General features: G+C 70.9%; 39 protein-coding genes and 6 pseudogenes. 16 read left to right on the forward strand and 29 right to left on the reverse strand.

Annotated features, from left to right (window positions below; all coding sequences use genetic code 11):
- Positions 1-553: 553 nt before the first annotated feature.
- From ACZ60X_RS29900 to ACZ60X_RS29915, 4 genes and pseudogenes are all read right to left on the reverse strand, one after another.
- Positions 554-673: pseudogene (locus ACZ60X_RS29900) on the reverse strand (IS5/IS1182 family transposase); the annotation flags it as partial.
- Between the two features lie 115 nt (positions 674-788).
- Positions 789-1,178 (reverse strand): hypothetical protein, encoded by a 390-nt coding sequence (locus ACZ60X_RS29905; RefSeq protein ID WP_469604938.1) that lies wholly within the window; start codon positions 1,176-1,178, stop codon positions 789-791.
- A gap of 275 nt (positions 1,179-1,453) precedes the next feature.
- The gene (locus ACZ60X_RS29910) at positions 1,454-1,798 is read right to left on the reverse strand and encodes a MerR family transcriptional regulator (RefSeq protein ID WP_030176886.1); all 345 of its coding nucleotides are present in this window, start codon (positions 1,796-1,798) and stop codon (positions 1,454-1,456) included.
- Positions 1,799-2,579: 781 nt separating this feature from the next.
- Positions 2,580-3,036, reverse strand: a pseudogene (locus ACZ60X_RS29915) (ATP-binding protein).
- A 353-nt stretch (positions 3,037-3,389) separates the two neighbouring features.
- On the opposite strand from ACZ60X_RS29915, the pseudogene ACZ60X_RS29920 reads away from it, so the two are divergent.
- Positions 3,390-3,893, forward strand: a pseudogene (locus ACZ60X_RS29920) (IS110 family transposase); the annotation flags it as partial.
- Between the two features lie 58 nt (positions 3,894-3,951).
- Positions 3,952-4,082, forward strand: a pseudogene (locus ACZ60X_RS29925) (IS30 family transposase); the annotation flags it as partial.
- Between the two features lie 56 nt (positions 4,083-4,138).
- On the opposite strand, the gene ACZ60X_RS29930 reads toward ACZ60X_RS29925, so the two are convergent.
- The 6 genes from ACZ60X_RS29930 to ACZ60X_RS29955 all read right to left on the reverse strand — a co-directional run bounded on the left by ACZ60X_RS29930 (position 4,139) and on the right by ACZ60X_RS29955 (position 9,834).
- Positions 4,139-4,465 carry an SCO5918 family protein gene (locus ACZ60X_RS29930; protein ID WP_469604941.1) on the reverse strand — a complete coding sequence of 109 codons (327 nt, stop codon included), beginning with the start codon at positions 4,463-4,465 and terminating at the stop codon, positions 4,139-4,141.
- A 50-nt stretch (positions 4,466-4,515) separates the two neighbouring features.
- Positions 4,516-4,917, reverse strand: coding sequence for a CBS domain-containing protein (locus ACZ60X_RS29935; protein WP_469604944.1), 402 nt, complete (start codon positions 4,915-4,917; stop codon positions 4,516-4,518).
- Positions 4,918-4,962: 45 nt separating this feature from the next.
- The gene (locus ACZ60X_RS29940) at positions 4,963-6,459 is read right to left on the reverse strand and encodes a DEAD/DEAH box helicase (RefSeq protein ID WP_469604946.1); all 1,497 of its coding nucleotides are present in this window, start codon (positions 6,457-6,459) and stop codon (positions 4,963-4,965) included.
- A gap of 346 nt (positions 6,460-6,805) precedes the next feature.
- On the reverse strand, positions 6,806-7,009 hold the full coding sequence (locus tag ACZ60X_RS29945) for a cold-shock protein (protein ID WP_043505040.1): 204 nt from the start codon (positions 7,007-7,009) through the stop codon (positions 6,806-6,808).
- 960 nt (positions 7,010-7,969) lie between these two features.
- A complete protein-coding gene (locus ACZ60X_RS29950; RefSeq protein ID WP_043437852.1) occupies positions 7,970-8,212 on the reverse strand; it encodes a DUF5302 domain-containing protein in 243 nt (80 codons plus the stop codon).
- Positions 8,213-8,418: 206 nt separating this feature from the next.
- Entirely contained in the window at positions 8,419-9,834 is a 1,416-nt protein-coding gene (locus tag ACZ60X_RS29955) for a DEAD/DEAH box helicase (protein WP_469604951.1), read from the reverse strand.
- Positions 9,835-10,164: 330 nt separating this feature from the next.
- Between ACZ60X_RS29955 and ACZ60X_RS29960 the strand changes: the two genes are divergently transcribed.
- Positions 10,165-10,539 (forward strand): NADPH-dependent F420 reductase, encoded by a 375-nt coding sequence (locus ACZ60X_RS29960; protein WP_469604954.1) that lies wholly within the window; start codon positions 10,165-10,167, stop codon positions 10,537-10,539.
- Here the strand turns inward: ACZ60X_RS29960 and ACZ60X_RS29965 are convergent.
- From ACZ60X_RS29965 to ACZ60X_RS29975, 3 genes are all read right to left on the reverse strand, one after another.
- On the reverse strand, positions 10,474-10,812 hold the full coding sequence (locus ACZ60X_RS29965) for a lipocalin-like domain-containing protein (protein ID WP_469604956.1): 339 nt from the start codon (positions 10,810-10,812) through the stop codon (positions 10,474-10,476). The two genes, ACZ60X_RS29960 and ACZ60X_RS29965, sit on opposite strands and share 66 nt — an antisense overlap.
- Before the next feature lie 315 nt (positions 10,813-11,127).
- Positions 11,128-11,736: a polysaccharide deacetylase family protein gene (locus tag ACZ60X_RS29970; RefSeq protein WP_469604959.1), complete on the reverse strand. Its 609-nt coding sequence runs from the start codon at positions 11,734-11,736 to the stop codon at positions 11,128-11,130.
- 270 nt (positions 11,737-12,006) lie between these two features.
- Positions 12,007-12,567 carry a hemerythrin domain-containing protein gene (locus ACZ60X_RS29975; RefSeq protein WP_469604961.1) on the reverse strand — a complete coding sequence of 187 codons (561 nt, stop codon included), beginning with the start codon at positions 12,565-12,567 and terminating at the stop codon, positions 12,007-12,009.
- Between the two features lie 244 nt (positions 12,568-12,811).
- Between ACZ60X_RS29975 and qcrB the strand changes: the two genes are divergently transcribed.
- Positions 12,812-14,461 (forward strand): cytochrome bc1 complex cytochrome b subunit, encoded by a 1,650-nt coding sequence (gene qcrB, locus ACZ60X_RS29980; RefSeq protein ID WP_469604963.1) that lies wholly within the window; start codon positions 12,812-12,814, stop codon positions 14,459-14,461.
- A 31-nt stretch (positions 14,462-14,492) separates the two neighbouring features.
- Here qcrB and ctaF read toward each other — a convergent pair whose 3' ends face one another.
- The 3 genes from ctaF to ACZ60X_RS29995 form a co-directional block, all read right to left on the reverse strand.
- Positions 14,493-14,885, reverse strand: a complete 393-nt coding sequence (ctaF, locus tag ACZ60X_RS29985) for an aa3-type cytochrome oxidase subunit IV (protein ID WP_469604965.1) — start codon at positions 14,883-14,885, stop codon at positions 14,493-14,495.
- The gene (ctaD, locus tag ACZ60X_RS29990) at positions 14,882-16,600 is read right to left on the reverse strand and encodes an aa3-type cytochrome oxidase subunit I (RefSeq protein WP_469604968.1); all 1,719 of its coding nucleotides are present in this window, start codon (positions 16,598-16,600) and stop codon (positions 14,882-14,884) included. Before ctaD ends, ctaF begins: the two co-directional genes overlap by 4 nt.
- 682 nt (positions 16,601-17,282) lie before the next feature.
- Entirely contained in the window at positions 17,283-18,281 is a 999-nt protein-coding gene (locus tag ACZ60X_RS29995) for a sigma-70 family RNA polymerase sigma factor (RefSeq protein WP_469604970.1), read from the reverse strand.
- Between the two features lie 185 nt (positions 18,282-18,466).
- Between ACZ60X_RS29995 and ACZ60X_RS30000 the strand changes: the two are divergent.
- A pseudogene (locus ACZ60X_RS30000) lies at positions 18,467-19,440 on the forward strand (B12-binding domain-containing radical SAM protein); the annotation flags it as partial.
- Positions 19,441-19,862: 422 nt separating this feature from the next.
- Here the strand turns inward: ACZ60X_RS30000 and ACZ60X_RS30005 are convergent.
- The 5 genes from ACZ60X_RS30005 to ACZ60X_RS30025 form a co-directional block, all read right to left on the reverse strand.
- Positions 19,863-21,626 (reverse strand): amylo-alpha-1,6-glucosidase, encoded by a 1,764-nt coding sequence (locus ACZ60X_RS30005; protein WP_469604973.1) that lies wholly within the window; start codon positions 21,624-21,626, stop codon positions 19,863-19,865.
- Between the two features lie 50 nt (positions 21,627-21,676).
- On the reverse strand, positions 21,677-22,501 hold the full coding sequence (locus ACZ60X_RS30010) for a carbohydrate ABC transporter permease (protein ID WP_469604976.1): 825 nt from the start codon (positions 22,499-22,501) through the stop codon (positions 21,677-21,679).
- Positions 22,498-23,481 (reverse strand): carbohydrate ABC transporter permease, encoded by a 984-nt coding sequence (locus tag ACZ60X_RS30015; protein ID WP_469604979.1) that lies wholly within the window; start codon positions 23,479-23,481, stop codon positions 22,498-22,500. Before ACZ60X_RS30015 ends, ACZ60X_RS30010 begins: the two co-directional genes overlap by 4 nt.
- 10 nt (positions 23,482-23,491) lie before the next feature.
- On the reverse strand, positions 23,492-24,736 hold the full coding sequence (locus tag ACZ60X_RS30020; RefSeq protein ID WP_469604981.1) for a sugar ABC transporter substrate-binding protein: 1,245 nt from the start codon (positions 24,734-24,736) through the stop codon (positions 23,492-23,494).
- Positions 24,737-24,900: 164 nt separating this feature from the next.
- Positions 24,901-25,923 (reverse strand): LacI family DNA-binding transcriptional regulator, encoded by a 1,023-nt coding sequence (locus ACZ60X_RS30025; RefSeq protein ID WP_469604983.1) that lies wholly within the window; start codon positions 25,921-25,923, stop codon positions 24,901-24,903.
- 330 nt (positions 25,924-26,253) lie between these two features.
- On the opposite strand from ACZ60X_RS30025, the gene ACZ60X_RS30030 reads away from it, so the two are divergent.
- Positions 26,254-26,838 carry a LamG-like jellyroll fold domain-containing protein gene (locus tag ACZ60X_RS30030; protein ID WP_469604985.1) on the forward strand — a complete coding sequence of 195 codons (585 nt, stop codon included), beginning with the start codon at positions 26,254-26,256 and terminating at the stop codon, positions 26,836-26,838.
- Positions 26,839-27,120: 282 nt separating this feature from the next.
- Positions 27,121-27,948, forward strand: a complete 828-nt coding sequence (locus ACZ60X_RS30035) for an NAD-dependent epimerase/dehydratase family protein (RefSeq protein WP_469604988.1) — start codon at positions 27,121-27,123, stop codon at positions 27,946-27,948.
- Positions 27,949-28,026: 78 nt separating this feature from the next.
- Here ACZ60X_RS30035 and ACZ60X_RS30040 read toward each other — a convergent pair whose 3' ends face one another.
- Positions 28,027-28,374, reverse strand: coding sequence for an ANTAR domain-containing protein (locus ACZ60X_RS30040; protein WP_469604991.1), 348 nt, complete (start codon positions 28,372-28,374; stop codon positions 28,027-28,029).
- Between the two features lie 445 nt (positions 28,375-28,819).
- On the opposite strand from ACZ60X_RS30040, the gene ACZ60X_RS30045 reads away from it, so the two are divergent.
- From ACZ60X_RS30045 to ACZ60X_RS30070, 6 genes are all read left to right on the forward strand, one after another.
- Positions 28,820-29,497 carry a dienelactone hydrolase family protein gene (locus tag ACZ60X_RS30045; RefSeq protein ID WP_469605439.1) on the forward strand — a complete coding sequence of 226 codons (678 nt, stop codon included), beginning with the start codon at positions 28,820-28,822 and terminating at the stop codon, positions 29,495-29,497.
- Positions 29,498-29,684: 187 nt separating this feature from the next.
- On the forward strand, positions 29,685-30,704 hold the full coding sequence (locus ACZ60X_RS30050; RefSeq protein ID WP_469604994.1) for a sigma-70 family RNA polymerase sigma factor: 1,020 nt from the start codon (positions 29,685-29,687) through the stop codon (positions 30,702-30,704).
- A 59-nt stretch (positions 30,705-30,763) separates the two neighbouring features.
- The gene (locus ACZ60X_RS30055; RefSeq protein ID WP_469604997.1) at positions 30,764-31,216 is read left to right on the forward strand and encodes a YbhB/YbcL family Raf kinase inhibitor-like protein; all 453 of its coding nucleotides are present in this window, start codon (positions 30,764-30,766) and stop codon (positions 31,214-31,216) included.
- Positions 31,217-31,645: 429 nt separating this feature from the next.
- Positions 31,646-32,197, forward strand: coding sequence for a hypothetical protein (locus ACZ60X_RS30060; protein ID WP_469604999.1), 552 nt, complete (start codon positions 31,646-31,648; stop codon positions 32,195-32,197).
- Between the two features lie 94 nt (positions 32,198-32,291).
- Positions 32,292-33,218 carry a hypothetical protein gene (locus ACZ60X_RS30065; RefSeq protein ID WP_469605003.1) on the forward strand — a complete coding sequence of 309 codons (927 nt, stop codon included), beginning with the start codon at positions 32,292-32,294 and terminating at the stop codon, positions 33,216-33,218.
- A gap of 360 nt (positions 33,219-33,578) precedes the next feature.
- Positions 33,579-34,208, forward strand: coding sequence for a DedA family protein (locus tag ACZ60X_RS30070; protein WP_469605006.1), 630 nt, complete (start codon positions 33,579-33,581; stop codon positions 34,206-34,208).
- Positions 34,209-34,418: 210 nt separating this feature from the next.
- Here ACZ60X_RS30070 and ACZ60X_RS30075 read toward each other — a convergent pair whose 3' ends face one another.
- Positions 34,419-34,925, reverse strand: a complete 507-nt coding sequence (locus ACZ60X_RS30075) for a hypothetical protein (protein WP_469605008.1) — start codon at positions 34,923-34,925, stop codon at positions 34,419-34,421.
- A 130-nt stretch (positions 34,926-35,055) separates the two neighbouring features.
- Here ACZ60X_RS30075 and ACZ60X_RS30080 point away from each other — a divergent pair, with 130 nt between their 5' ends.
- Both ACZ60X_RS30080 and ACZ60X_RS30085 read left to right on the forward strand, forming a co-directional pair.
- A complete protein-coding gene (locus ACZ60X_RS30080) occupies positions 35,056-35,415 on the forward strand; it encodes a DUF779 domain-containing protein (RefSeq protein WP_469605011.1) in 360 nt (119 codons plus the stop codon).
- A 93-nt stretch (positions 35,416-35,508) separates the two neighbouring features.
- On the forward strand, positions 35,509-36,747 hold the full coding sequence (locus ACZ60X_RS30085; RefSeq protein ID WP_469605013.1) for a phosphodiester glycosidase family protein: 1,239 nt from the start codon (positions 35,509-35,511) through the stop codon (positions 36,745-36,747).
- 35 nt (positions 36,748-36,782) lie between these two features.
- On the opposite strand, the gene ACZ60X_RS30090 is transcribed toward ACZ60X_RS30085, so the two are convergent.
- The 6 genes and pseudogenes from ACZ60X_RS30090 to ACZ60X_RS30115 all read right to left on the reverse strand — a co-directional run bounded on the left by ACZ60X_RS30090 (position 36,783) and on the right by ACZ60X_RS30115 (position 41,952).
- Positions 36,783-36,977 (reverse strand): hypothetical protein, encoded by a 195-nt coding sequence (locus ACZ60X_RS30090; RefSeq protein WP_469605014.1) that lies wholly within the window; start codon positions 36,975-36,977, stop codon positions 36,783-36,785.
- Between the two features lie 101 nt (positions 36,978-37,078).
- A pseudogene (locus ACZ60X_RS30095) lies at positions 37,079-37,930 on the reverse strand (phosphatidylinositol-specific phospholipase C/glycerophosphodiester phosphodiesterase family protein).
- A gap of 111 nt (positions 37,931-38,041) precedes the next feature.
- Entirely contained in the window at positions 38,042-39,124 is a 1,083-nt protein-coding gene (locus ACZ60X_RS30100; protein WP_469605016.1) for an acyl-CoA dehydrogenase family protein, read from the reverse strand.
- Entirely contained in the window at positions 39,121-40,302 is a 1,182-nt protein-coding gene (locus ACZ60X_RS30105; protein ID WP_469605019.1) for an acyl-CoA dehydrogenase family protein, read from the reverse strand. The genes ACZ60X_RS30100 and ACZ60X_RS30105 overlap by 4 nt, the downstream gene beginning before the upstream one ends.
- The gene (locus ACZ60X_RS30110; RefSeq protein WP_469605022.1) at positions 40,299-41,264 is read right to left on the reverse strand and encodes an NADPH:quinone oxidoreductase family protein; all 966 of its coding nucleotides are present in this window, start codon (positions 41,262-41,264) and stop codon (positions 40,299-40,301) included. The genes ACZ60X_RS30105 and ACZ60X_RS30110 overlap by 4 nt, the downstream gene beginning before the upstream one ends.
- Before the next feature lie 106 nt (positions 41,265-41,370).
- Positions 41,371-41,952 (reverse strand): helix-turn-helix domain-containing protein, encoded by a 582-nt coding sequence (locus ACZ60X_RS30115; protein ID WP_469605024.1) that lies wholly within the window; start codon positions 41,950-41,952, stop codon positions 41,371-41,373.
- A gap of 64 nt (positions 41,953-42,016) precedes the next feature.
- On the opposite strand from ACZ60X_RS30115, the gene ACZ60X_RS30120 reads away from it, so the two are divergent.
- A partial coding sequence (locus ACZ60X_RS30120; protein ID WP_469605027.1) for an NAD(P)/FAD-dependent oxidoreductase occupies positions 42,017-42,949 on the forward strand: 933 nt, incomplete at its 3' end.

The following is a 42,949-nucleotide window of genomic DNA, read 5'->3' on the forward strand; positions in this document are numbered from 1 at the left end:
GCCCAGGGCGATGACCCGCAGCCCTCCTTCGGGAAGGGGCGGGGCGGCTTTCAGCTCGGGGTGCGGATGACTCATACGCTGACGGTACCCGGAGAGCGCGACAGGTGATCCATTACCTCCTCCCGACAGGGTCGGGGCACCACAACGGGTGTCCGAAGGACGATCCGATGACGCCGGCGGCCGGCCAGGGAGGGGTCAAGGCGGGGTCCAGCCAAGGTGAGCTCAAAAGCCGCCACGAGATGATCTCGGAGTCCTGAGTGGACGTTAAGTCCGTTTCTGGTAGCGGCCTCGTCCGGGTTGGGTGAGGAAACCTTGACGGGTGAGGCGTCCGAGGCTGCTGCGGGTGATGTTGACGGACGCCTCGTCAGTGGGCATGCCGAGGAGTTCGTGCAGCTCGCGTGCCCGGAACGCCTGGTCGGGGTGCTGGCTGAAGGCATTCACGATCGCCGGACGGCGCGCCCTCACGAAGGCCGTCGGACGCGGCGCTGCCGGACAGGTCCGGCGTCCAGCAGCGCGAGGGCGTTGTGGACACCCTGGTCGAGGACGTCGTCGGCGAGCTTGGGATCGGCCAGGGCGCGGGCGACACCCGCTCTTGCTTCCAGGCGGTGACCAGCGGCTCGATCAAGGCCCACTGTCTGTCGGACAAGTCTGTTGAGTACGGCATCCGTTCCATGCCCTCAAGCCCAACATGCACACGACAGGCAGGTCGGCTCAAACGGCTCCGTACCGTCGAACGGGCGACACCAGATCATCCAGAAACGGACTTAACATCCTCTGAAGGCGGCTGGTCAGGATGCGGTAGGCATCCTGCGGGCGAGCGACGCCCGGTTTCCGTACAGGGCGGCGTGCAGGGCGGCTGCGAGTTCGCGGGCCCGGCTCTCGGTTGCCACGTTGTGCAGTACGAAGTAGACCGGCCCCGCTAAGGAGTCCGAGCGGATCTCGCCGGCGCGGATCATCTGGATGACCGCGGCGCGGATGGCGTCGTACACCGAGTCGGCGACGGCGTGCTGCGGGGCGGTGATCATGTCGGCCTTCACCGTCCAGTGCCCACCCAGAGACTCGATGGCGACGAAGACGGCGTCCTGCTCCTTGGCCTGCCGGTACGCCGCTTCGAAGGCCGCCATGCCCGTCGCGTCGGGAATGAGGTCGGCGGGGTAGGGAGCCGGCAGCGGCTGCATGAGAACCACCGTGCCAGGCGCCCGGGACGGCACGGACGTCGACACGGCAGGCGTGTGCCTCACTGGGCCTGGCAGGCCGCCGATGGGCAACCGGCGCGCTGGCAGGGCTCCGGCCCGGGACTGGTGCAACCGTCTTGGACGGAGAAGGACCCCAGCGTGGTGATCGCCGGGGTCCTTGCCCTGCGGGAGTCAGGGGCGCTCGTCGCAGGGGCCGATGGCGGGGTCAGTCGGTGGCGGGCAGGGAGCGTCGTCCGTGTCTTCGCGCCAGCGCCCGGTCAGGCTGAGGTCTTCGACTGCGGCTCGGGGCCTTGTGTGCGCATTTGCTCGTTGATGCGCTGCGCTTCTTCGAGTTGGTCTTCGAGGACGATGATGCGGCAGGCAGCTTCGATGGGGGTGCCCTGGTCGACGAGTTCGCGGGCACGGGCAGCGATGCGCAGCTGGTAGCGGGAGTAGCGGCGGTGGCCGCCTTCGGAGCGCAAAGGTGTGATCAGGCGGTGTTCGCCGAGGGCGCGCAGGAAGGCGGGGGTGGTGCCGAGCATGTCGGCGGCCCGGCCCATGGTGTAGGCGGGGTAGTCGTCGTCATCGAGAGGGGTGACGGCGCGGGAACTGCCAGGGGGCATAGGCCTCTTCTTCCGGGGGACGCGTCGGGGGGCCCGGGCGCCGTACTGGCACCCGGGCCCCGAGCTTTCAACACCATCTACCGGCGAACTGCGCCGGCCTTCTATGTCCGCAGGGTCCGCCTGGGAGGGCGGGACTGCGGGGATCGCGGATGCGTGACCGGGGACCACCTTCCAATCCGGGGCCTGCGGTACCCGGGCGGACTGATTCCTCACCCGGGCGATCCTGATGGCGTCTCGCTCCTTACCTTCGGTTACTCGGTGATACTGCTGGATACCGTGGGTACTGCTCACGACCCTCTTGGGCCGTGTCCTGCTTGACCTGCCGGCACGACAGTTCGTGTCTGCCGTGCCCACTTCGACTTCCTGGGTACGACAAAGACAGTAACCCTGCGACGGGACAATGTCTACTGCTGTCACGACAGGTTTTCCTCCATGGTGAGTGTCTGAAGTTCTTCCGCAGATACGCTCGGAAGAGTGCTGTCCCGGGTTGCTTCCTGGCTCGGCGACCACTTGTCCCGTGAGTGATCCACAGGGTTCCGGTGCGCGCGGAGGCCGGCTGGCCTGCATCCATGAACGACGGCGGGAGGCTCGCCGCAGCAGGGGGCCGCGGCGGCGGTCGTCGGACGAGGCTGCTCAGCGGGCGGCCGACGACCTGGAGGGCGTTGGCTGGCGGGATCGGCCACCGGCCTGGCGGCAGACCCCCCATGAGGTAGCCGAGCGGGGCGCCGGCTACCTGGCAGGCCGGTAGACACCTGCGGCAGGTTCCGGCGCCCAGGGACGGTCACAGCAGGCGGCCGGCCGGATCTCCGCCGGGGTCGTCGGCCAGCACGATGGCGGCCCTGACTCGCTTGCCCACCGGCTCGCGGCGCACCTCGAAGCGACACGGCCATGATGATCTCCAGGCCGTGCTGCCCGACCCGGCCCGGGTCTGCGGGGCAAGCCGCGGGCAGTGTCGGGTCGGTGTCCCAGACGCTGATCTGGACGGCGCCCTCGCTGACCTACAGGTCCAGCAGGCAGGGGCCTGGCGCGTACTTGTAGGCGTTGGTGACCAGCTCGCTGACGGCCAGCTGCACGGTGCCCATCGCGCGGTCGGAGACCGGGATGCCGTGTACTGCCTGTACGTCGGTCAGGAAGCGGCGGGCCGCGCTGCGGGCCTCGGCGATCGGTTCGCTGCCCTCGAAGGCGAGGGCCGACAGTATCGGGCGGCGGGCCAGCGGCTGGTCCTCGTTTTCGTGCACCACTGGGCTCCCACCGCCACCCTCGTCCTGAGCAACCCGGTTAAGACGCACGAATACCCCCGAAACGACATGGCACGCATCCGCACGACCGCCCCCGTTATCTTCTTGGCGGCCCTGCAAGAGGGCCGCTGGCCTCCGGGCCCGGCATGACTGTTGCCCCCCTGTCGATCGGATGACCTGGGGGGTGGTGTCACCGGGTCCGAGGGGTGCCGTCGGAGTCGCTGATCAGAGGTCCGGCCACTGCCCGGCCCGGCGCAATGCCGGGCATTTCGCGGGCGGCAGGTCTGCATAACGTGGATGCGCGCGAACGGCCCCGCCGCCGAGGCCGGCACGCATCCAAACGTGGGGGCACGGTGATCGACATCGGCGAGACGGGCGTCTTCCTCGGCCTGGACGTCGGCAAGAGCAACCATCACGGCCACGGACTCACCCCGGCCGGGAGGAAGGTCTTCGACAAAGCCCTGCCGAACGGCGAACCCCAGCTGCGGGCCGTCTTCGACAAGCTCAAGGCCAAGTTCGGCACCGTCCTGGTGGTCGTGGACCAGCCCGCCTCCATCGGCGCCCTGCCGCTGACCGTCGCCCGCGACGCCGGCTGCAAGGTCGCCTACCTACCCCGACTCGCGATGCGCCGGATCGCCGACCTCTACCCGGGTGAGGCCAAGACCGACGCGCGCGACGCGGCTGTCATCGCAGACGCCGCCCGCACCATGCCCCACACCCTGCGCTCCCTCGAACTGGCCGACGAGATCACCGCCGAGCTGACCATGCTGGTCGGCTTCGACCAGGACCTGACCGGCGAGGCCAACCGCACCTCCAACCGCATCCGCGGCCTGCTCACCCAGTTCCACCCCAGCCTCATTGGGGAAGTATCGATGCTGCGGCCCAATCCATGGGCCGTGATTCCCCGGTGAGTGTCGGGGGACGGCCTCGTTGCGCCACACCCGCGAGGACCTGGACGCTGCCGCCACCGAACTCAACAGCCGCCCAGCAAAACGCTCGACTGGGAGACCCCAGCCGAGCGTCTGTCCAAACTGCTCGCGGCTTGATCAACTCACCGCCTGGAATTCGCCCACGCCGGTGGGGCCTCACGGTTCGGTTCGGCTCACACCTGTCCGTACGTCAGGCGGACAGGGGGAGCGCCGAGCGTTGCGGAAGCCGGCCCGTACGGGCCCGCCAGGGGCGCGGTTGCGGCGGTAGGGCGGGTGCGACAGGTGAAGCCGAGTTGGGTCATGGCCCTGAGCACTTCGCCGGTGCTGAAATCACGCCGGTCCTGGCGGGTGATGACCTGGCCGACCTGCTTGGCGGGGTAGTGGCGTCGTCCGATGATGACGAACTCACCGGTGACCAGCTCAGGTGTGACGCCCTTCATCGATTCCACCACGCCGCTCTTGGTCAGCTCGAACGGGAAGCGAGCGATGACACAGCGCATGATGCCTCCAGGGAGAAGAGAAGACGGGGCCGGGCAGGGGTGACGGCGGTTCAGCGAGAGAGGGCGAGGATGCCCAGAGCGCTGCCGTGTCCGTCGACCACGGGCGGGGCCCCGAGCCGGCAGCCGCGCATCGCACGCTCGGCTTCGGCCCTCGTGGCCAGCGGTGGGGCGAAGGGCCCGATGACGTCGGCGATGTCCCGCAGACGGATCCGGTCCGTGTATCCGGAGCCGTCACGAACGGCCGTGAGCCGGTCCCGGGTGACCAGGCCGGTACACATACCGTCCTCGTCGCAGACGACCAGCTGACCTGTACGAGCGGCGGCCATCACGGACAGTGCCACCTCCACGGTCATGTCCTCCCAGACCTGCGGTCCGGCCGCGTCCGCGGGATCGGCCGCCGTCTGCACGGCGTTGGTACGTGTTGAGCGGAACTGCGTCTGGTCCAGCGTCAAAGGGTGCCTCCTGCGAAGTTGGGCGGGCTTCCTGACACGAAGGTTCTATGCCGCCGCACCGGCGGTGGACTGCCGTACGGGCGCGCGGCGGGCCGCCGAGACGGGGCGGCGTCGGCCGCGTGAGGTGGCGCCGCGCTTCTTGGGGCGTTCGACCACCGGTGCGGTGATGACGACCGGGATGCCGGAGGGGGCCTGGGCGCCGGTGATGCGGTGCAGGGCCTCTTCGCCGACGCGGACCTGGGTGGTCTGCGGGACGATGCCGGCCGCTGCCATGAGGCGGGTCATGCCGCGGCGCTGGTTGGGGGTGACCAGGGTGACGACGGTGCCGGACTCTCCTGCGCGGGCGGTGCGGCCGCCGCGGTGGAGGTAGTCCTTGTGGTCGGTCGGCGGGTCGACGTTGACGACGAGGTCGAGGTTGTCGACGTGGATGCCGCGCGCCGCGACGTTGGTCGCTACCAGCACGTTGACGTGTCCGGTCTTGAACTGTGCCAGCGTGCGGGTGCGCTGGGGCTGTGACTTCCCGCCGTGCAGGGCGGCGGCCCGTACCCCGCTGTTCAGGAGGTGTTCGGTGAGGCCGTCGACGGCGTGCTTGGTGTCGAGGAACATGATCACGCGGCCGTCGCGTGCGGCGATCTGGGTGGTGGCCGTGTGCTTGTCGGCGCCGTGAATGTGGAGTACGTGGTGCTCCATCGTCGTGACCGCACCGGCCGAGGGGTCGACGGAGTGCACGACGGGGTCGCTGAGGTAGCGGCGCACGAGCAGGTCGACGTTGCGGTCGAGAGTGGCGGAGAACAGCATGCGCTGGCCTTCAGGGCGGACCTGGTCGAGGAGGGCGGTGACCTGCGGCATGAAGCCCATGTCGGCCATCTGGTCGGCCTCGTCGAGGACGGTGATGGAAACCTGGTTCAGTTGGCAGTCGCCACGGTCGATGAGGTCTTTGAGGCGTCCCGGCGTGGCGACGACGATCTCGGCGCCGGCGCGCAGCGCGCTCGCCTGCCGACCGATCGGCATTCCGCCCACCACCGTGGCCAGCCGCAGCCTCACGGAGCGGGCGTACGGGGCGAGCGCGTCGGTGACCTGCTGCGCCAGCTCACGGGTGGGTACGAGGATCAGCCCCAGCGGCTGCCTGGCCTCGGCGCGCTGCCCGGCCGTACGGGCCAGCAGCGCCAGCCCGAAGGCGAGGGTCTTGCCGGAGCCGGTGCGGCCACGGCCCAGTACGTCCCGGCCAGCGAGGGAGTTCGGCAGGGTCGCAGCCTGGATCGGGAAGGGTACGGTCACGCCTTGCGAGCTGAGCGCGCCCAGCAGCGCCCCGGGCATGTCGAGATCGGCGAAGCCCTCCACGGCGGGGAGCGCGGGAGTGATCGTCTTGGGCAGCGCGAACTCCCCCTGGACCGCGGCGGGCCGGCGGCCATAACCACCGGAACGGCTCGGCCCGCCGGAGCGGCTCCTGGCCGACGAACCGAATCGGCTGCCGCCCCTGCCGGAGTCCGTACTGCCGTTACGGGTGCGGGTGAAGCGGTCGTTCGTGCGTGTGCGGTTCATGCGGACCCTTCCTCGATGCGGCACATATCAAGGAATTCCCGGAGCGATCAGCAGCACAGAGAATTGCAAGAATGGACCGGTGGAATGCGACAGCGAATCTGACCGACGGAAAATCCGTGCGGGCACAGGCGCTGGAATGAGTAGCGCGAAGCCGACGCAATGTTCGGGCGTCCGCCGCTATGAAGCTATGAAGGGTGCGTACACCCCTGAAGGATGCTCCGTATGCGCTGAGCCTACCGGTTTCCTGGTTGTCGTCCGCAGGTGAAACCACTGCGGAAAATGCGAGTAGCTGGGGCCCGCACCCCGAAGGACGCGGGCCCCAGCTACAGGTACGCGACAGTCAGCGTCAGGCGAGAACGATGTTCTCGGCCGTCGGGCCCTTCTGGCCCTGCGCGATGTCGAAGGTCACCTTCTGGCCCTCGATCAGCTCACGGAAGCCCTGGGCGGCAATGTTCGAGTAGTGGGCGAACACATCAGCTCCGCCACCGTCCTGCTCGATGAAGCCGAAGCCCTTTTCCGCATTGAACCACTTGACAGTACCAGAAGCCATGTCATTTCTCCTTTGGGGCAGTGCATCGGGATCCGCACTGCACGGACCCCGTGTCGCCGCGATGATCACCCCGCCGGGAAAAAGACCGGATAACAAAAGTGCTTCCAGTGGCACAGGCGCCGCCCGGAGGGCACTTGAAGTTTTGGGAACCACAACTGCAACTGAGATCGACAGTAGCACGCCGAAGCGGCCTGTGTACGGTGAAGAATCCCACCCCACTTAATGCAGTAGAGAATCTGTCTGCCTGTCCCGTTGAAACCTCAGCTCGCGGGCACAGATTTTGACCCAGCCGGAGCGCAACGTTTCGGAAAGTTTTGGGGGCGCGCCCAGCGTAAGGGCTACTCCCCCAAGGGATGGTGCGGGCGGGCGTGGAGATCAGGGTGGTTCCGGCAAGCGTCACGGCCCGTCTCCGGCGCACGCACGGGAGCGGCCATATCGAAGGTCATCAAGGACCAGCCCGTCGATCAGCTCGGCGGAAACAGCAGCATCCTGGTGCGGCAACGCCGTGAGCACGAGGAAACGGCGGCTGACGGATCAGTACCTGACCCTCGACGACCTTCACCAGCGGGAACGCGTTCTGAAGCAGGCGGTGCAGCTGGTCTTCAGCCATGCCTTCGTGGGAGAGACGGTGCTGCGGCCCGCCGTACGAGCCTCAGGCCCGGACGGCGAGGAACTGACGACAGCCGCAGTCGTTTTTCACAGCGGTACGGGGGCACGCAAGGCGCGCAACACCGGCCGCGTACCCTCGGACAAGGCAGTGCCCTCATCCCGGAATTCCAGTTCGGCGGCGCCACCGACCCGAACCAACCGCATCTGGGCCATTCCCCCAGACGAGTCCCCCGGGCTACGCCCCGCCCGCAACGCGCGCACGGGCATGCGCACGTCGCGGGCCACTGCACGGGACGCGCGGGTGGATAGCGCGAGTGCCGGTGAAGCGGTTAGATCGCGGGACTCATCGACTCAGCCGCCGCTCTTGCGCCTGAACGACCGCTGGCTCGCAGCCGGGCCGTGCGCCGAACGCACCTTTGATGCATCGGACTTGGCGGCCATATCAGCGGCGTCCGCCTGCGCACCGCGCTTGCGCGCCAGGGCTTCGCGGAACTTGCGCTTGAGGTCGTAGTTGCCGTCGCTGTCCGGCTCCAGAGGGGACGTCTCGGGGGCAGCCGGCTCCGAACCTTCCGTAGATACGGGCTCTGCGGTCATGGTGACCTCCTGGGTTCGGGGGGTGGGCCAGCACAGCTTGTCATGTTGGGCGCAGTGCGAGGCGCCGGCAACATCATTCTGCTCCGTTTCGGCGGGTATCCCTCTCGCGGCCAAAGGCGTTGACTTCGTAGGTGAGGCAGACAGGACGGCTTCGGGCCGGGCCGAGGGTTGTCGATCCCGTGGCCAGGCTGCCAGGGCAACGGCTCTCAGCCGTTGCGACGCACGAGGGCGGCCCTGCGGGCCTCGGCGAGCTTGCGGGCCTCGCCGGCCTTTCGGGACTTGCCGTCGGCGCCGCGGGAGGTGCCCTTGCTGGTGCCGAGGCCGCGGAAGGGAGCGTTGGTGTTCTTGGGTCGGGGGACGGCGGCCCCGCCGTCGAGCGGGATCCCGGAGGGAGTCTTGGCGCCGGTGATCCGGCTCAGCTCCGCCTCGCCCGAGCGCACCTTGGTGACGGTCGGCTCGATGCCGGCCTCGGCCATCATCCGGCTCGTCTCGCGGCGCCGGCCCGCCAGCACGAGCGTGACCACGCTGCCGGACTCACCGGCGCGGGCGGTGCGGCCCGCCCGGTGCACATAGTCCTTGACGTCGGTGGGCGGGTCGACGTTGACCACGAGATCGAGGTCGTCGACGTGCAGGCCACGGGCCGCGACATTGGTCGCCACCAGAACGGTGATCTGGCTGTTCTTGAACTGCGCCAGGGTCCGTGTGCGCTGTGGCTGGGACTTGCCGCTGTGCAGGGCCCCGGCGTGCACCCCGCTGGCCCGCAGATGCCGGGTGAGCTGGTCGACGGCGTGCTTGGTGTCGAGGAACAGCAGTACGCGGCCGTCGCGGGCGGCGATTTCCGTGATGACGGCGTAGCGGTCAGGGCCGTGGACGACCAGAACGTGGTGCTCCATCGTCGTGACCGTGCCCGCGGCCGGGTCGACCGAGTGGACGATGGGGTCGTGGAGGTAGCGGCGGACCAGTTGATCGACGTCGCGATCGAGAGTGGCCGAGAACAGCATCCTCTGACCGTCGGGGTGTACCTGGTCGAGCACGTCGGCAACCTGCGGCAGGAATCCCAAGTCGCACATCTGGTCGGCCTCGTCCAGCACGGTGATTCTCACCCGTCCCAGGCGGCAGGCGTTGCGCTCGATCAGGTCGTGCAGGCGTCCGGGGGTGGCGACGACCACCTCTGCTCCCTGGCGCAGCGCGGCGACCTGCCGGCCGATCGACGTTCCGCCGACGACCGTGGCGATCCGCAGCCGCAGTGCCTGGGCGTACGGCGCCAGCGCCTGGGTGACCTGTTGGGCCAGCTCACGGGTGGGCACCAGGATCAGAGCAAGGGGCTGCTTCGGTTCGGCGCGTCGCCCGGCCGTCCGTGCGAGCAGCGGCAGGCCGAAAGCGAGCGTCTTGCCTGATCCGGTGCGCCCGCGTCCCAGGATGTCGCACCCCTTCAGGGCATCGGGCAGTGTGGCGGCCTGGATCGGAAAGGGTTCGCGCACCCCGAGTTCGCTCAGTGTCCGCAGCACCTCCGTCGGCAGTTCCAGACCGGCGAAGGTGACGGCCGGGAGCAGCGCCGGGGTCGTTGCCTCGGGCTGGGCGGGGCTGCCGTGCGCGATGCCGGAGTCATTGGGATGCTTCATAAACAGCCTTCCGCAAGGGAACGTACCGAGGAAGGCCCGGCAGGTTTGAACAGCCCACGCACAAGCCGAGCGGGACAGGCAGAATCGCCCACCGCGACGACCACGCAAACGCGTAAGACTAACACATGGAATAACCTCGCGCCACTGATATCGATCGCCCCTGTGTACGGGTGCTGGCAGCGGGTCGGCCTGGAATAACCGTTCCCCTTGAAGAACGGCCCCACCCCACGGGCGAGTTGTCGAGCCACGCATCGAGCCTTACGAGCGGCGCGCCGGGCGGGGCAGCAGGCCCCTGCTGCGGGTGCAGGTCAGCAAGCCGGACGACAGGTCGTGGTGGACATCTGCAATCCCGTCGACTTCGCCACCATGGACTCGCGGGTGACGCCCGCCGACACGTCGGCCGCCGAGCAGATCCAGCAGATCGTCGGCACGGACGCGAAGGTCGTCAAGGCATTCAACACCACGTTCGCCGGGCTGCTCACGACCGGTGAAGGCCACAGCTTCCCGCTCGACGTACTGATCGCCGGCGACGACTCCCCTGCCAAGGCCAAGGTCGCGGAGCTAATCTCCTCCGGCGCGATACGTCCCCTGGACGTCGGTCCGCTGCGCCGCGCCCGGGAGCTCGAGGCGTTGGGCTTCCTACACATCTCCGTCCAACAACCCCTGGAGCTGAACTGGCAGAGCGCCATCAAGATCCTCCCCTGACCGAGCCCGACGGACCGGTGCGCCAGGCCCTCCCCAGTCAGCCGAAAGCCCGCACGAGCGGTTCGGCTCGGTCATCTCCACGGACATCGACGCCGCCGTCAAACAACTCGCCGCCGACATGTACCCATCGGGGGCGTGCATGATGATGCCCTGCGGTTCATGGTCCAGCGGCTCGAACGGCTCAAAGCCGTCCACCGGAACCTCCTGGTACGACGCCAGCTTCCAGGCACCGATCAGCCGTTTGCGCAGACCTTCAGCCATCGCTGCCTCCATCGATCAGTGCGCGGTTGCATTCCGGCAGGACAGCCGGCACCGCCGGTGACCGCTGGACTCAACCCGCCCGTGAAGATGATCCAGGAGCTGGCCGGAATCCGCTCGGCCCTACGCCGTCCGGGTGCCCGGTACGCAATGACGGCGCCCGTTGAAACCGACCACCCCCGCTATGTTTTGCGCCGGTCCTGCAAGAGGGCCGCTGGCCTCCGGGACCGGCTGCAGGCACGCGTCGCCTCGTCGTCAACGCCGTGATCCGGAAGGGACACGGGTCAGCGGGGGTGGTTTCGCAGCTGTCGGACGGCGCCGCCTCTGGCCTCACCGCGCCGGAAAGCCGAACGCGTATCCCTGACTCCTCAGCCGGGGCAGCAGCGCGGCGAGCGCCGCGACGGTCTGCGATCGGTCGCCACCACCGTCGTGGAAGAGGATGGTCGGACCGTTGGGCAGTTCGCGCTCCACCGTGTTGAGGATCGCCTGGGTGCCCGGCAGCTTGTAGTCGTCGGTGTCGACGTTCCAGCCGAGCGGGCGCATGCCCATCGAGGCGGCGAGCTGACGGCTGTAGGGAGTGAAGGCGCCACCTGGGGCACGATAGTAAAGCGGCTTCACTCCGCCGGACGCCTGCTCGATCGTCTGGGCCGCCCCGACCACTTCCGAGCGCTGGAAGGAGCGGGACTTGTGGTCCATCGCCGTGTCGTGGTGGACGCTGTGGTCGCACAGCCTGTGCCCGTCGACGACAACCTGCCGCACCACGGCGGGGTACTCGGCCGCAAGCGGCCGCCGGGAGAGCCGGACGTGCCAGGGTTCGGTGAGAGGCGACAGGGCACTCGTGTTGCGCTGGGTCAGCCTGCGCAGGGTGATGGCAAAGCGCCTGGACGAGGTGGCCGCCCCTGCGGCCCGGTGGCCACCGGGCTCCTCTTCTCCCCTCACGCGGCATCTCCGTTGAAAGGACAGCGGCCCGCCATCCAGAAGAAGGCGATCTCCATGAACATCGGACAGGCAGGGCTCCACTGTCTCGCGCCCCTGGCGACGGAACTCGCCAGTTGGAGTCAGGCAGACATCACATGGTGGGCGGTCATGGGCGCGATCTTCCTTGTCACCGCACTAGCCGTGGTTATTCGCAGGTGACACACGAGGTTGATGAACCGGCCTCCCGCAGCCGGACCCGCAGTGGCGACTGGGGCGCGGCTGCCTCCCACGTCAGTGGTGGCCCCTGCGTGTCACCCGGTCGCGCAGGCGGTCCCAGGGGCCCCACACACACGCGGTGAGCCTTGTCAGCATCGGCGTGTCAGGCGCCATGGGGCGTGGCCGTGTGGGCGCGACGGCTTTGGTATGGCGCGCCTCGGCTCCCGCGTCGCCCAGGACCGCGTCGGGGCCCATCGCCTGCAACCGCGGGAAGACCAGTTGCTCGAGTTCGACCACATGCCGGGTGACACCCGTGACGAGAGTCAGCAACAGCTCCACATACCTCTCGCTGCGGGGCGGTGCCGCCTCAAGGGACTTCAACGTCTTCTCGATTTCCCTGTCTCCGGCCAACAGACGGTTTGTCCAGTCTTCGCCGTCCACGACGTAGCGATGGAGAAGGGGGTGCAAGCATTCCCTCTCCGCCATGAGATGGCGCACCAGGCACATGCTGGTCTGCTCCACCAGTGACGTGCGCTCGTCACTGCCAGGCAGCGCGCACCGGACTTGGTCCAGAAGGTTCTGAATTCTTTTGTGGTCCGCCGCCAGCTCCGCAATGATGCCGCTGTCGTTTCCCACGCGTGGCTCCTCGATGGCTTTCTCGCGGTCCCGCAGGTCCTCGTGCCTGACCGCGGTTCATGTGGCTCCCGCGCGGGCATCGCCGTTCGCTCTCGGTCCGATTCCCGCGATGTCGCCCTTTCATGCTCCCCCGTACGCCCACGGTGTTTTGAGAAGTGCGGCGTTCGGGTACCCCTGCGCCCGTCGCGCGAGCTGGGGGCCGTGCGGCGTGCATGAGGAGCAAACGGAGGAGTGTGGTGTGGGCGTGCTGCTACGGCGACGCAGGGAGAGGGTAAGGGGCAGAGCGCGGCAAGCGGTCTTCCAGACGTACGTGGCGGCCGACCGGCGATCGCCCATGTCCGAACTGGCCGGCCAGCTGATGCGCAAGGCCTTCCCCGATCACTGGTCGTTCCTCCTGGGCGAGATCGCGCTCTACAGCTTTGTCATCCTCGTGCTGACAGGATCCTTTCTGACTCTCTTCTTCGATCCGAGTCTGGCCCAGGTGCCGTACAGCGGTTCGTACAAGCCTTTGCAGGGACTACTCGTTTCCAAGGCCTACGACTCGACGCTCCATCTGAGCTTCGACGTGCGCGGCGGGCTGCTGATGCGGCAGATGCACCACTGGTCGGCGCTCGTCTTCGTGGCGGCCATCGGCGTCCACATGTTGAGGATCTTCTTCACCGGCGCCTTCCGCAGGCCTCGGGAACTCAACTGGGTCATCGGAGTGACCCTGTTCCTGCTGGCTCTCCTGGAGGGATTCTGCGGCTACTCGCTCCCGGACGACCTGCTGTCCGGAACCGGTCTGCGCACTGCCAACTCCATCGTGCTGTCGATCCCGATCGTCGGCACCTATCTGAGCTTCCTCTTCTGGGGCGGCCCCTACCCGGGGACCGCGATCATCGGCCGCCTCTACATCGTGCACGTGCTGTTCGTTCCCGGCGCCCTCATCGCGCTGATCGCCGTACACCTGATCATGGTGGTCTACCTGAAGCACACCCAGTGGGCCGCTCCCGGCAAGACCAACCGCAACGTGATCGGTCAGCCGATGTTCCCCTCGTTCACCGCCAAATCGACCGGGCTGTCGCTGATGGTCGCCGGACTCACCGCCGTCATGGGAGCGGTCGCGCAGATCAACCCCATCTGGTTCTTCGGCCCCTACCTACCGGATCAGGTCTCCACCGACGCCCAGCCGGACTGGTACGTCGGATTCCTGGAGGGTGCCCTGCGGCTGATGCCGGGGGTCGAGAGCAATGTTGCGGGTCACACCGTCATGTGGAACGTCTTCCTGCCCGCGGTCGCATTGCCGGCCCTGCTGTTCGCCGTGCTGTACCTGTACCCCTTCTTCGAGCGCTGGGTGACGGGTGACATGGTGGAGCACCATCTGTGCGACCGACCCCGCGACAGGCCCACCAGGACCGGACTCGGCGTGGCGGGCCTCGCCTGCTACGCGGTACTGCTCATGGCCGGCGGGAACGACGTGATGGCCGTCTGGTTCGACGTCTCCGTGAACGAACTCACGTGGACCTTCCGCATCGCCCTGTTCGTGGTTCCGGTCCTCGCCCATCTCGTGACCAAACGCGTGTGCCTGGCGTTGCAGCGGCATGACTGCCAGTTGCTGGAAGAGGGTGAGGAGACCGGCGAGGTGTACCAGGACCTGGCCGGCGGCATGAGCGAGCGGCACGCACCCATCGACCGTGAGCAACGGTACAAACTGCTGGTTCGGGACATCCCCCGCCCACTGAAGCGCCCAGGGCGCCGCGCGCCGTTGCGGAGGCGGCTCCAGGCATCTCTCAGCTCGTGGTACTACGGCGAAGGAGTCGACATGCAGGCCACCATGGAGGAACGGCTCCAGGTGACCGGCCGAACCGCAGATCCCGTCTCGGGCGGCGTAGGCGGAGGCGAGAGTACGAGCTGACTCTCCGAGCGCACGCGTTGCCTCGCCCTCGTCACCCGCTCTCCCGGCCGTTGTACTGGAAGACCATGCCGAAGATTCCCATTCCGAGAATTCCGAGGCCGATCAGGATCAGCCAGTCGCCGTAGACGATGCCGTTGGCCACCACCGTGGCCCCGGCAGCGGTCACCACCGGATGACGGCTGTGCGGGGGAAAGAAGTCGACCCGCCCACTGCGCTCCTGGATCTCCGAGTCCGAACGGTCCTCCGGACGAATTCCCTTGCGCCGGTAATTGACCAGCGAGAAGAACGCGATCACGGACGCCATGATGAACGAGATCGTGAGCGCCGCACTACCGGCGGGTTCCCGCGCGAACCACATGTACGCCGCGTCGGTGACGAGAAAGAAGAGGGCCACGCCCGCGAAAAGATATGCTTCGGACTTCATTCGCTCTGTTCCCCTAGAGGGTCGGGGGTCGGTTCCACCGTGCCGCGAGCGGCCGGCGGCAGCTCTTCACTGAACTCCGGATGGTGCAGGTCGAACGCGGGGGAATCGGACCGCACCCGGGGCAGCGCCGTGAAGTTGTGCCGAGGCGGAGGGCATGAAGTCGCCCATTCGAGCGATCGACCGTATCCCCACGGGTCATCCAGCGTCACCTTCTGCGCGTACCGAGCGGTCTTCCAGACGTTGTAGAGGAACGGCAGGGTGGAGAGCCCCAGCAGAAACGCACCGATCGACGAAACCGTATTCAAAGCGGTGAACCCGTCGGCAGCCAAGTAGTCGGCATAGCGGCGCGGCATTCCGATCTCGCCCAGCCAGTGCTGCACGAGGAACGTCGTCTGAAATCCCACGAACAGTGTCCAGAAATGGATCTTACCAATGCGTTCGTCCAGCATGCGGCCCGTCAGCTTGGGCCACCAGAAGTAGAAACCGCCGAACATCGCGAAGACGATCGTTCCGAAGAGGACATAGTGCAGATGAGCGACGATGAAATAGGTGTCGGTGAGATGGAGGTCCATGGCGGGCGAGGCGATGAGAACGCCGCTGAGCCCGCCGAGCAGGAAGGTCACGAGGAAACCCAGCGACCAGAGCATGGGAGTCTCGAAGGAGAGGCTGCCCTGCCACATCGTCCCGATCCAGTTGAAGAACTTCACCCCGGTGGGCACGGCGATCAGGAAGGACATGAAGGAGAAGAAAGGCAGAAACACCGCGCCCGTGGCGAACATGTGATGGGCCCACACGGCGGCCGACAGCATGGTGATCGCGATGGTCGCGCCGACCATACCGAGGTAGCCGAACACAGGTTTACGGCTGAACACCGGGAGGATCTCCGTGACCACGCCGAAGAACGGCAACGCCACGATGTAGACCTCCGGATGGCCGAACCACCAGAACAGATGCTGCCACAGCAGGGCGCCACCGGTGGCCGAGTCGAAGACGTGGGCGCCGTAAAGCCGGTCGGCCGCCAGGGCCAGGAGGATGGCCGTGAAGACGGGGAAGGCCAGCAGCACGAGGATGGAGGTGAAGAGCACGTTCCACGTGAAGATCGGCATCCGGAACATCGTCATTCCAGGACAGCGGAGGCACACGATCGTGGCGATGAAATTGACGGCCCCCAGGGTGGTGCTCACACCCGAGAGCACCAGGCCCATCGCCCACAGATCACCACCGTGCCCCGGGCTGTGCACCGCGTTGTTCAGCGGTGAATACGCGAACCATCCGAAAGGGGCGGGACCGTTACTGACCAGGAAACCGGACAGTACAGTGAGACCGCCGAAGAGGAAGAGCCAGTAGGTGAGAGCGTTGAGCCGGGGGAACGCCACGTCGGGCGCCCCGATCTGCAGGGGCATGACGGCATTCGCGAAGCCGGTGAACGTCGGCGTCGCGAAGAGCAGCATCATGATCGTGCCATGGATGGTGAACAGTTCGTTGTACTGCTGCTCGTCGACGAGCTGGAGTCCGGGCCTGGCCAGCTCCGTGCGCATCAACATCGCCAGCAAGCCGGCGATCAGGAAGAAGCCGAATGACGTGACGAGGTACAGATTTCCGATCTTCTTGTGATCCGTGGTGGTCAGATAGTCCCTGATCCTGTCACCCGTCTGCACGTGAGGGCTGTGAGCCGCATCCTCCTTCTGCCCCAGCCCCGGGTGCGTCTTCGACATGAGCGCCCTCCTGGCAGTGCACCGACGCGTCGGCATCTGTGACGAACGCAAGGGGGTTAGCCCCCGCCGTCCCTTCGTAAACCTGGCCTGTGCCCCGTCGCTGCGCACGCGGATCACCCGCGCCCAGGCCCGGCAGGCGCAAACTGTTCGGCCCCTGCGGGGACAGCCGGTCGGCCCGGGCGAGCGCCCGCCGGCCGCACACCTTGTGGACCACCAGGCGCGAGCGCCGGCGAGTTCGCCGCCGGTGAAGACGTGGACACCGCGCCCGTCGGCCCGGTTGGTGGCGGTGCGTCCGCCCGGCGTGGCACGAACCTCACCTGCCGACCGGAGGGCAGGCACAGTTCGCCCTCCGGGGAGATGTGCGGGCAGTCGGAGTCCGCGATGACGTGCACCCCGTCCAGGTCCCCGATCACCTCCCCGTCAGCATCCGGCGCCAAGGAGGCGGAAGGCCGTCAGGGCACGCTTGCCGGCAGCGGCGAAAGGGGCGGGGAAGCGGTCGGGTCGCAGGCCACCGGCCCGCAGCCGGCCGATGTCGATCCGGCAGTCCCGCACGTGCCCATGTTTCGGCAGGTCGACGCTCCCCGGCACGTGCGGCGCTCCGGTAGCCCCGAGTCGGCCGGACCCGGGCGGGTGGGCCGGCGTCGTTCTCCCGGCCGGCGGACCGACTGGGCATGCTCTGCGCTCACCGGCCCGGGACGGTCGCACCGCCGAGCGGGTGTTTCCGCCTGCGATGGCGAGCCGGGCAGGCTGCCACGGGATCCGCGGCGGGGCAGGCGTCCGACGCCTTCGCGGTGCCGGACGCGGCGGTCCGGCGGTCAGGGGCCGGCGTGGGACCGAAGCTCGGTTGTCGCTCCGCGGGAGCCGACGGGGCCAGGTGCCCGAGTACTTCTCGCAAGCGTGCCAGGCATCGGGTGAGCAGCCGCGACACATGCATCTGTGAGATTCCCACGGTTGTCGCGATCTGCTGCTGGGTCTGGTCATGGAAGAAGCGCAGCAGCAGGATGTGGCGTTCCCGTTCAGGGAACTGAAGCAGGGCCTGGAGGATGTCCACCCGTGCGGCGGCGGATTCGATGGCCGGGTCCCGGTCTCCCACCACCTCGGCGTACGGGGGCAGGGCTCCGTCCGGTCCGTCCGGGCACGCGTCGAGGTATCGGGGCTGCAGCACTTCCTGGGAGCGGAGGGCCGCGGCCACTGCGCTCTCGGAGAGACCGCAGGCCAGAGCGATCTCGCCGGGTGCGGGAGAGCGCCCACCGTGCGACTGTTCGATGTCTCGGCGGGCTCGTGCGACGTGCAGCCTGGCTTCCTGGACGGTTCGTGGCAGTCTCACGAGGCTTGCCCGATCCCTCAGGTGGCGCTTCACCTCTCCGGCAATCGTCGGCACGGCATAGGACAGAAAGGCATGGCCCTGAGCCGGATCGTAGCCGTCGATGGCTTTGACCAGGCCCACACACGCCACCTGGAGCAGGTCGTCCTGGTCCTCGGCACCGAAGGGGCGGTACCTCCCGGCGATCCGGCGCGCCAGGGGGATCAGAGCACGGATGGCCTCCTCGCGGGCGTCCTGCCTCTCCCTGCCCGGCATCTGCCGGCGGATGCGACCCACAAGGTCGTCGATCTGCGAGGACGTCAGCGCGCCTTGCGCTGCCGTCCTGACCGGGCGACGAGGAGTGATGGAGGAAGTCATGTGGGCCTCTGCGCTGGACTTGTTCCCGGGGCATCAGCCTGGGTTTCCGCGCCGCTTTCGCCTATGCGAATGCCACCCGGTCAGTCGTATGTCCTGTCGGCGGGCAACCCGGTCAGCGCATCCTGGTGTCGCCGGGCTGCGATGAGGTGACCCAGGGACTCCCGCCCCCGCGCCCGAGGTGACTCATGCGTCTCCTGCTCGCCCACCCAAGTGCCCTGATGTATTCGGAGATCGTCCTGAGGCTGGAGCCGCTCGGCCTGGAACGAGTCGCGGCCGCCGCTCGGGCGGCGGGGCACGAGGTGCGGGTCGTGGACCTCCAGGTGAGCTGCCACGGTGATCTGCGCAGGGCTGTCACCGGCTTCCGGCCCGAGGCGGTGGGATTCTCCTCCACTACGTGGCGAACATCCCGGATGGCCGTCGATCCGGCGCGCGCCATCAAACGGGTGGAGCCGGGCTGCTTCGTCTTCTTCGGCGGACACAGCGTCTCGTTCGTCGCCGAGGACGTCCTGGATCAGGCAGAGACAGCCGTGGACGTGGTGGTGCGAGGCGAGGGTGAGACGGCGGTCGTCCCGCTTGTCGAAGCCGTACGCCACGGTGGCGTGGACGGTGTGCCCGGCGTCGTCACGCCCGGCGGTCGGGGGCCGGCGCCGACCATGCTGCACTCGATCGACACCCCCGTCCTGCGCGGGACCTCCTGCGCCACCGCAGCCGGTACTTCATCGGTGAGCTGGCCCCGTGCGCATCCATCGAGTTCACCCGTGGGTGCCCACGGGACTGCTCCGCCTGGACCTTCTGCGGACGCAGTTACCGCAAGGCCTCCCCCGAGGCCGCCGCCGCGGAACTGGCCGGGATCCGGTAGCCGAATGTCTTCATCGTCGGTGATGTCGCCTTCATCCGCCCGGAGCACGGGGATGCCGTCGCCGCCGAGGTGGAGCGGCGCCGTGTGCGCAAGCAGTACTACCTCGAGACGCGCAGCGACGTCCTGCTGCGCAACACCGACGTTTTCGAACGATGGACGCGGCTGGGCCTGCGGTACATGTTTCTCGGCATGGCGGCGATCGCCGCCGAGGGGCTGGACCTGTACCGCAAGCGGGTGAGTCCCGACGAGAACTTCCACGCCCTGGAGACGGCTCGCAAGCTGGGAATCAATGTCGCCATGGCGGTGCCGGCCGCCGCAGCGGCTGCCGTCGCGGTCGTGGTCCTGTCCCGTTCGCCGGTGCTGTGCGGCGACACCGGCCATGGCGAGAACGCCGACCCGGTGAGCCATGGCGAGACGGACGCACCGCAGGCGAGGGGCGGATGAAGGCGCCACGTTCGACATCGACCACACCGGGATCGGGCTCCTGGCCTCCGTGGTCACGCTGTCCACCGCCCCTGTCGGGCTGCTCGCCGGCAGCGTGTCCCTGGGGCTGCAGCGATGCTTCTCGCGGGCATGAGCACCTCATACATGTGGCTGCTTGCCGCGCGCTCCAGGCCCCTCGTGCCCACCGTATGCATGCTCTGGCGTCCCGGACACGACGGTCACGGCACAGGCCCGCGGCACACCCTGACGTCAGCGGGATCCACCGGAGCTCAGGGGCGTCACGTCCGCTGCGATGAGGTCGCACCGGACTCGCTGACTCGCTGTGCGTGCGCCTCGGCGAGCAGGAGGTAGCTGGCGGCGGTCCACGTGTAGGCGCGGTCACGCAGGCCGGTTCCGGTGAGGGCGTCGAAGTTCTCGGCGAAGCCGTGGGTCTCGCACAGGGCGCGGAAGCGGGCGCTGATGTCGTCCGCCAGCCGGTGATGGCCGGCGCGCCGCAGCCCGTCCTCGATCAGGACGGTGGCGGGGGCCCAGATCGGGCCGCGCCAGTAGCCGTCGGGGAGGTAGTGCGGCGAGGTGGGCAGTTCGGTGGCCAGGCCGTACGGCGTCAGGTGGGCCTTGATGCGGTCGGCCAGCGCGCTGCTGACCTCGCCGGGCAGGTGCTCGCCCAGCACGATGGGCATCAGGTCGAGGAGGCTGTCGCTGCTCCAGCCGTCCCCGGTGCTGACACCCCGGGTGACGAACCTGTCGCCGGTCCACAGCTGCTCCAGCAGCGCCGTCTGGATCTCCCCGGCCATGGCCGTCCACCGGCTCGCCGCGTCCGGCATACGCAACTTCCGTGCGAGTGCGGCGAGTTCGTGTAGTTGGAGAACGAGGAACGCGGTCAGGTCGGCGGTGACGACGACCCGTTCGGGATCGAAGGCGGTGGCGTTGTCCCAGCCGCTGTCGTTGCCGTGCTGGTAGTGGGGCAGGGCGGCCCCGGGGGCTCGTCGGGCACTGAGCCAGAAGTCGGTCCAGCGCTCCAGACGGCCGTACGCCTCGGCCAGTTCGGCACGGCGGGGAGGCGTCGGCAGCCGACGGCGCAGACGGCCGAAGGCCCAGCCGTGGATGGGCGGCTTGACGAAGTTGTAGAGGACTTCGGAGTGGGTGACCGAGTCCGGCAGGGCGCCGGCGGCGTCCTGGTGGTCGAAGGGCAGCGCGAACTGGTCGAGAGCGAGTTCGGGGCGTCCGGGCGCCAGGGCGAGGGCGTTGAAGCAGTGGTCCCAGCTCCAGACCTTGTCCATCCAGTGCTTGGACATCAGCACGGCGGGCCGGGTGACCAGTCCGGTCGGCCGTACGGTCGCCGACCAGACGACGTAGGCGGCGAGTTCGGCCGCCGGGGTGGCCGGCGAGCGCCAGGGAGCCACCGCGTCGGCGAAGTCCGCGAACGCGCCCCGCGCGGACCTGACGAGGTCGTCGAAGCTCGCCGAGGACGCGTACGGCGCTCGGGCGGTCCGGAACTCCTCGATCGCGATCTCCCACGCTCCGTCCGCCGCCGCGGTCACGGCCACACCGCGGTCGGCACGGCCCAGGGCCTGGTCACCGCCCGGCACGGCGATGGAGCCGGACAGCGCGGTGACGCGGTAGCGGCGTCCGGTCTCGTACGACGTGAACACGTGGGCGCCCGCCGCCGGGTCGTGAAAGAAGTACGTCCCGCTGAACGGAGTCAGGGTCTGCGCGGCTGCGAAGACTCCGACGCCCAGGCCGCTCCCCCGCAGCCGCACGGTGTCCGGCGACTCGTAGGCGAGGTCGACGCGCCCGTTCCCGGCGATCCAGCTGAGCAGGCCCGGTGTCGCCTCGACGCCGGTCTCGACCCGGTCGCCCGCGGTCGTGTCCAGGGGGACCAGGCGCAGGACGGCGTGCATGCCGTTCTGGTGCGAGACGAGGTGGAGGTCGTCGGCGTACGTCTTCTCGGCCACCACGGGCGATATGCCGAACCAGGAGCCGTGTGTGCTGAACGGGATGGCCTGGACGGAGAAGGCCGGGCCGGGAAGGGCGGCGGTCATGGGGTACGACTCGTTTCTCGAGCAGAGGGACTCGAACAGAGGGCGGGAACTCAGTCCTTGACGGCGCCGGCGGTCACGCCGGCGGCGACGTAGCGCTGGGCGAGGACGAGGATGACCGCGGCCGGCAGCGAGGCGACGACGGCGGTGGCCATGATGGCGTTCCACTGCTGGTTGTTGTTGCCGATGTAGTGGTAGATGCCGAGGGTGATCGGCTCGTGGGCGCCGCCGCCCGCCAGGGTGCCGGCGAAGACGAAGTCGGACCAGGACCACAGGAACGCGAACAGGGACACCGTGACGACGGCGTTGCGGCTGATCGGCAGGACGATGGACCAGAAGGTACGCAAGGGGCCGGCGCCGTCGGTCGTCGCGGCCTGGAGCAGTTCGCCGGGGATGCCGGACATGAAGGCGGTGAAGATGAGGACGCCGAAGGGGACGGCCAGGGTGGAGTCGGCGACGATCAGGCCGGGGACGGACTGGAGCAGGCCGAGCTGGAGGTAGATGGCGTAGAAGCCCATCGCCATGATGATGCCGGGGATCATCTGGGCGGCCAGCAGGACGAAGTTCAGGATGCCGGCGCCGCGTGGGCGCAGCTTGGCCAGGGCGTAGCCGGCGGGGGCGGACAGGGCGACGGTCAGCACGACGGTGCCCAGGCCGATCACGAGGCTGGTGCCGAGGTAGGGAAGTTGCTCGTCCAGGACGGTGCGGTAGCCGGCCAGGGTCCCGTGGAGCGGCAGCAGGTCCGGCGGGCTCTTGCGCATGTCCTGGTCGCGTGTGAGGGAGACGTTGAGCATCCAGTAGACCGGGAAGAGCATGATGCCGGTCAGCGCGACGCCGATCGTGGTCTTCACCCGGTTGCGCCGGGGGCTTCGGCTCATGACAGCGCCTGCTTTCTCTGGGCCCGCACGTAGACCAGACCGAAGACCAGGGCGACGACCACGAGCAGGTTGCCGACGGCCGCGCCGGGGCCGAAGGCGGGCAGGAGGTTGCCGAAGCCGAGCTGGTAGGCCCAGGTGGCGAAGGTGGTGGAGGAGTCCGCCGGGCCGCCCTTGGTCATGATCCAGATGATGTCGAAGACCTTGAGCGTGTAGATCAGGCCGAGGAGAAGGGTGATCGCGGACACCGGGCGCAGCAGCGGGAAGGTGACGCGCCAGAAGCGCTGCCAGGCGTTCGCCCCGTCGATGGCGGCGGCCTCGTACAGGCTCGCGGGGATGGACTGCAGGCCGCTGTGGAGCACGACCAGGTTGAAGGGGACGCCGATCCAGATGTTCGCGATGATCACCGAGGTCAGCGACCAGGACTGCGAGGTCAGCCAGTTGACCGGCCCGATACCGAGGGTGTGCAGGGCGGCGTTGACGACGCCCGACTCGCTGTCGAGCATCCACGACCAGGTGGAGGCGGAGACGATCAGCGGCAGCAGCCACGGTACGAGGAAGAGGGCGCGCAGGGTCGCGGAGAGCCGGAAGTGCTGGTTGAAGAAGACCGCGAGTGCGAGCCCGATGGCGTACTGGAAGGCCAGGCACACGGCGGTGAACAGCGCGGTGTGGAGCAGGGCCGGGGCGAAGGTCGGGTCGTGGAGGACCGTGCGGTAGTTCGCCAGGCCCGTGAAGGGGGCGTCGCCCTGGACGAAGGAGCGGACGGTGTAGTGGCGCAGGCTCAGATCGAGGTTGCGGTAGAGCGGATAGGCATAGAAGAGGGCGAGATAGACGCTCACCGGGGCGAGGAATCCCCAGGCGGCCCACTGCGTGGAGGTGGGTCGGCGGCGTGTCCCGCGGGCCGGGCGCGGGGCGGCGGCCGTTGCGGTCCGGGCGTGGCCGGGGGCGGACCGGTGGTCCGGCGGATGTGTCGTCTGCTTCATCGGGCTCACGTCACTTGGCCGCGGACTGCGCCACAGTGAGCGCGTGCCCGGGCGACGCGGACCCGCTGAGTGCGGACTGGACGGCCTTCCACAACTGCTCGGATATCTTGGGGTACTTGGTGCCCAGGTCGTCGCTGGTGCGGCCCTTGGCCGCCTTGACGGCCTCCACCCATGGCTTCAGATCGGCGTTCGCGGCCACCTGCTTGTCCCGGACCGCGGCGGTGGGGGCCACGTAGGACAGGGTGGTGTCGGTGTCGTAGAGGTTGCCGGCGCTGGTCAGGCAGGTCGCCAGCTTCTGCGAGGTGGTGTAGCGGCCGGTGTCCCGCTGGACCGGGACGGTCACGAACTCGCCACCGACCGGGGCCGCCGCGGTGCCGCCGTTCGCCGCGGGTATGGGCAGGACGCCGAAGTCGAGACCGGCCTTCTTGGCGCCTGCGAGCTGCCAGGTGCCGTTCTCGGCGAACGCGTAGTCGCCGCCGGCGAACTCCTGCCAGCTGGTGGTCTGGGTGTTGTTGAGCACCGAGTCGGGCGCGTAGCCGTTCTTCAGCCAGCCCTTCCACAGGGTCAGCGCGGACACGCCCTGGGAGGAGTCCAGTTGGGTCAACTCGGCACCCGAGCCCCAGAACCAGGGCAGGAACTGGAAGCTGCCCTCCTCCGTGCCGATCGCCGAGAACGTGATGCCCTTCCTGCCCGCCTTCCCGACCTTCGCCAGCGCCGCCGTCAGCGACGTCCAGTCCTTGACGGAGGCGATGTCGACGCCTGCCTGCTTGAGCACCTTCTTGTTGTAGTAGAGGGCGAGGGTGTTGGCGCCGATCGGTGTGCCGTACGTCTTGCCGCCGGACTGGCCGGCCGCGAGCAGGTTGGGGTCGACCTTCGAGGTGTCCGGCTTGGTGTCGTCGGTCGTGGTGAGCACGCCCGCCTCGGCGAGGGTGGACACCACCGGGTTGTCGACGATGAGGACGTCCGGCGAGTTGCCCTGCTGTGCTGCCAGGAGCGTCTTGTTGCCCAGGTCGCTGGTGTCGAAGGCGGTCCGCTTGATCTTCACTCCCGCCTTCGTGCCGCACCGGTCGAGCAGCTTCGCCCAGGCCGAGGTCTTGTCGAACTGCGGGTACGGGTCCCAGACGGTGTACGTGCCGCTGCCCGCGCCCTTGGTGCCGGAGCCGGAGGAGCAGGCGGTGGTGGTGACGGACACGGCCACGGCCACGGCGGCGAGGGCGGCGGCGGTCAGACGGCGCGGTCTGGAGGAACTGGTCATCGCGAGGGTTCCTTTGTTCCGGGCATGCGGGTGCCGAGGGCACGGGGTGGTGAGGCGAAACGGGCGCGGCGGACGGCGCCGTGCGCGGTGCGCGCGCCCGGTGAGGTGGGGAGACCTGGAGGCGGAGGGAGTTGTGTGTCGTGAGGAGGTCCGCGCGGGTGTGCTCAGCGCGTCGTACCGGCTCCCGCGGGCCCGGTGCTGGCCCGCAGGGAGATCGGCGGCGCGAGGAGGTGGTGCCGCGGCGGCGCGTCCCGGTGGTCCAGCCGCTCCACCAGGAGGTCGACGGCGCGTCGGCCCATCTCCGCCGCCGGCACGTCGGCCGCGGTGAGCTGCGGGGTCACCGTCTCCGCCCAGCGTCCGGCCACGACCCCGGTGACGGAGAAGTCGCGCGGCACATGGCGGCCCGCCTGGGCAAGCCCCCGGTACAGACCGCCGAGCGCGGCCTCGTTCAGCGTGACCAGGGCGGTGGTGGCCGGGTCGTCGTGCAGGATCCGCTCCACGCACGCCTCGCCCGAGGGGGCGTCGTCCCCGCAGCAGTACGTCCGCACGGTCAGCCCACGCTCGGCAGCCGCCTTGGTGAAACCGTCCAGGCCGCGGTGCGCGGACTCGTATCCGGCCCGCAGCAGTTGTTCGGGACGGTTGACGAAGGCGACGCGGGCGTGGCCGAGGTCCGCCAGGTGGTGGACGCAGGCCGCCGCCAGCGCGGTGTGGTCCAGGCCCACCCACCAGCCGCCCTCCGGGTTGGCGGTACGGCCGATGGCGACCGAGGGGAAGTCCAGGGCGGCCAGGTGATCGACCCGGTCGTCCTCCAGCCTGATCTCCATCAGGATCGCGCCGTCGACCCGCCGCTCCCCCAGCAGCCGCTGGAAGGAGCGGTCGCTGTCCACGCCGCTCGGTGAGAGCAGGACGTCGTAGTCGTACGCCGCCGCGGCCTCCACCACACTGCCGATGAAGTCCAGCTGCATCCCGGTGTAGTGGTGGCCGGCCGGCGGGAACACCAGGCCGATCGTGCTGGTCCGGCCGTTGGCCAGGGCACGCGCGCTGGCGTTCGGGCGGTAGCCCAGCTCGTCGATGACCTGCTGGATCTTCCGGCGGGTGTCGTCGGAGACCGGACGCTTGCCGGTCAGCGCGTAGGACACGGTGCTCCGCGAGACACCGGCCCGCGAAGCGATCTCACCGATGTTCACGGGTGGCTCCTTGCCGTGTGTCGAACCGGTTCGCGTGAAGTGAACGTAGAAACAGGCCGGAGACATGTCAACACCTACGACCACACTTCCCCGTCTCACCCGGCCGCCCCGATTCCCTCTGGTGGGAGGGATTGCTGGTCGGCATCGCCGGTGCTAACTTCCTCGAACCGGTTCGAGGAAGAGGTCCCCGAAGAGCGTTTCCGGATCCGCCGCCCCTGCGCGAACGCGGAAGCCACCGTCCTTTCCCGCCGGATTCGCCACGTGGCACCGCGACCTGACGGTAGAACCGGTTCGACGCATGCCGACACTCAAGGATTGAGGACGCAATCCATGTCATCCGCTGACAGACCGGCTCATCGCCGGGCCTCGGCCGCCGTGGCGCTGGCGCTCGGCGCGGGTCTGCTGGCCGCACCGGCCGTCCCCGCCCAGGCGGCCGACACACTCCGGCCCGCCGCCCACTACACCTTCGACCAGGACGACCTCACCTCCGGAAAGATCGCCGACAGCTCCGGCAACGGCCTGACGGCGACGCTGGTGAACGCCGCCACCGCCCGGTCCGTCGCGGGCGCCGCCGGCGGCAAGGCGCTCGCCCTGCCGGGCGGGGCGGGCGCCTCCGACGGCGCGTACGTGGTCCTTCCCCGCGAAGTCCTCGGCAGCACAGGCGACTTGACGGTCTCGGCCCGCGTGAAGTGGGGCGCTGACACGTCGGGCTGGCAGCGCATCTTCGATCTGGGCACCGACACCACCCGGTACCTGTTCACGACGCCGTACAACGGCAGCGTGCTGCGCACCGCCGTGACCAGCGGCGGCGGGGCCGCGGAGGCGCGGGGGTCCGGCTACGCGCCCCTGCCCGCCGACGGGTGGCGGACGGTGACCGTCACCCTCGACACCGCCGCGCACCGGGTCACCACCTAGGCATCGAGGCCGTGCGGTCCGCGGCCGGGAACATCGGGCCATCCCCTGGTGGAGACCGCCGTGGGAAGCCCCGAGCCCACGGCGGTGTGCCGGCGCGAGCGCCTCTCCCGATCCCCTCCGCCCGCGGCCTGGCGTGTGGCCCGGCCCTGTCGGTGGGCGGCCTCCGCGGACACCGACCCGAACAGCCGGTGCCGCGTCCGCCCCGCCGTGGAAGCCTCCCTCAGGAGCCACTGCCGACGCCACCGGCCGGGCGAGAACCGACGGACATGTGGAGGCCCACCCATGGCGACCCCCGAGCGCATCCTCATCACCGGAGCGGCGGGCCGCATCGGCCTCGGCCTGCGGCCCGCGCTCGCCCGCGCGCACAGAACGCTGCGGCTGCTGGACATCGCGCCGCTCGCCCCGCCCGCACCGGGCGAGGACGTCGAGGTCGTCCAGGCGTCGTTCCTCGACCCGGACGCCATCGGCGCGGCGTGTCAGGGCGTCGACGCCGTGATCCATCTCGGCGGCCTGAGCGGCGAGGCGCCGTGGCGCGACATCGTCGCCGTGAACGTCGACGGCACTCTGCGCGTGCTGGAGGCGGCGCGCGCCGCGGCCGTACCCCGGGTGGTCCTGGCGTCCAGCATCCACGCGGCGGGCTTCCACACACGGGACGAGGCGGGCGCCGGTGAACTGCCCGCCGAGACCCCGCCCCGGCCCGACACGTTCTACGGGGCCGGCAAGGCCGCGAGCGAGGCCCTTTGCAGTCTGTACCACTCCCGGTTCGGCCTCGACGTGGTGTGCCTGCGGATCGGCGCCTTCCGGCCGGTCCCCTTGGCGCCGGAGGACCTGGCCGTCTGGCTCTCGCCGGGTGATGCGGTCCGGCTGTTCGAGGCATGCCTGCGGCCACGGCCGGCCCGCTTCCGCGTGCTGTGGGGGATCTCGGCCAACACCCGCCGCTGGTGGTCGGCGGCCGAGGGCGAGGAGATCGGGTACCGCCCCCGGGACGACGCCGAGGACCACGCGGCCGCCGTCCTCGGCGACCAGCGGTTCGACCCCGCCGATCCCCGCGTCGCACGGGTCGGCGGCACGTTCTGCACCATGCCGCTCGGGGACAGCGCTCCGCCGTGAGAGCGAGCATGGGGGCGGGCGCCCCCTGGGGCCGTAGGGCAGGGCCTGGACGAACGCGAGGAGCCGGGGGATGTCGGGTCAGCCGGACCGGGCTCGTGCCAGGGCGGCCCGGAGGGCCTGGCGCGTTTCGAGGGGGAGCCGGCCGCGCTGGACCGCTTCGACGATCTGTTCCGCGATGCTGCGGAGCTTGGTGTTGGTCCGCTGGGACACGTCCTTCAGGATGTCGCAGCCCTGCTCGGGAGCCAGTCCTTCCAGGGCGATGACCACGCCGATCGCCTGGTCGATGACGGCATGCGAGACGATCGCCCGGCGCAGCTGGGTGATCTCCTCCTGGAGCACGCCGATCACGTCGGCCGGATCGCCGGGCCACTGGCGAGTCCCCCGGACGGCGGGCCGCGGCCCGGTGTGCAGCAGCGGATTCACCATGGTCACCTCCTGCGCGGGGCGGACTCCCCGTCGGCCCGCTGCCGCGGGCCAGGAGAGCCGTGCGAGCCCCACCAGTGTCCAACCGGCACCCGCCGGACGCACCTCCGTGCCGGACGCCCGCCCACGGGGTCGCGGCGTCCGTGCGCGCCGCCGGCGCCACTCCTCCCTGGCCAGCGGTGGCATGGGGTGCTCCGGTCCGGTCCGGGCGGCCCGGCTCGGGTCGCGTCCGCCGGCTGTGCGCGGCCGTGCCGTACGGCCGCCGTCGCCGGTCATCGGCGACGGGTCCCTGTGCGGGCCCGGTCCGATGCCGGGCGATGGGGTGCGGATACGTGCCCGGGACGCGTGGGCGCCGCCGCCTTGGTGGGTACGCGGTGGGGGACATCCAGGCCCTGCTGATCCGCGCATCGGTCCACGAGGTCGGCCGAGCGGAAAGAGGTTGATGCCGATGATCTCCGAGATGGTTCTGGTCCACACGGACGCCACGCTCTCCGGCGACCTCGTCGTCCCGGCCCCGGCACGCGCCCTGGTGCTGTTCGCACACGGCAGCGGCAGTTCCCGGCACAGCGCGCGCAACCGGATGGTCGCCGCCGAGCTGCGCACGGCGGGGCTCGGCACGCTGCTGATGGACCTGCTCAGCGAACGCGAGGAGCGGCACGACGCGCTGACCGGCGAGCACCGCTTCGACATCCCGTTCCTCGGCCGCCGCCTCGTGGGCGCGATCGACTGGCTGCAGACCCAGCCCGACACCCGCGACCTCCCGGTCGTCCTGTTCGGCGCCAGCACCGGTGCCGCGGCGGCGCTGGTGGCCGCGGCCGAGCGGCCGGACCGCGTGCTGACGGTGGTGTCCCGGGGCGGACGGCCCGATCTCGCCGGCGACGCCCTGGAGCGGGTACAGGCCCCGGTCCTGCTCATCGTCGGGGAGCGGGACGAGGCCGTGCTGGACTCCAACAGGCAAGCGGCCCAGCGGCTGCGCGGCGCGCACTCCCTCCACGTCGTACCGGGGGCGACGCACTTGTTCGAGGAGCCCGGTGCGCTGGAGGAGGTCGCCGCCACGGCCAAGCGGTGGTGCGACGAGCGGCTGTCGTCAACGCGGGAGGCCACGCGGAAGGGGAGCGCGTCATGACGGCCGCCGAGTGACCGGCTCCGGATCGCCCGGAGTCCCTGTGTCCGGGCGGTCCGGCCGGGTACCCGTCAAGTTCTGAGGTACGAAGTGGCAGCGACACGACGACGTCGAGGCGACAGGAGTCGGTGGCGAGGCGTCAGACGTCGATGTCGAGACGGCAGAAGTCGAGGAGTCGGAGGCCGGAACCATGCCTGCGCCGGCAGAGTCCGTACTGTCCGATCCGCGTGAGCGCCGCCGTGCGACGGCCCGCTCCGCCCGCCCGCGCAGCCGGGTCCCGGAGACCGGCGACGAGGCCGACCTGCTCGGCCAGTACCTGACCCAGATCGCGGCGACCCCGCTGCTCAGCGCCGAGGACGAGGTCCGGCTGGCCCGGCGTATCGAGGCCGGTGTGCACGCCGCCGAGGAACTGGAGCGGGACGGCGGCAGCGCGGGCACCCTCTCCCCGGGCCGGCGCCGGGACCTGCGGGAGGCCCTGCGGGTCGGCCAGGACGCCAAGGACCACATGATCCGGGCCAATCTGCGCCTGGTGGTGTCGATCGCCAAGCGGCACGCCCACCGCGGCGCGCCCCTGCTCGATCTGATCCAGGACGGCAATCTCGGGCTCATACGGGCGGTGGAGAAGTTCGACCACACCAAGGGCTTCAAGTTCTCCACGTACGCCACGTGGTGGATCCGCCAGGCGATCGAGCGTGGCCTGGCCCAGCACGCCCGTACCGTGCGGCTGCCGATGCACGTCGTGGAGAACCTGCAGAAGCTCGCCAAGACCGAACGTCAGCTGCGCTTGCGTCTGGACCGCGAACCCACCGAGAGCGAGGTCGCCCGGGAGAGCGGATTCGACGAGGACCGCGTCGCCTGGCTGCGCCGCGTCGGGCGGCAGACGCTGAGCCTCGACACGCCCGTGGACGATACCGGCGAGACCGTGGTCGGCGATCTCATCCCCGCCACCGACGTGCTCCAGGCACCCCAGATCGCCGAGTACCGGGCGCTCGCCGAGGACCTCAGGGACGCCCTGGGCGTCCTGGCACCCCGCGAGGCCATGATCCTGAGTCTCCGCTACGGCCTGCACGACGGACACCCGCGCACCCTGCAACAGGTGGCCGACCGCGTGGGCCTGACCCGCGAACGCGTGCGCCAGCTGGAGAAGCAGTCCCTCACGCGGCTGCGCGCACCCGAGACGGGCGAGCGCCTGCTGGACTGGGCCGGCTGACCGCGCCGGAGGGCCGGACCCGTCGTGTGGCCGGGCCCGCGCGGGGTACCCCGTGCCACATGGCCGGTATCGAACTCAGAAGCGCAGCCTTCACTGACCACACCATGATCCCGCGCCGTCATGCCCACGACGCGGAGAACGTCCCACCGCCGCTCACCTGGTCCGGAGTGCCGGACGACGCGGCGGAACTGGCCCTGTTGTGCGAGGACCCCGACGCGCCGTCGGGAACCTTCGTGCACTGGCTCGTCACCGGCATCGATCCCCGCGCGGGGGGCCTGGACGCCGGCGAGACGCCCAGGGTCGGCCAACCCCACCGCAACGGCTTCGGGGAACGCGGCTGGGGCGGCCCCCAGCCACCGGTCGGCGACGACGCCCACCGCTACTTCTTCCGGCTCTACGCCCTGCCCGGTCCCGTCTCGCTCCCCGACCGGGCCACCGCCGACGAGGCGCACGCCGTGCTCGACCGGGAGCAGCTGGCCAGCGGCACCATCGTCGGGCTGTACCGGCGCTGAACCGGGCGCGCCACGCCTGTCACCGCCGGCGTCGATCCCTGGCCCTGCGGCGACCGGCACCGTCCTCGCGGCCCGGCGCCCGACGGCCCCGGGTACCGGGCGCCCGGGACGCCCTCCCTGCCGGCGCCGCACCGTCCCCCTCGGTGGCGGCCACCGGGGCGACGTGCCCGGACGCCCCCGGATACGGACGGCCCGCCCGTCCCCTGACCTGGTCCCCCTGACCGCCACGGATCTCGCGTGCGCCACGGCGGTGCGCGCACTCGCGCGGACCGGCGGACTGACGCCCCGACACGCGGAGCCGCTCGCCGCGCAACACCGGGGGCGGCGGCTCGGCGGGGTGCGGGACCGCGACCGGTCGGCGCAGGCGGTGCCGGCCCGTGCGGCGGTGTGTCACGGCGTGGCGGCGGGGGCGCCAGTAGGGTGGTGCCCGTGCTCGTCCCACAGCCCGCCTCCCGTACCGCCGGCATCCGCCGGCGGGTCGTGCGTCCCTCGGTCGTGCGTCCCTCCGTGCTGGTCGCGGTGCTGCTCGGGCTGTTCCTCATGCACGGCGGTCCGGCCGCTGCCGACGGCGGCTGCCACGGGGACATGCCCGACACCCCGGTCATGCGTATGGCGCGGACCGCCGATACGAGCGGGATGCGACCGGTGCCGGTCCGCGCGGACGGCGGTACGACCGTCCTGCCGGCGGCGCCCGCCCCGACGGCCTCGCACGCCGCCGCCGGCCCCCGCACCGCCCTCGGTCTCCACCCCGCCGTCGGCAGGACGACCGCACACGCGGCCCAGGGCATGCGGGGCGCCCTGTGCCTCGCGACCACTCCGCGCTCCGAGATCCCGCTGCCCCCGCTCGCCGCGCTCGCGGTCCTCCTGCCCGCCGTCGCGCCGCTCCCGTGGGCGCGGCGGACGTACGGCGAGGTGCGTCGGCGGGGGCCACCGGACGGCGGACGCGACCTTCTGCTCCAGGTGTGCGTCGCGCGGACGTGACGTGTCCCGCGGGCTACGGCGCCTTGCCGTGGCCTGGTCGGGGACCCACGTTCACCCGCGCCGTGTCACGGCGCCCACCTGGAAAGACACACCCATGTCCAAGGCTCTCCGGACGACGCGTCACGCCCTCGCGGCGGCCGCGGCCACCGCCGCCCTCACCCTCACCCTCGCCGCCTGCGGCTCCGGCTCCAGCGGCTCGCACGCCTCCGCCATGCCCGGGATGGACCACCGCGGCACGCCGTCCTCCTCGGCACCGGCCTCGTCCGGCGGCATGGCCGACATGCCCGGCATGAACGGCGCCGCCACCGGTAACGGGCTGGCCGCCGCGAAGGACGGCTACCGGCTGACCTCCTCGGCCACCGCCCTCGCCGCCGGCACGGCGACCGGCTACCGTTTCACCGTCACCGGTCCGGACGGCAAGCCCGTCACCGCCTTCGCCGTCGACCAGACGCAGCGGATGCACTTCTACGCCATCCGCTCCGACCTGACCGGTTTCCAGCACGTGCACCCGGCCATGGCCGAGGACGGCACCTGGACCGCGCCGCTGGCCGCGCTGACGCCGGGCACCTGGCGGCTGTACGCCTCCTTCACGCCGGACAGCGGTTCGGGCAAGGGCGAGGACTTCGTGCTCAGCCGGACCGTGCGGGTGCCCGGCACGGCGACGGCCACCTCCCTGCCCCGGGCGGCCCACACCACCACGGTCGACGGCTACACCGTGACCGTGCAGGGCGAGCCCATGGCCGGGATGGCCCATCAGCTCACCGCCACCGTCACCAAGGACGGCAAGCCGGTGACCGACCTCCAGCCGTATCTGGACACCTACGCCCACCTGACCGCCTTCCACCAGGGCGACCTCGCCTTCGCGCACCTGCACCCGCAGACCAGGGTCGACGGCGACCACGGCGGGCCGGCGCTGACCTTCCACGCCGAGTTCGCCCAGGCGGGGAACTGGCGGCTGTTCCTGCAGTTCCGGACGGCGGGACGACTGCACACTGCGGCCCTCACCCTGCGCGTCGGCTGACCCGCGCTACCCGGTGGTCGACCGCCTCTGGTCGACCACCCGCGCGGGCCCGCCGCTCGGCGATCCGGTCGTCGGCGCGCCCGCGCCCCTCGCTCACCCCCCTTCTCCCGCCCCGGTCGTCGCGGCGTCCGTGCCCGTGCCCATGGCGAGGCCCAGGCCGGCGTGGGCGAGCGTGGCGGCGGCGCGACGCCGTCACCGACCCTCGGGACCCCACGGGAGGACCTCGGCGACGACGTGTTCGGGCGCGGTCTCCGCCCCCGCGGCCACCGCCCGCGTCCAGGCGGACGCGGGCGGTTTCGCGCGGGGCGAGCGATCCTGGGGAGCGAGCAGCCCTGCGAGGAGGCCAGGAGGCGCACCCCGGTGATCGCCGTCAATCCGCTGAACAGCGCCTCGGTGCTGGCCGCCTTCGGCGCGCTCGGCGTCCTGGTGGTGATCTTCGCGGAGTCCGGGCTGCTGGTCGTCGGCTTCGTCCTGCCCGGCGACACCCTGCTGTTCCCGGCGGGGGTGCTGTGCGCCGGCGGCGCGCGCCAGCCGCCCCGGCTGGCGCTGTGGCAGGTGCTGGTGTGCGCGGCCGCCGGCGCGGTGGCCGGCGGGCAGGTCGGCTATCTCATCGGTCAGCACGGCGGCCGGGCCCTGCTGACGCACACCTCCAACCGCCGGGTGAAGGCGGCCGCCTCGCGCGCCGAGGGGCTGCTCTCCCGGTACGGCTACGGCAAGGCCCTCGTCATCGGCCGCTTCGTGCCGTTACTGCGAACCGTCCTGCATCCGGTGGCCGGCGCGCTCGGCGTGCCCGCCCGGACGTTCACGGTGTGGCAGAGCGTGGGCGGGGTGCTGTGGTCGCAGGTGCTCGTCCTCGCGGGGTACACCCTGGGGGCGTCGGTCCCCCACATCGACGACTATCTGCTGCCGCTGGTGGCCGTGGTCGTCGTCGTGTCGATGCTGCCGCTGTTGATCGAGACCTGGCGGGCGCGACGCTACCACCACGAATAGCGCCGCGCGGCGGCTGCGCCCGCTCGCACCGTTCCTCCAGGCCACACCCCCAGGACACCCTCGCACCACGGCACCACCCCGCTCAGCCCGGGACACGGCCCCGGCGGCGCCCGTGGTCACGGACGTGACGTCACCGCGCCCAGCTCACACGAGCCCCGCCGCCGGCACCACACCCCGGGAAACACCCCCGCACCACAGCACTACCCCCGCTCACCCCGGGGCACGGCCCCGGCGGCGCTTGCGGTTCGGGCGGCGGGGGCGGTGGGCGGTGTGCAGGTCGCCGATCGCGGCGCGCACATGGGCCGGGTCGCCCTTGCGGGAGCCGCCGGCGCACCACCAGGACGGGCGTCCGTCGACGACCCGGGGGTGCATGCCGAGGTCGTGGACGGTGCAGAGCGGCCACGCCCGCCACAGCCGCTCCGTCACCGTCTCCTGAGCCGCGTCCGCGAGAGTCGTCAGGGCTGTCGCGGCGGACTCCGTCGGCATCAGGGAGCTTCCGTGCTCGCCGCCGTCGGGCAGGACCACGTACACCTGCTCCGCCCCGTCCCCGTCCGCGTGCCCGGGGGCCGGGCACGCGTAGGCCATCAGGCGCAGGGGGCGCTGGTCGGGGAGCGTCGCGGCGAGGTCCCGGTTGACGGCCGCCAGGGCCTCGTCCCACAGCGGGTGGGTCTCGATGAGCACAGGGCGCGGTCGGGCACGGTCGTGGAAGGCGCACATGTGCCCATCCTCGCAGGGACGGCGGCCTCTTTCGGAGGATCGAACGCCGGGTTCTGGACGCGCTGCTGACGAGCCATGAGACTGGACCGGGTCCGGCTCTCCCGCGCCCCGGTTCTCCAGGACGGTGACCATGGAAGAGGAAGTCCCCCGCGTCGAACTCACCCCGAGCGCCGCGGAGCTGGTGCGGCGCCTGCGTGCCGAGCACGGTCCGCTGATGTTCCACCAGTCCGGCGGCTGCTGCGACGGCAGCGCGCCCATGTGCTATCCGGACGGCGAGTTCCGCACCGGCGACTCGGACGTGCTGCTGGCCGAGCTGTCCGTGGACGGCGTGGCCGAGCCCGTCACCTTCTGGATGTCCCGCAGCCAGTACCAGGCGTGGAGCCACACCCGGCTGATCGTCGACGTCGTACCGGGGCGCGGTAGCGGCTTCTCGCTGGAGGCACCCGAGGGGGTGCGTTTCCTCACTCGTTCTCGCGTAGTCGACGCCTAGTCGGCCCGCCGTCCCCCGGCTTCTGCTCAACTGCCTCTGGCCCTGCTAACACAGGTACGAGCAGGGCTAGTTGACGACGCATCAGGGGGCACGGTGGCAGGACGAGACAGGCGTACGGCAGCGGCGAGAGCGGTTCTCACGGTGGTCACCGCGTTCGGTGTGCTGGCCGGTGCGGCCCTGACGGGGGCGGCACCGGCCGCTGCCGTACCGGCGGGCAGGCGGATCGCGCCCGGGGTCACCTACCGGCAGTTCGACGTCGCCGCGGCCGCGGGCCCGGCGCACGCCCATCTGCTCACGGTCGACCTGCGCGATCGGCACGTCCGGGTGGATCTGCTCCACCCGGGGGCCGTGGCGGCCCGCGCCACCGTCTCCGGGATGGCGGACTCGACCGGGGCCGTCGCGGGGGTCAACGGTGACTTCTTCGACATCACCGAGACCCAGCACCCGGGCGTGGCGGCCACCGGCGCGAGCGTCGGACCGGCGATCGCCCACGGTCGTGTGCTCAAGGGGGCCGTGCCCGACGGCCAGCGCTTCGGGCCCGCTCTGCCACCGGGCACGAGCACACGGGACGTCCTCGGCGTCGGAGTCGACCGGCGGGCCCGGCTGGACCGCCTCTCGCTCACCGGCACCGTCCGCGCCCCGGAGGGCCGGTTCCCGCTGCGGGGCCTGAACCAGTACGCCCTGCCGCAGAACTCCGTCGGCGCCTTCACCGCGCCCTGGGGCGGCGTCTCGCGCGAGCGCGCCGTCTGCGGCACCGACACCCTGCGCTCGGCCCCGTGCAGCACCGACACGTACGAGGTGCGGATCCGGGCCGGCCTGGTCGTCTCCGCCGCAGGCCACCCGGGCAGCGGCGCGATCCCGGCGGACACCACGGTCCTGGTGGGCCGTGAGGGGGGCGCCCGGTGGCTGCGCAAGCTCTCCGTCGGGGACCGGGTGAGCGTGACGCACACGCTGGTGGCGGGCGCGTCCGGGGTGCCGTACGCGTTCGCGATCGGCGGCTTCCCGGTACTGCGGCACGGCCGGGTCCTGTCCGGGCTGGACGATGTCACCTCGGCGGTGCGCACCGTCGTCGGCTTCGCGGACGGTGGCCGGCGGATGCTGATCCTGGCGCTGGACGGCGCCGCCGCCTACCGCACCGGGATGACGGTCGCCGAGGAGGCGGCCACCATGCGCTCGCTCGGCGCCTCAGACGCGTTCAACCTCGACGGCGGCGGCTCGTCGGAACTGGTCGCCCGGGACGCGGGCGCCCGTGCCGTGACCGTGCGCAACCATCCGAGCGGCGGCGCCGAGCGGCCCGTCGCGAACGGCATCGGCGTCTTCTCCACCCCCTGACCGGCCCGAACGGCTCACGGCTCACGGCTCACGGCTCACGGCCGCAGGCTGCTGACCAGGTCGGCGGTGGCGGTGAGCGTGCTGGTGATCGTGGGCGCCATGCTGGAGCCGGCCAGGAAGAAGCCCAGCACCATGCAGATCAGCGCGTGGGAGACCTTCAGCCCGCCGTTGCGCATGAAGATGACGGCCAGGATCACGAGCAACAGCACCACAGAGATGGACACGGCCATGGGAACCTCCTCCGCCACGCCCCTTGAGCGGCGTTCGGCCGCAAGTGTGGCGTAGCGGAGGGTGCGTCCGGGCGGCTGACATGTCCCCCGAACGAGTGGTGTCACGCGGTCGGGCGGGCGTCGAGGAAGGCCTCCAGGCCGGCCAGGTCGTCGGTGTTGAGGTAGTCGACACCGGGCGGGTCAGCAGTTCCGTCCACAGGGCGTCGCGGGCCGGGCCCGCGGCGTCCGGGGTGGCCCAGAACCGCACGAGCTGCCCGTGCGCGTGCGCGGCGGCGGTGATGCTCCGCAGCCTCGTCCGCTCGGCGGCGGGGAACGGGCCGGCGCCGGCCCAGGTGAAGTTCGTCGTCCAGTTGTCGCTGATCAGCGAGATGAAGGAGGCGGGGGCCGCGCTGCCCAGGTCGGTGAGCCGGCCGTCGTAGAAGGCGAGCCGTTCGGTGGGATCCGGGCGGCGCGGTCGCCGGAGATGACGGCCGTGACCGGCCCGGGGTGGACGCGGCCGTGCGCGTACCAGGTGAACAGGCGCCGGTGGCGGCGCAGACGGCGGTCTAGTTCCAGGTACGTCGATGAGCCTTCCGTCTTGATGTCGATGAGGAGCTGCAACGGCCGGCGCCAACCCCGGTACAGCGGCGGTGGTTGGCCTTCACGAGCGCGGCCGGCGGGTCGAGGTGGAGGGATTCGAGGGTTCGGGCCGGGTCCGGCTCGGAGCTGTCGTGTCCGATGAGGAGCTGGTCGCCGACGAGGAGGTTTCCGGCCTCGTCGCTGTCGAAGCGGTGGTCGAGCGCGTCGAAGAGGGGACGCGGGTGCTCGTAGTCGTTGTGGGCGTGCGCGTTCCACCGCGGGCGCGGACCGCGGTGCGGGACGCCCGCCCGGGCCCGGGACGCGGGCAGGACGACCGCGCCGGGGAGGGCGGCGCCGAGGCTGCCGGGGGCTCCGCTTCGGGTGGTGAGGGCCATGCTCTGCCTCCCTTGGGATGCCGGATGGGACCGAGGGGAGTATGCGTGCCGCACACACCCGACGGTCCCCGTCCGGCGGGGAGTTCGCCCTCTGTTCACCCGCTCACGACGTCAGGGCGCCTGAAGGTCGACCAGTCCGGCCAGCGCCTCCCGGTGCGCGCCGGCCGTGCCGTACGCGATCGAATCGGCCTTGGCCCGCTTGAGGTACAGGTGGATCGGGTGCTCCCAGGTCATACCGATCCCGGCGTGCAGCTGCAGTGCCTCCTCGGCGGCGTGCACGGTGACCGGCGCCGCGTACGCCTGCGCGACGGCGACCGAGATGTCCGCGTCCTCGCCGGAGGCGAGCGCGTCGGCGGCGGCTCGGGCGGCGGCCCGGAGGTTGACCGTCTCCAGCCACAGCTGGGCGAGCCGGTGCTTGAGCGCCTGGAAGCCGCCGACCGGCCGGTTGAACTGCTTGCGCTCCTTCAGGTAGCGCACGGTCTCGGTCAACGCCCAGTCGGCGACGCCCAGTTGCTCGGAGGCGAGCAGCCCGGCCCCGGCGCGCAGGGCCCGGCGCACGGCGGGCCCCGCGTCGCCGACGCGGCGGCCGGGCGCACCGTCCAGCCGTACCGTCGCCAGCGGCCGGGTGAGGTCGAGGGAGACCTGCGGGGTGAGGGTCACGGCGTCGGCGGCAACGGCGTACAGCCCACCGTCGTCGGCCGGGACGAGCAGCACGTCGGCCACGGCGGCATCGGCGATGCCGGACAACTCGCCGTGCAGGGTGCCGTTCTCGGCCCGTACGGCCGTGGGGGCTGCGTCCGGAGCCGTGTGCAGTGCGACGGCGAGGGCGCCGATGGCGCGCCCGGAGGCCAGCCGTTCCAGCAGTTCCCCGTCCCCGCAGGCGAGCAGGGCCTCGGTGGCCACGACGGCACTGGTGAGGTACGGCACGGGCGCCATCGCCCGGCCGAGCTCCTCCAGTACGACGGCGGCTTCGCGGTGCGTGGCGCCCTGGCCGCCCTGCGCCTCGGGCACCAGGAGCCCGGCCAGGCCCATGCCGTCGGCGAGCAGCTTCCACAGAGCGAGGTCGTGCGGGGTGTCCGACTCGGTGCGGGCGAGGACGTCGGCCGCGGCGCAGTGGTCGGTGAGCAGGTCCCGCACGGCGGCCCGCAGCGCGTCCTCCTCCTCCGAGTACAGCAGGTCGGGCTGTGTGCTCATCGGGCCAGGTCCTTCCAGGCGACGTCCTTGTCGGTGCGCGGCTCGGCGGGCAGGCCGAGGACGCGTTCGGCGACGATGTTCAGCAGGACCTCGCTGGTCCCGCCCTCGATGCTGTTGCCCTTGGCCCGCAGATAGCGGTAGCCGGCGTCGCGGCCGGTGAAGTCGACCAGTTCGGGACGGCGCATGGTCCAGTCGTCGTACAACAGCCCTTCGGCGCCGCGCAGTTCGACCTCCAGGCCGCTGATCTCCTGGTTGAGGCGGGCGAAGGCGAGCTTCATGCCGGCCCCCTCGGGGCCGGGCTGGCCGGCGACGAGCTGCTGGCGCAGGCGTTCGGCGGTGAGGCGGGACACCTCGGCCTCGACCCACAGCTTCAGCAGCCGCTGGTGCAGGTCGTGGGTGCGCAGTGCGGGGCGTTCGCGCCAGGTCCGCGCGACCGGGCCGATCATGCCGCCCTCGCGGGGCAGCCGCATGCCGCCGATGGCGACGCGCTCGTTGTTGAGCGTGGTCTGCGCGACCCGCCAGCCGTCGCCGACCGCGCCGAGGCGGCGTGAGTCGGGGATGCGGACGTCGGTGAGGAAGACCTCGTTGAACTCGGCCTCACCGGTGATCTGGCGCAGCGGCCGGACCTCGACGCCGGGGTCGGTCATGTCGCACAGGAAGTAGGTGATGCCGGCGTGCTTGGGCACGTCCGGGTCGGTGCGGGCGATGAGGATGGCCCAGCGGGCGTTGTGCGCGCCGGACGTCCACACCTTCTGCCCGTTGACGACCCAGTCCTCGCCCTCCCGTACGGCCCGGGTGCCGAGCGCGGCGAGGTCGGAGCCGGCGCCGGGCTCGCTGAAGAGCTGGCACCAGACCTCCTCGCCCGTCCACAGCGGCCGCAGATAGCGCCGCTTCTGCTCGTCGGTGCCGTACTTGAGGATGGTCGGCGCGGCCATACCGAGGCCGATGCCGTTGCGGCGCGCGTCGTTGTCGGGGGCGCCGGCTGCCTCCAGCTCGGCGTCCACCACCGCCTGCAGATGGCGGGGCGCGCCCAGTCCGCCGAGGCCCTCGGGGTAGTGCACCCAGGCGAGGCCGGCGTCGAAGCGGGCCCGCAGGAACCGAAGCCGGTCGGTGTCGGCGGGCGGGTACTGGGCCAGCAACTCCCGTGTGCGGCGGACCAGTTCGTCGGCGTCGGTCATGCTGCTCCCTCCATCACCACGGCGATCCGGCCCACGGAGCGGCCGTCCGCCACCTTCTGCACGGCCGCGGCGGCGTCGCCGAGCGGCACCCGCTCGCTCACCAGCGGCTTGATGGCGCCCCGGGCGGCCAGTTCGGTCAGTTCCTCGTGGCAGTGCGCGATCAGCTTGGGGTTCTTGGTGGCGTACAGACCCCAGTGCAGGCCGAGGATCGAGTAGTTCTTCACCAGGGCGTGGTTGAGGGCCGGGCTCGGGACGGCGCCGCTGGCGAAGCCGACGACGACGATCCGGCCCTCGAAGGCGGCCAGCTTGGCCGACTGGGCGTAGGCGTCGCCGCCGACAGGGTCGTAGATCACGTCCGCGCCCCGGCCGCCGGTGGCCTCCTTCACGGCCGCGACGACGTCCTCGCCGCGCCGGTCGACGACCACGTCACAGCCCAGTTCCCGGGCGACGGCGGCCTTCTCGGCACCGCCGACGACACCGATCACCCTGGCTCCGGCCGCCTTGCCGAGCTGGACGGCGGCGCTGCCGACGCCGCCGGCGGCGGCGTGCACGAGCAGGGTCTCGCCCGCCTGGAGGTGCGCCCGGCGGTGCAGGCCGAACCAGCCCGTCTGGTAGCCGATGTGCAGCGCGGCGGCCTCGGCGTCGTCCAGCGCGTCGGGCGCGGGCAGCAGCGCGCGGGCGTCGGCGAGGGCGTACTCGGCGAAACCGCCGTACGGCAGGGCGGGGTTGGCGATGACCCGGCGGCCGTCCTCGGTCTCGCCGCAGATCTCCACGCCGGGTGTGAACGGCAGCGGCGGCCGGATCTGGTACTGGCCCCGGCACAGCAGGGCGTCCGGGAAGTTGATGTTCGCGGCGCGCACTCGCAGGCGCACCTGGCCCTCGCCGGGCGTGGGCGGCTCCGCCTCCGCGAGGCGCATCACCTCACTCGGCTCACCGTTCTCGTGCACGTGCCATGCCTGCATGCGGGGCCTCCACGGGACTGCTTCGTCTGACCGGGTCCGACGGCATACTAAGCGGTCGCTTGCCGATCAGGGAACAGTCGGCCCGGCCGGGCCCGCGTCAGGTCGGTCACTTCCGTGATGCCGATGCCGGCCGCGCCCGTACGTGCATCCGCTCACCCTGGGGCCCGAACAGGCTCAGGAACTCCACCGGCCCCTCCCCCGTCGAGCCGAACCAGTGCGGCACGCGGGTGTCGAACTCGGCTGCCTCACCGGCCGACAGCACCACGTCGTGCTCGCCGAGAACGAGCCGCAGCCGGCCCGACAGGACGTACAGCCACTCGTAGCCCTCGTGGGTGCGCGGGTCGGGCTCCTGCTTGCGCTGCGGTTCGAGCACCTTGAAGGCCTGCAGGCCGCCGGGCTGGCGGGTCAGCGGCCAGTGGGTGCGCCCGCCCCGCACGATCGGCTTCGCCCGCACCCTCGGGTCCCCCACCGGGGGCGCCCCGACCAGTTCGTCCAGCGGCACCTGGTGGGCCTGGGCGATCGGCAGCAGCAGCTCCAGGCTGGGCCTGCGCAGGCCGGACTCCAGCCGGGACAGCGTGCTCACGGAGATCCCGGTCGCCTCCGACAGGGCGGCCAGGGTCACCTCCCGCTCCTTGCGGACGCGCCGCAGCCGTGGGCCCACCTCGGCGAGAACGTCGTCGGTACTCATACGTGTATTGCAGTTTCGGCAAAGGTGTTTGTCAATGCCGCAGCCCACGGGCGACCGTCGTGCCATGACCGAGAACACGCAGCAGAGCAGGTACGAAGTCGTCGTCGTGGGAGGCGGGGCCGCCGGGCTGTCCGCCGGACTGGTCCTCGGCCGGGCCCGGCGCCGCACGCTGGTCGTCGACGCGGGCGAGCCGCGCAACGCGCCGAGCGCGCACATGCAGGGCTATCTGACCCGGGACGGCATGTCCCCGGCGGAGTTCCTGGCGGTCGGGCGCGAGGAGATCGCCCGGTACGGCGTGGAACTGGTCCGGGACCGGGTGGTCGACGCGGACAAGGACGCCGAGGGCTTCACGGCCCGGCTCGCCGGCGGGCGCACGGTACGGGCCCGGGCGCTGGTGATCGCCACCGGGCTGCGGGACGAACTGCCCGCGGTCCCGGGGCTGGCGGAGCGGTTCGGGCGGGACGTGGTGCACTGCCCGTACTGCCACGGCTGGGAGGTGCGCGACCGGCCGACCGGGGTGCTCGCGACGTCGCCGCTGAGCGTGCACCAGGCGCTGATGGTCACCCAGTGGTCCAAGGACGTGCGGCTCTTCCTGCACGAGGTGCGCGAGGCGGAGCTGACGGACGACGACCTGCGCCGGCTGGCCGCCGCCGGGGTCGGGGTCGTGCCCGGCGAGGTGACCGGCCTGGTCGTCACCGACGACCGGCTCACCGGTGTCCGGCTGGCTGACGGCACGGTGCACGACCGCGAGATCCTGTACGCCGCTCCGCGTGCGGTTCCGCGGACCGACCTGCTCGTGCGCCTGGGCGCCGAGCTGCGCGAGACGCCGTTCGGCAGCTACCCGGTGATCGACGAGCGCGGCCTGACCACCGTGCCCGGCCTCTGGGCCGCGGGCAACGCGAGCGGTTTCGCCGAACAGGTCATCAACGCGGCGAGCCGCGGCTACCGGGCGGGCGCGGCGATCAACGGCGAGCTGCTGATGGCGGACCTCGACGCA

Source organism: Streptomyces sp. NPDC104106, from assembly GCF_055584345.1.

Excerpts from the sequence above, each read along its gene's own strand:
- ACZ60X_RS29940 (WP_469604946.1), bottom strand. The coding sequence starts at position 6,459 with ATGAACCGCACACGCACGAACGACCGCTTCACCCGCACCCGTAACGGC.
- ACZ60X_RS29930 (WP_469604941.1), bottom strand. The coding sequence starts at position 4,465 with ATGCGCTGTGTCATCGCTCGCTTCCCGTTCGAGCTGACCAAGAGCGGC.
- ACZ60X_RS29950 (WP_043437852.1), bottom strand. The coding sequence starts at position 8,212 with ATGACCGCAGAGCCCGTATCTACGGAAGGTTCGGAGCCGGCTGCCCCC.
- ACZ60X_RS30035 (WP_469604988.1), top strand. The coding sequence starts at position 27,121 with ATGGCGACCCCCGAGCGCATCCTCATCACCGGAGCGGCGGGCCGCATC.
- ACZ60X_RS30015 (WP_469604979.1), bottom strand. The coding sequence starts at position 23,481 with ATGAAGCAGACGACACATCCGCCGGACCACCGGTCCGCCCCCGGCCAC.
- ACZ60X_RS29955 (WP_469604951.1), bottom strand. The coding sequence starts at position 9,834 with ATGAAGCATCCCAATGACTCCGGCATCGCGCACGGCAGCCCCGCCCAG.
- ACZ60X_RS30055 (WP_469604997.1), top strand. The coding sequence starts at position 30,764 with ATGGCCGGTATCGAACTCAGAAGCGCAGCCTTCACTGACCACACCATG.
- ACZ60X_RS29905 (WP_469604938.1), bottom strand. The coding sequence starts at position 1,178 with ATGCAGCCGCTGCCGGCTCCCTACCCCGCCGACCTCATTCCCGACGCG.
- ACZ60X_RS30030 (WP_469604985.1), top strand. The coding sequence starts at position 26,254 with ATGTCATCCGCTGACAGACCGGCTCATCGCCGGGCCTCGGCCGCCGTG.
- ctaF (WP_469604965.1), bottom strand. The coding sequence starts at position 14,885 with ATGAAGTCCGAAGCATATCTTTTCGCGGGCGTGGCCCTCTTCTTTCTC.
- ACZ60X_RS29995 (WP_469604970.1), bottom strand. The coding sequence starts at position 18,281 with ATGACTTCCTCCATCACTCCTCGTCGCCCGGTCAGGACGGCAGCGCAA.
- ACZ60X_RS30050 (WP_469604994.1), top strand. The coding sequence starts at position 29,685 with ATGCCTGCGCCGGCAGAGTCCGTACTGTCCGATCCGCGTGAGCGCCGC.
- ACZ60X_RS30115 (WP_469605024.1), bottom strand. The coding sequence starts at position 41,952 with ATGAGTACCGACGACGTTCTCGCCGAGGTGGGCCCACGGCTGCGGCGC.
- ACZ60X_RS30020 (WP_469604981.1), bottom strand. The coding sequence starts at position 24,736 with ATGACCAGTTCCTCCAGACCGCGCCGTCTGACCGCCGCCGCCCTCGCC.
- ACZ60X_RS30100 (WP_469605016.1), bottom strand. The coding sequence starts at position 39,124 with ATGAGCACACAGCCCGACCTGCTGTACTCGGAGGAGGAGGACGCGCTG.
- ACZ60X_RS30045 (WP_469605439.1), top strand. The coding sequence starts at position 28,820 with ATGATCTCCGAGATGGTTCTGGTCCACACGGACGCCACGCTCTCCGGC.
- ACZ60X_RS29965 (WP_469604956.1), bottom strand. The coding sequence starts at position 10,812 with ATGGAGGCAGCGATGGCTGAAGGTCTGCGCAAACGGCTGATCGGTGCC.
- ACZ60X_RS30040 (WP_469604991.1), bottom strand. The coding sequence starts at position 28,374 with ATGGTGAATCCGCTGCTGCACACCGGGCCGCGGCCCGCCGTCCGGGGG.
- ACZ60X_RS30090 (WP_469605014.1), bottom strand. The coding sequence starts at position 36,977 with ATGGCCGTGTCCATCTCTGTGGTGCTGTTGCTCGTGATCCTGGCCGTC.
- ACZ60X_RS30005 (WP_469604973.1), bottom strand. The coding sequence starts at position 21,626 with ATGACCGCCGCCCTTCCCGGCCCGGCCTTCTCCGTCCAGGCCATCCCG.
- ACZ60X_RS30080 (WP_469605011.1), top strand. The coding sequence starts at position 35,056 with ATGGAAGAGGAAGTCCCCCGCGTCGAACTCACCCCGAGCGCCGCGGAG.
- ctaD (WP_469604968.1), bottom strand. The coding sequence starts at position 16,600 with ATGTCGAAGACGCACCCGGGGCTGGGGCAGAAGGAGGATGCGGCTCAC.
- ACZ60X_RS29945 (WP_043505040.1), bottom strand. The coding sequence starts at position 7,009 with ATGGCTTCTGGTACTGTCAAGTGGTTCAATGCGGAAAAGGGCTTCGGC.
- ACZ60X_RS29910 (WP_030176886.1), bottom strand. The coding sequence starts at position 1,798 with ATGCCCCCTGGCAGTTCCCGCGCCGTCACCCCTCTCGATGACGACGAC.
- ACZ60X_RS30010 (WP_469604976.1), bottom strand. The coding sequence starts at position 22,501 with ATGAGCCGAAGCCCCCGGCGCAACCGGGTGAAGACCACGATCGGCGTC.
- ACZ60X_RS30075 (WP_469605008.1), bottom strand. The coding sequence starts at position 34,925 with ATGTGCGCCTTCCACGACCGTGCCCGACCGCGCCCTGTGCTCATCGAG.
- ACZ60X_RS30105 (WP_469605019.1), bottom strand. The coding sequence starts at position 40,302 with ATGACCGACGCCGACGAACTGGTCCGCCGCACACGGGAGTTGCTGGCC.
- ACZ60X_RS30065 (WP_469605003.1), top strand. The coding sequence starts at position 32,292 with ATGTCCAAGGCTCTCCGGACGACGCGTCACGCCCTCGCGGCGGCCGCG.
- ACZ60X_RS30110 (WP_469605022.1), bottom strand. The coding sequence starts at position 41,264 with ATGCAGGCATGGCACGTGCACGAGAACGGTGAGCCGAGTGAGGTGATG.